General features: G+C 71.8%; 47 protein-coding genes and 2 pseudogenes (1 of these 49 running past the window's edge). 27 read left to right on the top strand and 22 right to left on the bottom strand.

What is annotated here, in order from left to right; all coding sequences use genetic code 11:
- Positions 1–13: 13 nt before the first annotated feature.
- Positions 14–1,726, bottom strand: coding sequence for a phenylacetic acid degradation protein PaaN (gene paaN / locus AB0C62_RS01530; protein WP_362969060.1), 1,713 nt, complete (start codon positions 1,724–1,726; stop codon positions 14–16).
- A 148-nt stretch (positions 1,727–1,874) separates the two neighbouring features.
- Here paaN and AB0C62_RS01525 point away from each other — a divergent pair, with 148 nt between their 5' ends.
- Together AB0C62_RS01525 and AB0C62_RS01520 are read left to right on the top strand one after the other, a co-directional pair.
- Positions 1,875–3,389: a 3-hydroxyacyl-CoA dehydrogenase gene (locus tag AB0C62_RS01525; protein ID WP_362969059.1), complete on the top strand. Its 1,515-nt coding sequence runs from the start codon at positions 1,875–1,877 to the stop codon at positions 3,387–3,389.
- Positions 3,386–3,976: a TetR/AcrR family transcriptional regulator gene (locus AB0C62_RS01520; RefSeq protein WP_362969058.1), complete on the top strand. Its 591-nt coding sequence runs from the start codon at positions 3,386–3,388 to the stop codon at positions 3,974–3,976. The genes AB0C62_RS01525 and AB0C62_RS01520 overlap by 4 nt, the downstream gene beginning before the upstream one ends.
- 86 nt (positions 3,977–4,062) lie before the next feature.
- On the opposite strand, the gene AB0C62_RS01515 is transcribed toward AB0C62_RS01520, so the two are convergent.
- On the bottom strand, positions 4,063–4,563 hold the full coding sequence (locus tag AB0C62_RS01515) for an Lrp/AsnC family transcriptional regulator (RefSeq protein ID WP_362969057.1): 501 nt from the start codon (positions 4,561–4,563) through the stop codon (positions 4,063–4,065).
- Between the two features lie 174 nt (positions 4,564–4,737).
- On the opposite strand from AB0C62_RS01515, the gene pdhA (AB0C62_RS01510) reads away from it, so the two are divergent.
- The 8 genes and pseudogenes from pdhA (AB0C62_RS01510) to AB0C62_RS01475 all read left to right on the top strand — a co-directional run bounded on the left by pdhA (AB0C62_RS01510) (position 4,738) and on the right by AB0C62_RS01475 (position 13,674).
- A complete protein-coding gene (gene pdhA / locus AB0C62_RS01510) occupies positions 4,738–5,907 on the top strand; it encodes a pyruvate dehydrogenase (acetyl-transferring) E1 component subunit alpha (RefSeq protein ID WP_362969056.1) in 1,170 nt (389 codons plus the stop codon).
- Complete coding sequence (locus tag AB0C62_RS01505; protein ID WP_362969055.1) at positions 5,904–6,908, top strand: alpha-ketoacid dehydrogenase subunit beta; 1,005 nt, start codon at positions 5,904–5,906, stop codon at positions 6,906–6,908. Before pdhA (AB0C62_RS01510) ends, AB0C62_RS01505 begins: the two co-directional genes overlap by 4 nt.
- Positions 6,908–8,515: a dihydrolipoamide acetyltransferase family protein gene (locus tag AB0C62_RS01500; protein ID WP_362969054.1), complete on the top strand. Its 1,608-nt coding sequence runs from the start codon at positions 6,908–6,910 to the stop codon at positions 8,513–8,515. The genes AB0C62_RS01505 and AB0C62_RS01500 overlap by 1 nt, the downstream gene beginning before the upstream one ends.
- A 78-nt stretch (positions 8,516–8,593) precedes the next feature.
- Positions 8,594–9,010: pseudogene (locus AB0C62_RS01495) on the top strand (NTP transferase domain-containing protein); the annotation flags it as partial.
- Positions 9,011–9,427: 417 nt separating this feature from the next.
- Positions 9,428–9,982: pseudogene (locus tag AB0C62_RS01490) on the top strand (DUF6457 domain-containing protein); the annotation flags it as partial.
- Positions 9,979–11,424 carry a molybdopterin molybdotransferase MoeA gene (locus AB0C62_RS01485; RefSeq protein WP_362969053.1) on the top strand — a complete coding sequence of 482 codons (1,446 nt, stop codon included), beginning with the start codon at positions 9,979–9,981 and terminating at the stop codon, positions 11,422–11,424. The pseudogene AB0C62_RS01490 and the gene AB0C62_RS01485, both read left to right, overlap by 4 nt.
- 134 nt (positions 11,425–11,558) lie before the next feature.
- On the top strand, positions 11,559–12,656 hold the full coding sequence (locus tag AB0C62_RS01480; RefSeq protein WP_362969052.1) for a potassium channel family protein: 1,098 nt from the start codon (positions 11,559–11,561) through the stop codon (positions 12,654–12,656).
- A 31-nt stretch (positions 12,657–12,687) separates the two neighbouring features.
- Positions 12,688–13,674 carry an NAD(P)H-quinone oxidoreductase gene (locus AB0C62_RS01475; protein ID WP_362969051.1) on the top strand — a complete coding sequence of 329 codons (987 nt, stop codon included), beginning with the start codon at positions 12,688–12,690 and terminating at the stop codon, positions 13,672–13,674.
- Between the two features lie 43 nt (positions 13,675–13,717).
- On the opposite strand, the gene AB0C62_RS01470 is transcribed toward AB0C62_RS01475, so the two are convergent.
- Entirely contained in the window at positions 13,718–14,206 is a 489-nt protein-coding gene (locus AB0C62_RS01470; RefSeq protein ID WP_362969050.1) for a hypothetical protein, read from the bottom strand.
- Positions 14,207–14,430: 224 nt separating this feature from the next.
- On the opposite strand from AB0C62_RS01470, the gene AB0C62_RS01465 reads away from it, so the two are divergent.
- Complete coding sequence (locus AB0C62_RS01465; RefSeq protein ID WP_081218391.1) at positions 14,431–14,973, top strand: bacterial proteasome activator family protein; 543 nt, start codon at positions 14,431–14,433, stop codon at positions 14,971–14,973.
- A gap of 114 nt (positions 14,974–15,087) precedes the next feature.
- On the opposite strand, the gene AB0C62_RS01460 is transcribed toward AB0C62_RS01465, so the two are convergent.
- Positions 15,088–16,713 (bottom strand): protein kinase, encoded by a 1,626-nt coding sequence (locus AB0C62_RS01460; protein WP_362969049.1) that lies wholly within the window; start codon positions 16,711–16,713, stop codon positions 15,088–15,090.
- A gap of 302 nt (positions 16,714–17,015) precedes the next feature.
- On the opposite strand from AB0C62_RS01460, the gene AB0C62_RS01455 reads away from it, so the two are divergent.
- Positions 17,016–18,596, top strand: coding sequence for a protein kinase (locus AB0C62_RS01455; protein WP_362969048.1), 1,581 nt, complete (start codon positions 17,016–17,018; stop codon positions 18,594–18,596).
- 135 nt (positions 18,597–18,731) lie between these two features.
- On the opposite strand, the gene AB0C62_RS01450 is transcribed toward AB0C62_RS01455, so the two are convergent.
- Both AB0C62_RS01450 and AB0C62_RS01445 read right to left on the bottom strand, forming a co-directional pair.
- Complete coding sequence (locus AB0C62_RS01450) at positions 18,732–19,184, bottom strand: pyridoxamine 5'-phosphate oxidase family protein (protein ID WP_362969047.1); 453 nt, start codon at positions 19,182–19,184, stop codon at positions 18,732–18,734.
- A 94-nt stretch (positions 19,185–19,278) separates the two neighbouring features.
- On the bottom strand, positions 19,279–19,944 hold the full coding sequence (locus AB0C62_RS01445) for a response regulator transcription factor (RefSeq protein WP_362969046.1): 666 nt from the start codon (positions 19,942–19,944) through the stop codon (positions 19,279–19,281).
- 413 nt (positions 19,945–20,357) lie between these two features.
- Between AB0C62_RS01445 and pdhA (AB0C62_RS01440) the strand changes: the two genes are divergently transcribed.
- The 3 genes from pdhA (AB0C62_RS01440) to AB0C62_RS01430 are packed head-to-tail and all read left to right on the top strand — an operon-like array spanning position 20,358 to position 24,028.
- A complete protein-coding gene (gene pdhA, locus AB0C62_RS01440; RefSeq protein WP_362969045.1) occupies positions 20,358–21,584 on the top strand; it encodes a pyruvate dehydrogenase (acetyl-transferring) E1 component subunit alpha in 1,227 nt (408 codons plus the stop codon).
- A 1-nt stretch (position 21,585) separates the two neighbouring features.
- On the top strand, positions 21,586–22,590 hold the full coding sequence (locus AB0C62_RS01435) for an alpha-ketoacid dehydrogenase subunit beta (RefSeq protein ID WP_081218396.1): 1,005 nt from the start codon (positions 21,586–21,588) through the stop codon (positions 22,588–22,590).
- A 10-nt stretch (positions 22,591–22,600) separates the two neighbouring features.
- A complete protein-coding gene (locus tag AB0C62_RS01430) occupies positions 22,601–24,028 on the top strand; it encodes a dihydrolipoamide acetyltransferase family protein (RefSeq protein WP_362969044.1) in 1,428 nt (475 codons plus the stop codon).
- Between the two features lie 89 nt (positions 24,029–24,117).
- Here the strand turns inward: AB0C62_RS01430 and AB0C62_RS01425 are convergent, their stop codons facing one another.
- The gene (locus tag AB0C62_RS01425) at positions 24,118–25,014 is read right to left on the bottom strand and encodes a D-alanyl-D-alanine carboxypeptidase (protein ID WP_362969043.1); all 897 of its coding nucleotides are present in this window, start codon (positions 25,012–25,014) and stop codon (positions 24,118–24,120) included.
- Between the two features lie 202 nt (positions 25,015–25,216).
- Between AB0C62_RS01425 and AB0C62_RS01420 the strand changes: the two genes are divergently transcribed.
- Positions 25,217–25,891, top strand: a complete 675-nt coding sequence (locus tag AB0C62_RS01420) for a GntR family transcriptional regulator (protein WP_362969042.1) — start codon at positions 25,217–25,219, stop codon at positions 25,889–25,891.
- Positions 25,888–27,186: an MFS transporter gene (locus AB0C62_RS01415; RefSeq protein WP_362969041.1), complete on the top strand. Its 1,299-nt coding sequence runs from the start codon at positions 25,888–25,890 to the stop codon at positions 27,184–27,186. The genes AB0C62_RS01420 and AB0C62_RS01415 overlap by 4 nt, the downstream gene beginning before the upstream one ends.
- Positions 27,187–27,285: 99 nt before the next feature.
- Here the strand turns inward: AB0C62_RS01415 and AB0C62_RS01410 are convergent, their stop codons facing one another.
- Positions 27,286–28,110 carry a maleylpyruvate isomerase family mycothiol-dependent enzyme gene (locus AB0C62_RS01410; RefSeq protein WP_362969040.1) on the bottom strand — a complete coding sequence of 275 codons (825 nt, stop codon included), beginning with the start codon at positions 28,108–28,110 and terminating at the stop codon, positions 27,286–27,288.
- A gap of 154 nt (positions 28,111–28,264) precedes the next feature.
- Between AB0C62_RS01410 and AB0C62_RS01405 the strand changes: the two genes are divergently transcribed.
- Positions 28,265–29,077: a carbon-nitrogen family hydrolase gene (locus AB0C62_RS01405; protein WP_362969039.1), complete on the top strand. Its 813-nt coding sequence runs from the start codon at positions 28,265–28,267 to the stop codon at positions 29,075–29,077.
- Positions 29,078–29,107: 30 nt separating this feature from the next.
- Here the strand turns inward: AB0C62_RS01405 and AB0C62_RS01400 are convergent, their stop codons facing one another.
- The gene (locus AB0C62_RS01400) at positions 29,108–29,602 is read right to left on the bottom strand and encodes an LURP-one-related family protein (protein ID WP_362969038.1); all 495 of its coding nucleotides are present in this window, start codon (positions 29,600–29,602) and stop codon (positions 29,108–29,110) included.
- A gap of 163 nt (positions 29,603–29,765) precedes the next feature.
- Here AB0C62_RS01400 and AB0C62_RS01395 point away from each other — a divergent pair, with 163 nt between their 5' ends.
- Positions 29,766–31,607, top strand: coding sequence for an NHL domain-containing thioredoxin family protein (locus tag AB0C62_RS01395; protein ID WP_362969037.1), 1,842 nt, complete (start codon positions 29,766–29,768; stop codon positions 31,605–31,607).
- Between the two features lie 433 nt (positions 31,608–32,040).
- Here the strand turns inward: AB0C62_RS01395 and AB0C62_RS01390 are convergent, their stop codons facing one another.
- The 3 genes from AB0C62_RS01390 to AB0C62_RS01380 form a co-directional block, all read right to left on the bottom strand.
- Positions 32,041–32,286, bottom strand: coding sequence for a DUF6458 family protein (locus AB0C62_RS01390; protein ID WP_266847692.1), 246 nt, complete (start codon positions 32,284–32,286; stop codon positions 32,041–32,043).
- Between the two features lie 149 nt (positions 32,287–32,435).
- Complete coding sequence (locus tag AB0C62_RS01385) at positions 32,436–33,731, bottom strand: M18 family aminopeptidase (RefSeq protein ID WP_362969036.1); 1,296 nt, start codon at positions 33,729–33,731, stop codon at positions 32,436–32,438.
- A gap of 153 nt (positions 33,732–33,884) precedes the next feature.
- A complete protein-coding gene (locus AB0C62_RS01380) occupies positions 33,885–35,711 on the bottom strand; it encodes an acyl-CoA dehydrogenase (RefSeq protein WP_362969035.1) in 1,827 nt (608 codons plus the stop codon).
- Between the two features lie 144 nt (positions 35,712–35,855).
- Here AB0C62_RS01380 and AB0C62_RS01375 point away from each other — a divergent pair, with 144 nt between their 5' ends.
- Together AB0C62_RS01375 and AB0C62_RS01370 are read left to right on the top strand one after the other, a co-directional pair.
- A complete protein-coding gene (locus tag AB0C62_RS01375) occupies positions 35,856–36,347 on the top strand; it encodes an SseB family protein (RefSeq protein ID WP_081218408.1) in 492 nt (163 codons plus the stop codon).
- A 200-nt stretch (positions 36,348–36,547) separates the two neighbouring features.
- Entirely contained in the window at positions 36,548–37,519 is a 972-nt protein-coding gene (locus AB0C62_RS01370; protein WP_356169002.1) for a pirin family protein, read from the top strand.
- A 198-nt stretch (positions 37,520–37,717) separates the two neighbouring features.
- On the opposite strand, the gene AB0C62_RS01365 is transcribed toward AB0C62_RS01370, so the two are convergent.
- Positions 37,718–37,873, bottom strand: a complete 156-nt coding sequence (locus AB0C62_RS01365) for a hypothetical protein (protein WP_362969034.1) — start codon at positions 37,871–37,873, stop codon at positions 37,718–37,720.
- 58 nt (positions 37,874–37,931) lie between these two features.
- Entirely contained in the window at positions 37,932–40,370 is a 2,439-nt protein-coding gene (locus AB0C62_RS01360) for a SpoIIE family protein phosphatase (protein WP_362969033.1), read from the bottom strand.
- A 247-nt stretch (positions 40,371–40,617) separates the two neighbouring features.
- Here AB0C62_RS01360 and aspS point away from each other — a divergent pair, with 247 nt between their 5' ends.
- Positions 40,618–42,381 carry an aspartate--tRNA ligase gene (gene aspS, locus AB0C62_RS01355; protein ID WP_362969032.1) on the top strand — a complete coding sequence of 588 codons (1,764 nt, stop codon included), beginning with the start codon at positions 40,618–40,620 and terminating at the stop codon, positions 42,379–42,381.
- Between the two features lie 151 nt (positions 42,382–42,532).
- Entirely contained in the window at positions 42,533–43,486 is a 954-nt protein-coding gene (locus tag AB0C62_RS01350) for an intradiol ring-cleavage dioxygenase (RefSeq protein ID WP_362969031.1), read from the top strand.
- Positions 43,487–43,612: 126 nt separating this feature from the next.
- Here the strand turns inward: AB0C62_RS01350 and AB0C62_RS01345 are convergent, their stop codons facing one another.
- The 7 genes from AB0C62_RS01345 to AB0C62_RS01315 form a co-directional block, all read right to left on the bottom strand.
- Positions 43,613–44,362, bottom strand: a complete 750-nt coding sequence (locus tag AB0C62_RS01345) for a hypothetical protein (protein WP_362969030.1) — start codon at positions 44,360–44,362, stop codon at positions 43,613–43,615.
- Positions 44,363–44,451: 89 nt separating this feature from the next.
- A complete protein-coding gene (locus AB0C62_RS01340; RefSeq protein WP_362969029.1) occupies positions 44,452–44,928 on the bottom strand; it encodes a hypothetical protein in 477 nt (158 codons plus the stop codon).
- A 121-nt stretch (positions 44,929–45,049) separates the two neighbouring features.
- Positions 45,050–46,783, bottom strand: coding sequence for a methionine--tRNA ligase (gene metG / locus AB0C62_RS01335; protein ID WP_362969028.1), 1,734 nt, complete (start codon positions 46,781–46,783; stop codon positions 45,050–45,052).
- A 173-nt stretch (positions 46,784–46,956) separates the two neighbouring features.
- On the bottom strand, positions 46,957–48,576 hold the full coding sequence (locus AB0C62_RS01330) for a VWA domain-containing protein (RefSeq protein ID WP_362969027.1): 1,620 nt from the start codon (positions 48,574–48,576) through the stop codon (positions 46,957–46,959).
- Between the two features lie 160 nt (positions 48,577–48,736).
- Entirely contained in the window at positions 48,737–50,668 is a 1,932-nt protein-coding gene (locus AB0C62_RS01325; protein ID WP_362969026.1) for an FUSC family protein, read from the bottom strand.
- Positions 50,669–50,714: 46 nt separating this feature from the next.
- Entirely contained in the window at positions 50,715–51,734 is a 1,020-nt protein-coding gene (locus tag AB0C62_RS01320; protein ID WP_362969025.1) for an endonuclease/exonuclease/phosphatase family protein, read from the bottom strand.
- 257 nt (positions 51,735–51,991) lie between these two features.
- On the bottom strand, positions 51,992–52,891 hold the full coding sequence (locus AB0C62_RS01315) for a hypothetical protein (RefSeq protein ID WP_362969024.1): 900 nt from the start codon (positions 52,889–52,891) through the stop codon (positions 51,992–51,994).
- Positions 52,892–53,148: 257 nt separating this feature from the next.
- Here AB0C62_RS01315 and AB0C62_RS01310 point away from each other — a divergent pair, with 257 nt between their 5' ends.
- Positions 53,149–53,709 carry an SH3 domain-containing protein gene (locus AB0C62_RS01310; RefSeq protein WP_362969023.1) on the top strand — a complete coding sequence of 187 codons (561 nt, stop codon included), beginning with the start codon at positions 53,149–53,151 and terminating at the stop codon, positions 53,707–53,709.
- Positions 53,710–53,783: 74 nt separating this feature from the next.
- Here the strand turns inward: AB0C62_RS01310 and AB0C62_RS01305 are convergent, their stop codons facing one another.
- The gene (locus tag AB0C62_RS01305) at positions 53,784–54,218 is read right to left on the bottom strand and encodes a hypothetical protein (protein WP_362969022.1); all 435 of its coding nucleotides are present in this window, start codon (positions 54,216–54,218) and stop codon (positions 53,784–53,786) included.
- Positions 54,219–54,421: 203 nt separating this feature from the next.
- Between AB0C62_RS01305 and AB0C62_RS01300 the strand changes: the two genes are divergently transcribed.
- The 3 genes from AB0C62_RS01300 to AB0C62_RS01290 form a co-directional block, all read left to right on the top strand.
- A complete protein-coding gene (locus AB0C62_RS01300) occupies positions 54,422–55,060 on the top strand; it encodes an NAD(P)H-binding protein (protein ID WP_362969021.1) in 639 nt (212 codons plus the stop codon).
- 51 nt (positions 55,061–55,111) lie between these two features.
- On the top strand, positions 55,112–56,335 hold the full coding sequence (locus tag AB0C62_RS01295; RefSeq protein ID WP_362969020.1) for a PP2C family protein-serine/threonine phosphatase: 1,224 nt from the start codon (positions 55,112–55,114) through the stop codon (positions 56,333–56,335).
- Between the two features lie 121 nt (positions 56,336–56,456).
- Positions 56,457–56,740, top strand: the start of a protein-coding gene (locus AB0C62_RS01290) for a hypothetical protein (RefSeq protein ID WP_362969019.1). The gene runs 1,228 nt beyond the window's last position; only the first 284 of its 1,512 coding nucleotides appear in the window; the start codon lies at positions 56,457–56,459; its stop codon lies off the right edge, out of view.

The raw sequence follows: 56,740 nt of genomic DNA, 5'->3' as shown, positions 1-56,740 counted from the left end.
GCCTCCGGCCGGCTCACGCCTCCCGGCGCACCTCGACCACCCGGAAGCGGTTCGCGACGAACGCGCCGTCGCACAGGGCCGCGTTGGCCGCGCCGTTCCCGCCCGATCCGTGGAAGTCCGAGAACGCCGCCGTCTGGTTGACGTACACCCCGCCCGTCAGGTTCAGGGAGAGCTGGGCGCACTCCTCCAGGCAGGCCTCCCGCACCTCGCGCTCGACCTCCTCGTCGGTGGTGTACGCGCCGACGGTCATCGCGCCCTTGTCCCTGATCGTGCGCCGCAGCAACTCCACGGCGTCCGCCGCCGAGTCGACCGCGACGGCGAAGGAGACCGGGCCGAAGCACTCGCTCATGAAGGCGGCCTCGTCGGCGCTCTCGGCGCCCTCCCAGTACTTGCGCGCACCGTCGAGCTTCACGATCACGGGGGTGCGCACGACGGCGTCCGGGAACTCGGGGTTCTCGATCTGCCGTGAGGGCAGGGCGACGTCACCCAGTCCGGCGGCCGCCTCCAGGCGGGCCTTCACGTCCGGGTTCACGATGGCGCCCAGCAGTGCGTTCGCCCGGGCGTCGTCGCCGAGCAGGCCGCCGACCGACTTCGCGAGGTCGGTGACCACCTCGTCGTACGACTTGGGGCCCTCGTCCGTGCGGATGCCGTCGCGGGGGATCAGCAGGTTCTGCGGGGTGGTGCACATCTGGCCGCTGTAGAGCGACAGGGAGAACGCCAGGTTGGACAGCATCCCCTTGTAGTCGCCGGTCGACTCCACGACCACCGTGTTCACGCCGGCCTTCTCCGTGTAGACCTGCGCCTGGCGGGCGTTGGTCTCCAGCCAGTCGCCGAACGCGGTGGAGCCGGTGTAGTCGATGATCCGGATCTCGGGACGGGTGGCCAGCGTCTTCGCGATGCCCTCGCCGGGGCGCTCGGCGGCCAGCGCCACCAGGTTCGGGTCGAAGCCCGCCTCGGCGAGCACCTCGCGCGCGACCTGCACGGTGAGCGCGAGCGGCAGCACCGCGCGCGGGTGGGGCTTCACCAGGACCGCGTTACCGGTGGCCAGGGAGGCGAACAGGCCCGGATAGCCGTTCCACGTCGGGAAGGTGTTGCAGCCGATCACCAGCGCGATGCCGCGCGGGACGGGCGTGAAGTCCTTGGTCAGCGCGAGCGGGTCGCGCTTGCCCTGCGGCTTGGTCCACTCCGCGGTGTCGGGGGTGCGGACCTGCTCCACATACGCGTAGGCCACCGCCTCCAGACCGCGGTCCTGTGCGTGCGGTCCGCCCGCCTGGAACGCCATCATGAAGGCCTGGCCACTGGTGTGCATGACCGCGTGCGCGAACTCGTGGGTTCGGTCGCTGATCCGCTTGAGGATCTCCAGGCAGACCACGGCACGGATCTCCGCGCCCGCGTCCCGCCAGGCGCGCTGCCCGGCGCGCATGGCGGGCAGCAGCGTGTCGACGTCCGCGTGCGGGTAGGTCACGCCCAGCTCGATGCCGTACGGCGAGATCTCGCCGCCGACCCAGTCGTCCGTGCCGGGCTGCCCCAGGTCGAGGCGGGTGCCCAGCAGGGCGTCGAAGGCGGCCTTGCCCTCGGCCATGCCCAGGCTGCCGTGCTCGCCGTACGCCTTGGGATGCTCGGGGTGCGGGGACCAGTACGCGCGCGTGCGGATCGCTTCCAGCGCCTGGTCCAGGGTGGGCCGGTGCTGGGCGATCAGCTGGTGCGCGGTGAGTTCGGCGGCCATCAGGGACCAACTCCTCGTCTCAGGAGCTCTTCGTCGAGCTCGCGAGCTGGGCAGGAAGGGACAGTCAGGGTTAGAGTAACCGAACGATCGGTCGGGACAAGGGGGTCCGCCGCATCTGTGGAAAACGCCGTGCGGGAGGATCGCGCACATGACAGCACTCGACCTCAGCAGCCCCGTGGCAGTCGTCGGAACCGGCACCATGGGCCAGGGCATCGCCCAGGTCGCGCTGGTGGCGGGCCACCCCGTGCGGCTCTACGACGCGGCTCCCGGGCGTGCCGAGGCGGCGGCCGAGGCGATCGGCGCCCGGCTCGACCGGCTCGTCGCCAAGGACCGGCTCTCCGGCGCCGACCGGGACGCCGCCCGCGCCCGGCTCCATCCCGCCGCCGTTCTCACCGACCTCGCGGACTGCACGCTCGTCGTCGAGGCGGTGCTCGAACAACTCGACGCCAAACAGCAGTTGTTCAGCGACCTCGAGGACATCGTCGGGGACGACTGCCTGCTCGCCACCAACACCTCGTCGTTGTCCGTCACGGCCATCGGTGGCGCGCTGCGCAACCCGGGCCGTCTGGTCGGACTGCACTTCTTCAACCCGGCGCCGCTGCTCCCCCTCGTCGAGGTCGTCTCCGGGTTCGCGACCGACGTCACGTCGGCCACGCGCGCGTACGAGATGGCCCGTGCCTGGGGCAAGACCCCCGTCGCCTGCGCGGACACGCCCGGCTTCATCGTCAACCGCATCGCGCGGCCCTTCTACGCCGAGGCCTTCGCGGTCCACGAGGCGCAGGCCGCCGACCCCGCCACCATCGACGCGGTGCTGCGCGAGTCCGGCGGCTTCCGGATGGGCGCCTTCGAACTCACCGACCTGATCGGCCAGGACGTCAACGAGTCCGTCACACACTCCGTCTGGCGGTCGTTCTTCCAGGACGTGCGCTTCACGCCCTCGCTCGCCCAACGGCGGCTCGTCGAGTCGGGCCGGCTGGGCCGCAAGACCGGCCACGGCTGGTACGACTACGGCGACGAGGCCGAGGCCGCCGAGCCGCACACCGCGGAGAAGGCCCCGCCGCCCGCGTACGTCGTCGCCGAGGGGGACCTGGGACCCGCCGCCGACCTCCTCGACCTCATCCGTGAGGCGGGCATCCCGGTCCGCGCCGAGGAGGAGGACCACGGCACCCGCCTGGTGTTGCCCAGCGGCGGGCAGCTCGTCCTCGCCGACGGCCAGACCTCGGTCGAGTTCCGCGACGTCGTCTACTTCGACCTGGCGCTCGACTACCGCAAGGCGACCCGCATCGCCCTGTCGGCGTCCCAGGACACCGCCGCCCTGACGCTGTCCGAGGCCATCGGGCTCTTCCAGGCGCTCGGCAAGGACGTCAGCGTCATCGGGGACTGCCCCGGCATGATCGTGGCCCGCACGGTCGCCCGGATCGTCGACCTCGCGCACGAAGCCGTCGCCAAGGGCGTCGCCACCGAGGAGGACATCGACACCGCGATGCGTCTCGGCGTCAACTACCCCCTGGGCCCCTTCGAATGGAGCCGCAGGCTCGGCACGAACTGGTCGTACGACGTCCTGGACGAGTTGCACGTACGCGACCCCTCCGGGCGCTACGCGCCGTCCCTGGCGCTCTACCGTCACGCGTACGCCACCGAGAAGCGTGAGGGCACCCCATGACCACGGCCAAGCGCGACACGTACACCCCGGAGACGCTCCTGTCCGTCGCCGTCCAGGTCTTCAACGACCGCGGCTACGACGGCACCTCCATGGAGCACCTCTCCAAGGCGGCCGGCATCTCCAAGTCCTCGATCTACCACCATGTCGCGGGCAAGGAGGAACTGCTGCGCCGCGCCGTGAGCCGGGCGCTGGACGGTCTCTTCGGGATCCTGGACGAGGAGGACGCGCGCGTCGGGCGCGCCGTGGAGCGCCTGGAGTACGTCGTTCGGCGGATGGTCGAGGTCCTCACCTCGGAACTGCCCTACGTGACGCTGCTGCTGCGGGTGCGCGGCAACACGGAGACCGAGCGGTGGGCGCTGGAGCGGCGTCGCGAGTTCGACCACCAGGTCGCCGAGCTCCTGAAGGCCGCGGCGGCCGACGGCGACGTTCGCGGCGACGTGGAGGTCAGGCTCGCCACCCGGCTGGTCTTCGGAATGATCAACTCGCTCGTGGAGTGGTACCGGCCGGACGCGCGGGGCGTGGGCGCGCGTGAGGTCGCCGACGCCGTGGTGCTGCTGGTGTTCGGAGGGCTCCGGAAGGAGGCCTGAGGACCCGGCGGCCGTCCGGTCCGGGACGCGACGACCCGAACGGGTGAGGCCCTGGGATCCGCCGTGAGGTCACGGCGGCCGTCGGGTCAGCTCTCCGGTTCCAGGTCCTCCTCCTCGAAGACGAGCAGCGTCCTGCTGCTGAGCACCTCCGGGATGGCCTGGAGGCGGGTGAGGACCAGCTCACGCAGTGCCCGGTTGTCCGGGGTGTGCACCAGGAGCAGGACATCGAAGTCCCCGCCCACCAGGGCGATGTGGGAGGCCCCGGGGAGCACCCTCAGCTGCTCGCGCACCGTGCGCCAGGAGTTCTGCACGATCTTGAGGGTGATGTACGCCGAGGTGCCCTGACCAGCGCGTTCATGGTCCACGCGGGCGCCGAAGCCACGGATCACACCGTCCTCGATGAGGCGGTTGATCCGCGCGTAGGCGTTGGCACGGGACACGTGGACCCGCTCGGCCACGGACCGTATCGACGCGCGGCCGTCCGCCTGGAGCATGCGGAGGATGTCCCGGTCGATCGCGTCGAGGGGTCGGGCGGGCGGCTCGACGGGGCCGGGCTCCGGCGGCTCGGCCATTTGTTCAGGTGCCATGTCCCCCCGCCTCCCTACCATGGACGTACTGCGTCCATCTCAGGCTGTGCAGAACCGTTTGTCCACAGCCTGGCGCCGCCTGTAGCCAAAATGTGCCGACGACCGAACAATCGGTAGGTGAGGCGCATCACACCCGTGACGCGCCTGAAGCCACTCCCACGAGGAGGTGCCGTCATGACGGTCATGGAGCAGCGAGGGGCCTACCGGCCCACGCCGCCGCCCGCCTGGCAGCCCCGCACGGACCCCGCGCCGCTGCTGCCCGACGCGCTGCCCCACCGCGTGCTCGGCACCGAGGCGGCCGCCCAGGCCGACCCGGAGCTGCTGCGCCGTCTGCACAAGGCGCTGGTCCGCGGCCGCCGCTACAACACGCAGGCCACCGCGCTGACCAAGCAGGGCCGTCTCGCCGTGTACCCCTCCAGCACCGGGCAGGAGGCCTGCGAGGTCGCCGCCGCACTCGTCCTGGAGGACCGCGACTGGCTCTTCCCGAGCTACCGCGACACCCTCGCCGCCGTCGCCCGCGGCCTCGACCCCGTCCAGGCCCTCACACTGCTGCGCGGCGACTGGCACACCGGCTACGACCCGCGCGAGCACCGCGTGGCGCCCCTCAGCACCCCCCTCGCGACCCAGCTCCCGCACGCCGTGGGCCTCGCGCACGCCGCCCGCCTCAAGGGCGACGACGTGGTCGCGCTGGCCCTGGTCGGCGACGGCGGCACCAGCGAGGGCGACTTCCACGAGGCGCTGAACTTCGCCGCCGTGTGGCAGGCCCCGGTCGTCTTCCTCGTGCAGAACAACGGCTTCGCCATCTCGGTGCCGCTGGCCAAGCAGACCGCCGCCCCGTCGCTGGCCCACAAGGCCGTCGGCTACGGGATGCCCGGCCGCCTGGTCGACGGCAACGACGCGCTGGCCGTGCACCAGGTCCTCGGCGAGGCCATCGCCCACGCGCGCGCGGGCGGCGGTCCCACCCTCGTCGAGGCCATCACCTACCGCATCGACGCCCACACCAACGCCGACGACGCCACCCGCTACCGCGGCGACTCCGAGGTCGAGACCTGGCGCGAGCACGACCCCGTCACCCTCCTCGAACGCGAACTGACCGAGCGCGGTCTGCTCGACGAGGCCGCCCTCAAGGCGGTGCGCGACGACGCCGAAGTGATGGCCGCCGACCTGCGCGAGCGCATGAACCAGGACCCGGTGATCGACCCCATGGACCTCTTCGCCCACGTGTACGCCCGGCCCACCCCGCAACTGCTCGAGCAGGAAGCACAGTTGCGGGCGGAGCTGGAGGCGGAGGCGGACGGTTCGCACGAAGCGGGCCCGCACGGCCCGGAAGGAGCCGGGCGATGACCACGGTTGCCCTCAAGCCGGCGACCATGGCGCAGGCACTCGGACGAGCGCTGCGCGACTCCATGGCGGCCGACCCGACCGTCCACGTCATGGGCGAGGACGTCGGCACCCTCGGCGGTGTCTTCCGGGTCACCGACGGGCTCGCCGCGGAGTTCGGCGAGGACCGCTGCACCGACACCCCGCTCGCCGAGGCGGGCATCCTGGGCGCGGCCGTCGGCATGGCCATGTACGGCCTGCGCCCGGTCGTGGAGATGCAGTTCGACGCGTTCGCCTATCCGGCGTTCGAACAGCTCGTCTCGCACGTGGCGAAGATGCGCAACCGCACCCGCGGTGCCATGCCGATGCCCATCACGATCCGCGTCCCCTACGGCGGCGGCATCGGCGGCGTCGAGCACCACAGCGACTCCTCCGAGGCGTACTACATGGCGACCCCGGGTCTCCATGTCGTCACACCGGCGACCGTCTCCGACGCCTACGGGCTGCTGCGCGAGGCCATCGCCTCCGACGACCCGGTGGTGTTCCTGGAGCCCAAGCGGCTGTACTGGTCGAAGGACTCCTGGAACCCCGACGAGCCGTCGGCCGTTGAACCGATAGGCCGCGCGGTGGTGCGGCGCTCCGGCCGGAGCGCCACCCTCATCACGTACGGGCCGTCCGTGCCCGTCTGCCTCGAAGCCGCCGAGGCGGCGCGGGCCGAGGGCTGGGACCTCGAAGTCGTCGACCTGCGCTCCCTGGTGCCGTTCGACGACGAGACGGTGGCGGCGTCGGTCCGGCGGACCGGACGCGCGGTCGTCGTGCACGAGTCGGGCGGCTTCGGCGGCCCGGGCGGGGAGATCGCGGCCCGCGTCACGGAGCGCTGCTTCCACCACCTGGAGGCGCCGGTGCTGCGCGTCGCGGGATTCGACATCCCGTACCCGCCGCCCATGCTGGAGCGGCACCACCTGCCCGGTGTCGACCGGATCCTGGACGCCGTGGGGCGTCTGCAGTGGGAGGCGGTGAACTGATGGCGCAGGTGCTGGAGTTCAAGCTCCCCGACCTCGGGGAGGGGCTCACCGAGGCGGAGATCGTCCGTTGGCTGGTGGAGATCGGCGACGTCGTCGCCGTCGACCAGCCCGTCGTCGAGGTCGAGACGGCCAAGGCGATGGTCGAGGTGCCCTGCCCCTACGGCGGTGTGGTCACCGCCCGCTTCGGCGAGGAGGGCACGGAACTGCCGGTCGGCGCACCACTGCTGACCGTCGCCGTCGGTACTCCGTCCTCCGGCGAGGACGAGCAGGACCCCCAGGACGACGAGGGCTCCGGGAACGTGCTGGTGGGCTACGGCACGGGAGCGCCCCCGGCGCGGCGCCGCAGGGTTCGGCCCTCGGGCGGTCCCGCGGCCGGCGGGCAGCGCGCCCCGGGCGGCCCGGCCGCCGGCGGCCACGGCCCGGCGGGCGCTCCGTCCCCGGCCGGCGCACCGGTGCGCGGGGGCGCGGCGCCCCAGACCGGTGCCGCCGTCCCGGCGGCTCCGGGCGCGGTGGCCGGTTCGCGTGAGCAGGCAGGTGCGACCCGGTCCGCCGCGGAGGCGGACACGCAGACCTCCCGGAACGGAGCTGCGCGTGGGGACGGCCCCGTGCCGGTCATCTCGCCCCTCGTGCGCCGGCTCGCCCGGGAGAACGGCGTGGACCTGCGGGAGTTGGAGGGGTCCGGCCCCGACGGCCTGATCCTGCGGGCCGACGTGGAGTACGCGCTGCGCGCGGCGGCGGGCGGCCGGATGCGTCCCTCCTCCGTCATGGAGTCGCTCGGCGTCCCGGCGAGCGGCTCCGGCCCGGACGCGTTCACCGGCACGCCCTCGCAGGACCCCGCACGGGACGGCGCGTCCTCGTACGCGGACATCACGGCGGTCGTGCCCGGCGCGTCCGGCGTCTCCCGGGGCACCGCTCCGAACGGAGTCCGGGTTCCTCTGCGGGGCGTGCGCGGAGCCGTCGCCGACAAGCTCTCCCGCAGCCGACGGGAGATCCCCGACGCGACCTGCTGGGTGGACGCCGACGCGACGGAGCTGATGCGGGCCCGTACGGCGATGAACGCGGCGGGCGGCGCGAAGATCTCGCTGCTCGCCCTGCTGGCGCGGATCTGCACCGCCGCGCTGGCCCGGTTCCCCGAGCTCAACTCGACGGTCGACCTGGAAGCCCGTGAGATCGTCCGGCTCGACCGGGTGCACCTGGGGTTCGCGGCCCAGACCGACCGGGGGCTCGTGGTCCCGGTCGTGCGGGACGCGGACGGGCGGGACACCGAGGGACTCAGCGCCGAGTTCGCCCGGCTGACCGAGGCGGCCCGCACCGGCTCGCTGACGCCCGCGGACCTCACCGGCGGCACCTTCACCCTGAACAACTACGGGGTGTTCGGCGTCGATGGCTCCACACCGATCATCAACCACCCCGAGGCGGCCATGCTCGGCGTCGGCCGGATCATCCCGAAGCCCTGGGTGCACCAGGGCGAGTTGGCGGTGCGTCAGGTCGTCCAGCTCTCGTTGACCTTCGACCACCGGGTGTGCGACGGCGGTACGGCGGGCGGCTTCCTGCGGTATGTGGCGGACTGCGTGGAACAGCCGGCGGTGCTGCTGCGCACGCTGTAGCACCGCCGGGCCGGTCCTGCCCGTCCACATGCCGTGTACGGGGGTGGCAATGATCCTTCGGGCGCCCATACTCGGGGGATGACCGCGAACGAGCGACCGGATGCGCCGGGGCGATCGGATGCGATCGGGACACCGGGCAGGCCCGGCCTGCCCGGTGTCTCCGGTGCCGCCGTCGCGTACGACGCCGTCGTGCTCGCGGGAGGTTCCGCGCGACGGCTCGGCGGCGCGGACAAGCCCGGGGTGCGCGTGGGCGGCCGGGCACTGCTGGACCGGGTGCTCGCCGCGTGCGCCGACGCGGCCGTCACCGTGGTCGTGGCGGAACCCCGGCCCACCGCTCGCCCCGTGCGGTGGGCCCGTGAGGACCCGCCGGGCGGCGGACCCCTCGCCGCGCTCGACGCCGGCCTGCGGCACACCACGGCGCCGTACGTCGTGGTGCTCTCGGCCGACCTGCCGTTCCTGGACGAGAAGACGGTACGGCGCCTGCTGGACGCTCTCGCCGGGCCCGCGGACCCCGCGGGCCCGCACACTCCTCCGGGAGCCTCCCAGGAGGGCTCAGCGCGTCTCGTGACCCCTCCGAGTGGCTTCCGAGGGTTCCCCGGACGCTTCGGGACATCCGTGGGGCCCGCCTCCGCCGACCGCCGGGATGCGGGCGCCTCCGCCGCCGACCGCCGGAGCACGGGCACCGCCGCTCCAGCCGGCCCTCCGAGCGGGAACGCCACCCCGGCCGCCCCCGCCGCCCCAGCGACCCCCGCCGCCCCGACTCCCCTCGGTACCCCCGCCGAGGCGACCGCCCCGTCGACCCCCGGCGTTTCCGCCGACGCGGCCGCCCCGCCCGATCGGGGACCCCGGACCGCCGCGGGCACCGACGCGCCGGCCGACGACAAGCCCGTCACCGACGAGGGCCCTCATCCGGACGGCGTCCTTCTCACCGACCCCGACGGGCGCGACCAGCCCCTCGTGGCCGCCTACCGGACCGACGCGCTGCGCCGTGAACTGGCCGTTCTGGGAACCGCCCACGGCGGACTCGGCGGCCTGCCGCTGCGACGGCTCGTCGCCGCGCTCGACCTTCTCCGCCTCTCCGACCCCGTCGCGTCCTTCGACTGCGACACCTGGGACGACATCGCCGCCGCTCGGGCACGCATCAGGGAGCATGGGCACGTGTTGCATGAATGGATTTCCGCAGTCAAGGACGAGCTGGGCATCGACCTGGACGTCGACACCGGCGTGCTGCTCGACCTGGCGCGCGACGCCGCGCACGGAGTGGCGAGGCCGGCCGCGCCACTGACCACGTTCCTCGTGGGGTACGCGGCCGCTCAGGCGGGCGGCGGACCCGAAGCGGTCGCCGAGGCGTCCCGGAAGGCCACGGCGCTCGCGCTCCGCTGGGCCGACGAGGACGCTCCGGACGCCGCCCAGGACCCGGCAAAGGGCACCTCGCCCGCTGCCGCCGCCGAACCGGACGCCGGATGACCGCCGCCCGCTCCACCCGGGACGGCCAGGACGCCGACGAGTTCGACGTCGAGGAGGCCCTCGCGCTGGTCAAGAACCCCGGACCGCGTCCGTCGGGCGAGCAGCTCCGCGCGGAGGGCGTCCCCGCAGGGACACCCCGTGGAGACGATCGCCCCCCGGCCCCGGGCACCGGAGCGCAGGACCAGGACAAGCAGGCCCAGCACAAGGCCACCCCCTGGCCCGAGGCCCGCGTCGTCGCCGAGCGGGCCGCCCGGTCCGTACCTCGCCGGGCCCCGATCTCCGTCCCCCTCGACGCGGCCCTCGGCCTCGTCCTCGCCGCCCCGTTGACCGCGCTCACCGACCTTCCCTCCTTCGACACCTCGGCGATGGACGGCTGGGCCGTCGCGGGTCCCGGGCCCTGGGAGGTGCGGGGGGACGGAGTGCTCGCCGGAAACGCGGCGCCCGAGCGACTCACCGACGGTGAGGCCGTCCGGATCGCGACCGGCGCCCGCGTCCCGCGCGACGCGACCGCCGTCCTGCGCAGCGAGCACGGTCGGCTCGACGACAAGGGACGCCTGCACGCCCGTCACGCCCCGGGCCACGGTCCCGCCCGACAGGCCGGAACCCTGGACGTGGCGCACGGACAGGACATCCGTCCACGCGGCCAGGAGTGCCGCAGCGGAGACCAACTGCTGCCGCTCGGCGTCCTGGTGACCCCCGCCGTGCTGGGCCTCGCCGCCGCGGCGGGCTACGACACCCTCACCGTGATCCCCCGCCCCCGCGTCGAAGTGCTCGTCCTCGGCGACGAGTTGCTCACCGAGGGACTGCCCCGCGAAGGCCTCATCCGGGACGCGCTCGGCCCGATGCTGCCGCCGTGGCTGCGGGCGCTCGGCGCCGAGGTCGTCGCGGTACGCCGCCTCGGCGACGACGCCGCGGCGCTGCACAAGGCGATCACCGGTTCGCGGGCCGACCTGATCGTCACCACCGGGGGCACCGCGTCCGGCCCTGTCGACCATGTCCACCCGATACTGCGCCGGCTCGGCGCCGATCTGCTGGTGGACGGCGTCAAGGTGCGGCCCGGACATCCGATGCTGCTGGCCCGTACCCAGGAGGGCCAGCACCTCGTCGGCCTGCCCGGCAACCCGCTCGCGGCCGTGTCCGGCCTCCTGACACTCACCGAGCCGCTGCTGCGCACCCTGGCCGGGCGCGCTGCCCCGGGGCCGTACACGCTGCCCTGCAGGGAGGCCGTGCAGGGGCATCCGTACGACACCCGGCTCGTCCCCGTCTCGTTGCGCGGCGAGCGCGCCGTACCGCTGCACTACAACGGCCCGGCGATGCTGCGGGGCATCGCCGCGTCCGATGCCCTCGCCGTCGTACCGCCGGCCGGCGCGCGGGCGGGTCAGGAGCTGGAACTCATCGACCTGCCGTGGGCGTCCGCGGGGATCGACGCGTGCTGCGTCTGAGACGGGGCCGGGCAGGGACGGGAGCGGGAGCGGGAGCGGGAGCGGAACGAGGGTGGAAGCGGCGTGACGGCGGGACGGTGGCGGTGTGACGTCCGGGGCGGGAGCGGCATGAATCCGAACGGGGTGTGTTTCACGTGAAACTTCCGGGCCATGATGCGATCGCCCGCCAGGCGGACGAGCATCTCGTGACCCACCAGGTGAAACTGCCGCGGAAGGTCGTCGAGCGTCCGATCCGGCAGGTCGCCAAGCGACTGGCGATGGCCTTGCTGGTGCTGGTCGCCACCGCGCTGATCGTCTGGTTCGACCGCGACGGCTACACCGACAACTCGGACGGAAGCGTCGACCTGCTCGACGCGTTCTACTACGCGACGGTGACCCTCTCGACCACCGGCTACGGCGACGTCACCCCGACCAGCGACGGCGCCCGGCTCATCAACATCCTGCTCATCACGCCACTGCGGGTGCTCTTCCTGATCATCCTGGTCGGCACCACGCTGGAGGTCCTCACGGAACGCACCCGTGAGGAATGGCGCCTGAACCGCTGGAGGGCGGCCTTGAGGGATCACACCGTCGTTGTCGGGTTCGGGACCAAGGGCCGGTCGGCCGTCGAGACCGTCTGCGCGACCGGGCTGAAGAAGGAGCAGGTTGTGGTCGTCGACCCGAGCCCCCGGGTGGTCGACGCGGCGACCGCGGAGGGATACGCCGGGGTGATCGGTGATGCCACGCGCAGCGACGTCCTGATGCGCGCCGAGCTCCACCGGGCACGCCAGATCATCATCGCCACCCAGCGCGACGACACGGCCGTGCTCGTGACCCTGACGGCCCGGCAGCTCAACCGCGGGGCGAAGATCGTCGCCGCCGTGCGCGAGGAGGAGAACGCGCCGCTGCTCAAGCAGTCCGGCGCGGACGCGGTCATCACCAGCGCCAGCGCGGCCGGACGGCTGCTCGGCCTCTCCGTCCTCAGCCCCGCCGCCGGCATGGTGATGGAGGACCTGATCCATCAGGGCAGCGGGCTCGACATGGTCGAACGGCCCGTCATAAAGGCCGAGGTGGGCAAGGGGGTCCGCGAGACCCCCGACCTGGTGGTCAGCGTCGTCCGGGGGCATCGCGTCCTCGGGTACGACGATCCGGCCGTCGGCACACTCCAGTTGACGGACCGGCTCATCACGATCGCGCGGGTCACCCCGGGCACCCAGGTGACACCGGGGAACCGGCTCCGCCCGCAGGACTAGGGAGCCACCTCCCAGGAGTAGCGTCGTCCTCATGTACGCGATCACGATTCCTGAACCTGGTGGGCCCGAGGCGCTGGTGTGGGACGAGGTCCCCGATCCGGTGCCGGGCGAGGGCGAAGTGCTGGTCGAGGTGGTGGCCAGCGCCGTCAACCGTGCCGATCTGCTCCAGCGGCAGGGCATGTACAACCCGCCGCCAGGAGCCTCCGCCTACCCCGGGCTCGAATGCTCGGGGCGCGTCGTCGAGGTCGGCACCGGCGTCTCGGGCTGGGCCGTCGGCGACGAGGTGTGCGCGCTGCTCGCGGGCGGCGGATACGCCCAGAAGGTCGCTGTGCCCGCGGGACAGCTGCTGCCCGTCCCCAAGGGCCTGAACCTGCTGCAGGCGGCGGCGCTGCCCGAGGTGACGTGCACCGTCTGGTCGAACGTCTTCATGGTCTCCCACCTGCTCCCCGGTGAGACGCTGCTCGTGCACGGCGGCTCCAGCGGCATCGGCACCATGGCGATCCAGCTGGCCAAGGCCGTCGGCGCGAAAGTCGCCGTCACGGCCGGCACGAAGGAGAAGCTCGACTTCTGCGCCGAGCTGGGCGCGGACATCCTGATCAACTACCGCGAGCAGGACTTCGTCGAGGAGATCGAGCGCGCCACGGACGGGGCGGGCGCCGACGTCATCCTCGACAACATGGGCGCCAAGTACCTCGACCGGAACGTGCGCGCCCTCGCGGTGAACGGGCGGCTCGCCATCATCGGCATGCAGGGCGGGATCAAGGGCGAACTGAACATCGCCACCCTCCTGAACAAGCGCGCCGCCGTCACCGCGACCTCGCTGCGTGCCCGGCCGCTCAGTGAGAAGACGGCGATCGTGGCGGCCGTACGCGAGCACGTGTGGCCGTTGATCGACGGCGGCCACGTACGGCCGATCGTGGACCGCGAGCTGCCCATGAGCGAAGCGGGCGCGGCGCACCGGGTGCTGGAGGAGAGCGGCCACATCGGCAAGGTCCTGCTGGTCGCGCCGCAGAGCTGAGCCCTCCCGTCTTCGAGGCGCACCGTGTCCCTGGCGGTGCGCCTCAGCCGCGGCGGACGCGCAGGCCCACGAAGGCGAGGCCCAGGCCGAGGCCGACGAGGATCAGGCCGCCGCCCAGTGGCAGCACCTGCCATACCGGCTCGGTGGTGGACCCGGGGCCCACGACGCTCTGCTGCACGGGAGCGGGGTCCTCCCGCGACGCCTCGGGAACGTCACCCACCTGGCTGAGTCCGGCGCCGATGTCGCTGCCGACGTCCGTGCCGGGGTCCGAGTCCTCGGGTTCCGGGGAGTCCTCGTCGGCGCGTCCCGGTCGTACGCGGCCCTCGCCCGCGAGACTGCCGGCGCGTGAGGCGTCCGGTGTCGGGATGGCCCGTCCGGGCTCGGGGGCACCGGGTCCGGGCTGTCCGAGGGACCCGGTCGACGCGAGGGGCCGGGAGGCCGGCGGGGCGGCGCCCGCCGCGGAGCCGGTGCCGCACAGCAGGGCGGCCGCGAGCAGCCCGGCCGCGGGCAGGATGCGGAGCCTTGGAGTCACGCCGGTGACCCCCTCCCGGTTCGCCAAGACGAGTGCCGTGATCGACGGGACAAGCCTCACATGACGCATCATTCCCGGCATCCCGGCGGAAAGTGACGCTCCGCGAGCGCCCGCGGACCGTCTGCGCGGTTCTCCGTGCGGAACTGCCGCCCCCGTACCTGGTGGATCACCGTGTGGAGGGGGCGCCACCGTGATGGAGTGCACGGGTGCGAGAGAATGGCGGCATGGAGATGCCGAGGAACGAAAGGTCGCCGGAGAACCCTCAGATCCTGGTTGTCGGCCAGGACGGTATGGCTCTCGGTGGCACCGGAGACGAGGACTCCCGCGAGGTCCCGGTCACGGAGATGGTGGAACAGCCCGCCAAGGTGATGCGTATCGGCAGCATGATCAAGCAGCTGCTGGAGGAGGTGCGCGCGGCACCTCTGGACGAGGCGAGCAGGGCCCGGCTCAAGGAGATCCACGCCAGTTCCGTGAAGGAGCTGGAGGACGGTCTGGCCCCCGAGCTCGTCGACGAGCTGGAGCGGCTCTCCCTGCCCTTCGCCGACGAGACGACTCCCAGCGACGCGGAACTGCGGATCGCGCAGGCCCAGTTGGTGGGCTGGCTCGAGGGACTCTTCCACGGGATCCAGACGACCCTCTTCGCCCAGCAGATGGCGGCGAGGGCGCAGCTGGAGCAGATGCGCCGTGCGCTCCCGCCGGGTGTCGGCGGGGCGGAGGGCGACGAGGACCCCCGTACCGGGGGCCGCTCGGGCGGACCGTACCTGTAACCACGCGGATCACCGGGTACTCCCGGACACCTGATTCGCCCACGTCACCCCGAACGAGACGGGCCCGGCACCTCGGTGCCGGGCCCGTTCACGTGCGTGCGGGTGCGGGGTGGCTCAGGACGGGTCGCCGGAGGACACCTTGAGCTCGATCTCCGGCATCTTCTTGGGATCGACGTCCGTGCCCGCCGATGGGAACTGATCCATGATCGTGTCCTCGCCGTACGTGTTCTCGTCGACGCGGGTGATCTTCATCTGCCAGCCGGCGGCCTGGAAGCAGGACTTCACCGACGTGAGGTTCTTGTAGTGGAAGTCCGGGACCTGGATCTTGTCCGGGTCGTCGTAGGACTCCTGCGCGTCGGTGCACTTGTCGGTGTCGATGGTCTTCGACGTGTCCGGACCCTTGTGGCCGGCGACCACGGAGGGCGACGCGCTGGTCGTGCCGCCACCGCCCTTGGTGTCGTCGCCGCTGTCGCCGTTGCTCAGCGCCAGCGCGGTGATCAGGCCGCCGATCGCGAGGACCGCGACGACGATCGCCCCGACCACCACACCCCTGTTGCTCTTCCCGCCGCCCGAGCCGCCCGAGGCGGGCGTCGAGTGCTGCGGCGTGAGGTTGTAGGGCGGCGGGGTCGACGTGCCGTGCTGCGGGGCGTAGGCGGAGGTCTGCTGGGCCGGCGTCTGGTAGCCGCCCTGCTGCGGGTAGCCGTAGGACGGGGCGGGCGTGCCGTAGGGGCCCGGCTGGTACGGGGTCTGCACGGGGCCCGGTGCCGGGGTGCCCTGCTCGACCGGCGGGAACACGGCGGAGGCGACGCCCGCGCCGCTCGGCGTCTGGGCGCCCGGCACGATGCTCGGCGGGGCCGCGTGGAAGGACTGGGCGACCCGCAGGCACTCGTCCCGCATGGCCTCGGCGCTCGGGAAGCGCTCGTTCGGGTTCTTCTTCAGCGCGCGGGCGACCAGCGCGTCCACCCCGGGGGGCAGCGAGCGGTTCACCGAGGAGGGCGCGACCGGCTCCTCCTGGACGTGCGCGTACGCGATGGCCAGCGGGGAGTCCGCCTCGAACGGCAGCCGCCCGGTGACCAGTTGGAAGAGCATGATGCCGACCGAGTACAGGTCGGACCGGGCGTCGACGCCGCGGCCCAGCGCCTGCTCGGGGGAGAGGTACTGCGGGGTGCCGACGACCATGCCCGTCTGGGTCATGGACGTGACGCCGGACTGCATGGCGCGGGCGATGCCGAAGTCCATGACCTTCACGACGTTGCGCTTGGTCATCATCACGTTGCCCGGTTTGATGTCCCGGTGGACCAGGCCCATCTCGTGGCTGATCTCCAGCGCCGCCAGCACGTCCGCGGTGATCTTCAGGGCCTTGTCGGCGGGCATCGCGCCGTACTGCTGGATGTCCGCCTCGAGGACCGAGCCGAGCGGCTTGCCCTCGATGTACTCCATGACGATGTACGGCGTCGTCATGCCGTCGAGGTCGTCCTCGCCGGTGTCGAAGACGGAGACGATGTTCGTGTGGGTGAGCTTGGCCACCGACTGGGCCTCGCGGCGGAAGCGCTCGCGGAAGGCCTGCTCACGGCCGAGCTCGGTGTGCAGCGTCTTGATCGCGACCTGCCGGTCGAGCACCGAGTCGTACGCGAGGTGCACCGAGGCCATGCCGCCCTCGCCGAGCAGATCGCGCAGCTGGTAGCGGCCGCCGGCGACCGCACGCCCCGCATACCGGCCCTGTGCGCCGTCCTGGCTCATCTTCTGCGTCCCCCGCGGCCGTGATCGATTGGCTTATTCCGGGCCAAGTCTGCCCGAGGCCACTGACACGTCAAGCGCGGTGCCCGTTCCGTGACCGTCTGCGAAAGAAGCGTCGCGGAAGCGTTACAGGTACCGCGCGGCCGGTACACAGAATTTGCACGCACGGACCTGGGACGGGTTGGATGGCCCGTCCATCTCACTTTCATCTCGGGCCGGGGCCTTGCACGGAGCCTGTAGCGTGGCCCGACGGAGACCGTAACAACCACCGCGCAGACCGCGGGCAGAAACGACGGCGAGGACTGATGGCACAGCAGCAGCGCGCTCAGGGCCCGTCCGACCCCGAGGCGACTGGCGGCGGTATGTCAGATGCGCCGGAGTTGTGGGGTAACGGCGGACTGGTCGGCGACGGCCGGTATCGGCTGACACGCAGACTCGGCCGGGGCGGCATGGCCGAGGTGTTCGCCGCCGAGGACGTGCGCCTCGGGCGGACCGTCGCGGTCAAGCTGCTCCGGTCCGATCTGGCCGAGGACCCCGTGTCCAAGGCGCGCTTCACGCGCGAGGCCCAGTCGGTCGCGGGGCTCAACCACCACGCCGTCGTCGCCGTGTACGACTCCGGCGAGGACGTGGTCGGCCACGGCGTCGTCCCGTACATCGTGATGGAGATCGTCGAGGGTCACACGATCCGCGACCTGCTGATCAACGCCGAGGCCCCCGGGCCCGAGCAGGCGCTGATCATCGTGTCCGGTGTCCTGGAGGCGCTCGCCTACTCGCACCAGCACGGCATCGTGCACCGCGACATCAAGCCCGCGAACGTGATCATCACGGAGACCGGCGCGGTCAAGGTGATGGACTTCGGCATCGCGCGCGCCCTGCACGGCGCGCAGTCGACGATGACCCAGACCGGCATGGTCATGGGCACGCCGCAGTACCTCTCCCCGGAGCAGGCGCTCGGCAAGGCCGTCGACCACCGCTCCGACCTGTACGCGACCGGCTGCCTGCTGTACGAACTCCTGGCGCTGCGGCCCCCGTTCACCGGCGAGACGCCGCTCTCGGTGGTCTACCAGCACGTCCAGGACACCCCGGTGCCCCCGTCCCAGGTGTCGAACGCGGCGCCGCCGGAGCTCGACGGGCTCGTGATGCGTGCCCTCGCTAAGGAGCCGGACGACCGGTTCCAGACCGCCGAGGAGATGCGCGGTCTCGTCCAGTACGGGCTGCAGATGCTGTACGACCAGGGCAGCCACACCGGCACCTGGAACACCGGCCCGGTCACCGTCCACGACGGGCTGAACGCCTCCGCGGCCGGCTTCGCGGGGACGGCCGCGCTGCCGCACCCCGGCGACTCCGGGACCGCGCAGATCCCGGCGCCGATGATCCCGCCCTACGGCGGCGGTGACGACGGCGGCTTCGAGGGGCGCGGCAACAAAGGCGGCGGCCGCGGAAAGCTGTGGATCCTCGCGGTGTTCGCCGTGATCGCGATCGCGGCGGGTGTCGCGCTGGCGCTCAACAACACCGGTGGCGGCGGAGGCGGCGGGACGGGGACGTCGGAGAAGCCGACCAGCACGCACTCCACCAAGGACAACGAGTCGGACCAGACGCCCAGCGACGACACGACGGACCAGTCGACGGACGACACCTCGGGCGACAACTCGACGGACACGGGCGACACCCCGGACTACACGCCCTCGGAGACGCCGTCGGAGACCGACCAGCCGACCGACAAGCCGACCGACAAGCCCACGGACAAGCCGACGAAGCCGACGCACAGCGCCACGGAGGAGCCGTCCGACGACCCGCCGTCACCCACTCCGACTCCGCCGGCGGAGTCGGAGGACCCGGGCGGCGACGGCGACGGCGGTCTCACGAGCGGAGCCGCCGGGCTCTGAGCCGAGCCGGCGACGGCCGAACGGTGTCCGGACGGCCCTGAGACGACGACACGCGCGCGTGGAGCCCCGGGAGGGCTCCACGCGCGCGTGTCCGTGTCACCGGGGCACAGAACCGCAGGACGAGGCAGCAGCCCCTCACAGGACCCGGCTCAGGCGCCCTTCCAGGTCGTCGTCGCCCGTCGAGTTCACGCTGGCGAACTGCGGCTCGATGCCGAGGTAGACGGGCTCGTAGGGTGCCCCGTCGACGAGCGGCGGCGCGGGGCCGAACAGCTCCAGTTCGGCGGCGGTCGGCTCGACCCGCTCGCACCGGCCCACGATCTGCGCCGACCACAGGCTCTCGCCGCGCCGCGCGCAGCTCAGGTTGTCGGTGCCGTACGCGACGACACTGCCGGCGCACGCGAGGTGGTAACCGCATTTCAGGGGCATGCGCAGCAGGACGCGGCCGTCCACGACGATGTGGCGGGCGAACGCGAGGAAGGGCATCGCGCGCAGGCTGGTGGCCACCCGGCCGTAGTCGGTGCGGGCGATCAGTTCCACGGCGAGTCGTTCGTCGGCGGGCGCCCGGCGGGCCGGTTCGTCGGTGGGCATGCCCCCAATGTCCGGGACCGGCGGGGCCGGGAAATAGGGGCACCCGCCCTCCGAAGAGGGGTCTTAAGTCCCTGACGGGCCGTGTCCTCGTCGATCAGCGGTGCTGCTGTTCCGCCTGCATTCGTGCCACGTAGGCGGCCGCCTGCGACCGGCGTTCCATTCCCAGCTTGGACAGCAGGCTCGACACGTAGTTCTTGATCGTTTTCTCGGCGAGGTGCAGGCGCTCCCCGATCGCGCGATTGGTGAGCCCCTCGCCGATCAGGTCGAGGATCCTGCGTTCCTGGTCCGTGAGGCGCTCGAGTTTCCCGTCGCCCTTGGGGGCCCCTCCGTCGCGCAGCCGCTCCAGCACGCGGGCCGTGGCCACCGGGTCGAGCAGGGACTTTCCGGCCGCCACGTCCCGGACGGCCGTCAGCAGTTCGTTGCCGCGGATGTCCTTGAGGACATAACCCGAGGCGCCCGCCATGATCGCGTCGAACAGGGCCTCGTCGTCGGAGAACGAGGTCAGCATCAGGCACTTGATGTCCTCGTTCGCGGAGCGGATCTCGCGGCAGACCTCCACGCCGCTGCCGTCGGGAAGGCGGACGTCGAGGACGGCCACGTCCGGACGGGTCGCCGGGATACGGGCCAGCGCGTCGGCCGCCGTCCCCGCCTCGCCGACCACCTCGATGTCGTCCTCGACCGAGAGCAGTTCGTGCACCCCGCGGCGGACCACCTCATGGTCATCGAGGAGAAATACGCTGATTTTCCCGTTTTCCGGCACGGTGTCAGTGTCACACACGATCATGGCCATTGCCCTCGGGTGAACTCTTCCCGTGCCCGGGGTGGCCGGGATAACGTGCCGGTGTTCCGGCCCCCTGCAAGGCTGTGACCAGTGCTGTGACCAGCGAGTGTTCCCGACCGGCTCGGTTTACTAGGAAATCCACGTTTCGAAGTACTTGGATTTCCTATCAAAATCGCAGGTCAGGAGAGGTTTCACAGAATTGTGAAGCACTGGGTAACGTGACTTGTGCAGGGCGCTCGCCGGGGCACCTGTCACGCCTGTTCCCGGCCGAGTGGCACCCACCCCGTGCACGGGTGCCGGACAGGCGAGCCGATCCCCCGAGCCCAAAAAGCGGGCGAGGGGGACCCCAGCCTTCCGGCAATCCCGGGGGCCGGACCGACGGAGGAGCACACGTGACCGTGGAGAGCACTGCCGCGCGCAAGCCGCGACGCAGCGCCGGTACGAAGAGCGCCGCGAGCGCCAGTACGACCGGTACCAAGAGCGCCGCGAGCAAGCGCACCGGCGCCGCCGCCAAGAAGTCCCCGGGGGCGACGGGCGGCGAGCCGGAGCTCGTTCAGCTGCTGACCCCGGAGGGCGAGCGGGTTCAGGACGCCACGTACGACCCGTACGTCGCCGACATCACCTCCGAGGAGCTGCGCGGCCTGTACCGGGACATGGTCCTGAGCCGCCGCTTCGACGCGGAGGCGACGTCCCTGCAGCGGCAGGGCGAGCTGGGCCTGTGGGCCTCGATGCTCGGCCAGGAGGCCGCCCAGATCGGTTCGGGCCGCGCCACCCGCGACGACGACTACGTCTTCCCGACCTACCGCGAGCACGGCGTCGCCTGGTGCCGCGGGGTCGACCCGACGAACCTGCTCGGCATGTTCCGCGGCGTGAACAACGGCGGCTGGGACCCGAACAGCAACAACTTCCACCTGTACACGATCGTCATCGGCTCGCAGACGCTGCACGCCACCGGCTACGCCATGGGCGTCGCCAAGGACGGCGCCGACTCGGCCGTGATCGCGTACTTCGGTGACGGCGCCTCCAGCCAGGGCGACGTCCTGGAGGCCTTCAACTTCGGGGCGGTCTACAACGCGCCCGTCGTGTTCTTCTGCCAGAACAACCAGTGGGCGATCTCCGAGCCGACCGAGCGCCAGATGCGTGTGCCGCTGTACCAGCGCGCGCAGGGGTTCGGCTTCCCCGGCGTGCGCGTGGACGGCAACGACGTGCTCGCCAGTCTCGCCGTGACCCGCTGGGCGCTGGAGCGGGCCCGTTCGGGCGAGGGCCCCACCCTCGTCGAGGCCTTCACCTACCGCATGGGCGCGCACACCACCTCCGACGACCCGACCAAGTACCGGGCCGACGAGGAGCGCGAGGCGTGGGAGGCGAAGGACCCGATCCTGCGCCTGCGCACATACCTGGAGGCCGCGAACCACGCGGACGAGGCATTCTTCGCGGAACTCGAAGCCGAGAGCGAGACGTTGGGCAAACGAGTACGCGACGCCGTGCGGGCCATGCCCGACCCGGACAGCCTCGCCATCTTCGAGCACGCGTACGCGGACGGGCACGCGCTCGTCGACGAGGAGCGGGCCCAGTTCGCCGCCTACCAGGCGTCGTTCGTGGACGAGGGGGGTAACTGACATGGCCGTGGAAAAGGTTGCGCTCGCCAAGGCGATCAACGAGTCGTTGCGCAGGGCCATGGAGTCCGACCCCAAGGTCCTGATCATGGGTGAGGACGTCGGCAAGCTCGGCGGCGTCTTCCGCGTCACCGACGGGCTCCAGAAGGACTTCGGCGAGGAGCGGGTCATCGACACCCCGCTCGCCGAGTCGGGCATCGTCGGCACCGCGATCGGCCTGGCCCTGCGCGGCTACCGCCCGGTCGTGGAGATCCAGTTCGACGGCTTCGTCTTCCCGGCCTACGACCAGATCGTCACGCAGCTCGCCAAGATGCACGCGCGGGCGCTGGGCAAGATCAAGCTCCCCGTCGTCGTCCGCATCCCGTACGGCGGCGGCATCGGTGCCGTCGAGCACCACTCGGAGTCCCCCGAGGCGCTGTTCGCGCACGTCGCCGGCCTCAAGGTCGTCTCGCCGTCGAACGCCTCGGACGCCTTCTGGATGATGCAGCAGGCCATCCAGAGCGACGACCCGGTGATCTTCTTCGAGCCGAAGCGGCGCTACTGGGACAAGGGCGAGGTCACCTGGTCCACCAGCGGCTCCGACGCGGACGACGCCATCCCCGGGCCCCTGCACAAGGCGACCGTGGTGCGCGAGGGCAGCGACCTGACCCTCGTCGCGTACGGACCGATGGTGAAGGTCTGCCTGGAGGCCGCCGCGGCCGCCCAGGAGGAGGGCAAGTCGATCGAGGTCCTGGACCTGCGCTCGATGTCCCCCATCGACTTCGACTCCGTCCAGGCCTCGGTCGAGAAGACCCGGCACCTGGTCGTGGTGCACGAGGCCCCGGTGTTCCTCGGCACGGGCGCGGAGATCGCGGCCCGCATCACCGAGCGGTGCTTCTACCACCTGGAGGCGCCCGTCCTGCGCGTCGGCGGCTATCACGTCCCGTACCCGCCGGCACGCCTGGAAGAGGAGTACCTTCCGGGCCTGGACCGGGTGCTCGACGCCGTCGACCGCTCGCTGGCGTACTGAGGAGAGGGTCGTGACGACGATGACTGAGAACGCGTCGGGACTCCGCGAGTTCAAGATGCCCGATGTGGGCGAGGGACTCACCGAGGCGGAGATCCTCAAGTGGTACGTCCAGCCGGGTGACACCGTCACCGACGGCCAGGTCGTCTGCGAGGTCGAGACCGCGAAGGCAGCGGTCGAACTGCCGATCCCGTTCGACGGTGTGGTGCACGCACTGCACTTCCCCGAGGGCACCACGGTGGACGTCGGCCAGGTGATCATCGCGGTGGACGTGTCCGGCGGAGCCGCCGCACCCGCGGCTCCCGTGGCCGCCCCGGCCGCGCAGCCCGTTCCCGCCGAGGAGGCCAAGCCCGAGGGCCGCAAGCCCGTCCTCGTCGGGTACGGCGTGGCGGAGTCCTCCACCAAGCGCCGCGCCCGCAAGGGCGTCGAGGTCCCGGCCCAGCAGGGCGAGACGCTCTACGCGGCCACCGCGCTCCAGGCCGAGCTGAACGGCCACGGCGCCGCCCCCGCGCAGCGTCCCCTGGCCAAGCCCCCGGTCCGCAAGCTCGCCAAGGACCTCGGGGTCGACCTGGCGACGATCACCCCGTCCGGCCCGGACGGCGTGATCACGCGGGAGGACGTGCACGCGGCGGTGGCCCCGGCGCAGGCACCGGCTCCCGCCGCCGTGCCGGCTCCGCAGGTCCCGCAGGAGGCCCCGGCCCGCGTCCAGGCCCCCGCTCCGGCCGCCTCGTACGACGGCGCGCGGGAGACCCGCGTCCCGGTCAAGGGCGTCCGGAAGGCGACGGCCGCCGCGATGGTCGGCTCGGCGTTCACCGCGCCGCACGTCACCGAGTTCGTGACGCTCGACGTGACGCGCACGATGCGCCTGGTCGAGGAGCTCAAGCAGGACAAGGAGATGCAGGGGCTGCGGGTGAACCCGCTGCTGCTCATCGCCAAGGCCCTGCTGGTCGCGATCAAGCGCAACCCCGGGATCAACGCGTCCTGGGACGAGGCGAATCAGGAGATCGTCCAGAAGCACTACGTGAACCTGGGCATCGCCGCCGCCACGCCCCGGGGCCTGATCGTGCCGAACATCAAGGACGCGCACGACAAGACGCTGCCGCAGCTGGCGGAGGAGCTGGGCGCCCTGGTGGCGACCGCCCGCGAGGGCAGGACGTCCCCCGCGGCGATGCAGGGCGGCACCGTGACGATCACCAACGTCGGCGTGTTCGGCGTCGACACGGGCACGCCGATCCTGAACCCGGGCGAGTCCGCGATCCTGGCGGTCGGCGCGATCAAGCTGCAGCCCTGGGTGCACAAGGGCAAGGTGAAGCCCCGTCAGGTCACCACGCTGGCGCTCTCGTTCGACCACCGCCTGGTCGACGGCGAGCTGGGCTCCCGGGTGCTCGCCGACACGGCGGCGATCCTGGAGCAGCCCAAGCGGCTGATCACCTGGGCGTAGGCCCGCGGGGACGAACGGAAGGGGCCTGCCGCGCGATGGCGCGGCAGGCCCCTTCCCGTGCGCGGGGCTGATCGGCCCCGCACGCGTGACTACTTGGCGAAGGCGTAGCTCATGAGCTTCTTCGCGTCCGACTCACGAGCCGGGATGGACGTCGAGGCGAGGACCGTGCCGATGACGGTCTTGCCGTTGCGGGTGGCGGCGAAGACGAGGCAGTACTTCGCCTCGGGGCCGGAGCCGGTCTTCACGCCGATGGTGCCGCTGTAGCTGCTGAGCAGACCGTTGGTGTTGGTCCACGCGGCCATGGTGCGGGTGGTGCCGGTCTTCGTGACGGTCTTCGCGGAGTACGACTTGGTCTTCACGATCGACTTGAACGTGGAGCTCTTCATCGCGCTGCTGGCGATCTTCGTCAGGTCGCGCGGCGTCGAGTAGTTGGAGCCGTTGCCGATGCCGTCGAACGAGTCGAAGTGCGTGTTCGTCAGGTGCAGGCTCGACGCGGCGGAGTTCATCTTGCCGATGAACGACTTCACGCGGGCGGCACGGGTCGAACCCGATCCGAACTTGTCGGCCAGCGCGTAGGCGGCGTCGCAGCCCGACGGCAGCATCAGCCCGTAGAGGAGCTGGCGGACGGTGACCTTGTCGCCCACGATCAGGTGCGCCTGCGAGGCGTTGTTGGCGACGACGTAGTCGCTGTAGGCCTTCTGGATGGTGACCTTGGAGTCCAGGTTCAGGTTCGACTGGGCCAGCACCACCTTGGCCGTCATGATCTTGGTTGTGGAGCCGGTGGAACGGCGGGTGTCCGCGGCCTTGGTGTAGAGGGTCTTGGCGGTGCCGTTGTTCATCACGTAGCCGCCCTTGGCGGCGATCGTGGGGGTGGCGACGGCGCCGGCGGGTGCTGCCCCGAAGGCTCCGGCGGCCAGCACGGCGCCGGTGGTGACGGTCACAGCGGCGGCCCTGCGGAAACGCGTGCCCTTAATGCCGGTAATCAAAATGAACGCTCCGTATGCGCGAAATGCCCCTGGGAGAACGGCACATGACAATGCCGTCTGGTGTACCGACTCCCCAGAACGGCAAAGGGATGTACGGCGAAACGGTGAAGTTTATGTGACCTGCGTTACATCAAGTGCCGGGAGGGGTCCGCATGCTGGAACTCCGCCCGGCATGCGTACGTGTTGTATCTATGATGTGCGCATGCCTTCAGCCCCACCTGCCCCCGCGCGACGGCCCGTGAAGCAGCCGGCGGCCGCCGACCGCGTCTACGCACACGTCAAGCAGGGTGTCCTGGAACGCCGTTACGAGGGCGGCACCCTGCTCACCGAGGGCGAACTCGCCGACGCGGTGGGCGTCTCGCGCACCCCGGTCCGCGAGGCACTGCTCCGCCTCGAGGCCGAAGGCCTCATCAGGCTCTACCCGAAGAAGGGCGCGCTCGTCCTGCCCGTCTCCGCCCAGGAGATCGCGGACGTGGTCGAGACCCGGCAGCTCGTCGAGGAGCACGCCGCCCGCAAGGCCGTACCGGCGTCGCCGCGGCTCATCGCCCGCCTCGAAGAACTCCTCGCCCAGCAGAAGGAACAGGCCGCCGCCGGGGACCTGGCCGCCGCCGCGGTCACCGACCGCTGCTTCCACGCCGAGATCGTCCGAAGCGGCGGGAACGAGATCCTCTCCCGGCTCTACGACCAGCTCCGAGACCGCCAGTTGAGGATGGGAGTCGCCGTGATGCACGCCCACCCCGACCGGATCACCAAGACCCTCACCGAGCACGAGCAGATCCTCCAGGCGCTGCGCTCCGGCGACGCCGACGCGGTCGTCGGCCTCATCCACGGACACGTCAGCTGGTTCTCCAACCTGGCCCGGGGCGAGGTCCGATGAGCTCCTCGGCCACGCTGCCCGGCGACCCGCCCGGCGGCCGGCGCGCCATCGCCGTCTGGGGCATCGGCGTCGCGGTCTACTTCGTCGCCGTCATCTTCCGTACGTCCCTCGGCGTGGCCGGGCTCGACGCGGCGGACCGCTTCCACGTGGGCGCGTCCGCCCTGTCCACCTTCTCCATCCTCCAGCTCCTCGTCTACGCGGGCATGCAGATACCGGTCGGGCTCCTCGTCGACCGGCTCGGCACCAAGAAGGTGCTGACCATCGGCGTGCTGCTGTTCACGGCCGGACAACTGGGCTTCGCGTTCTCCTCCTCGTACGGCATGGCGCTCGCCTCGCGCGCGCTGCTCGGCTGCGGTGACGCGATGACCTTCATCAGCGTGCTGCGGCTCGGCACCCGGTGGTTCCCCGCCCGCCGCGGACCCCTCGTCGCCCAGCTCGCGGGCCTGGTCGGCATGGCCGGCAACCTGGTGTCGACGCTCGTCATCGCCCGCCTGCTGCACGGAGTGGGCTGGACCGCCGCGTTCGCCGGCAGCGCGGCCGCCGGTGTCGTCGTCCTGGTCCTGCTGCTGCTCTTCCTGAAGGACCACCCCGAGGGGCACGAGCCCGAGCCGTTCCCGCACCGCGGCGCGGCGTACGTCCGCCGGCAGATCGCCGCGTCCTGGCGGGAACCCGGCACCCGGCTCGGCATGTGGGTGCACTTCACCACGCAGTTCCCCGCGATGGTGTTCCTGCTGCTGTGGGGGCTGCCGTTCCTCGTCCAGGCCCAGGGCCTCTCCCGGGCCACGGCCGGTGAACTGCTCACCCTCGTCGTCCTGTCCAACATGGTCGTCGGGCTCGTCTACGGCCAGATCGTCGCCCGGCACCACCAGGCGCGGCTGCCGCTGGCCCTCGGCACCGTCGCCGCGACGGCGGTCGTGTGGGCGACGGTGCTGGTCTACCCCGGCGAACACGCACCGATGTGGACCCTGATCGTGCTCTGCACCGTCCTCGGAGCCTGCGGGCCCGCCTCGATGCTCGGCTTCGACTTCGCCCGCCCCGCGAACCCGCCGGAACGTCAGGGGACCGCCTCCGGGATCACCAACATGGGCGGTTTCGTCGCCTCGATGACCACCCTGCTGGCCGTCGGCGTGCTGCTCGACGCGACCGGCGACAACTACCGCATCGCCTTCGCCGCCGTGTTCGTCCTCCAGGCGCTCGGCCTCAGCCAGATCTTCCGGCTGCGCGGTCAGGCGGCCCGCCGCGAGCGGGAACGACTGGTGGCGAGCCGGGTGGAGACGGTGCACGTCCCCGCGTGACCGCCGGACGTCACCGGGCCCTGTGACGCCTCCCGGCACGGGGCCTGCCCGTGCCGTCCTGCCCGCCCACCCGGACGGACAGCCACGTGGACCGAACGGCTACGGCGTGACCGTGAAGTTGCGCAGGATCGCCGCCGTCAGCTCCGGGTCGCCCTCGGCCTTGATCCGGTCGGCCACGGAATCCACGGTCACCCGGCCGCAGGCGAGACGGACGTAGGTCTCCCAGTCCAGCGAGAGGCTCGCGGCGGGACCGAGAGAGGGCGCACCGTCTATCGAACCGCGCCCGTCCGCGTCGATCCGGACCGTACGGAGGAACTCCACGGGCCCGTGCACGTCGAAGACGACCGCGGAGTTCGCCGGCGCCCCCGCGTCCTTCGCGACCACCTTCGGCAGTGCGGCCAGCAGGTCGTCCCGCACGATCAGCGAACCGGGGGAGTCGAGATTCCCCGGCTGTCCCAGGGTGACGCGCAGGTCCTGCTCGTGCACCCACACGTCGAACGCGCGGTTGCGCATGGCCTGTTCGAGGGTGACCTCGGTGCCGAGGGGGCCGCGCACCTTGGCGTCGGGCTGCCGCGTCTCGTTCCGCAGCTGGCGGTTGCGGCGGATGACCGTGTACTCCAGCTCGGAGGTCATCTCCGGCGCCGTGTGGTGACGGCGCACGTCGACCTGCATCTCCATGTACCGCTGGTGCTCGTTCGACACGTGGTAGAGGTCGCGGGGGAGCGTGTGGATCGGCCGCGGGTCGCCGAGCATCTCGCAGTCCAGCCCGATGACATGCGAGACGATGTCACGAACCGACCATCCCGGGCAGGGAGTCCGCCGGTTCCACTCACCCTCCACAAGCGGCTGCACCAGCTCGGATATCGCGTCGATCGAGTGGGTCCAGGCGTCGGCGTAGGACTGAAGGCTGGGATGCAGACTCACGGAACGGGACCCCTCGGGCGGTTGGGCGCGGGCAGTGCACAGGCAGCGGGTGTCTTGGGACGCTAAGTTACGCTGCTGTGAGGCACCCCGGCAGTGCTTTCGTGTGACGATCGTAGGCCCGTATCGACGGCTCGAATGCCAGGACGGTGGTAGTGTGCGCGCCTCTCTCCTCCAGATCGACGTAAACGACGACGAATCGGTCGCCGCACGCCGGAGCCGTGTGGCGGATCTGGTGCGAGATCAGGCCGGAGTCGATCTCGTCGTGCTCCCCGAGCTGTGGACCACCGGCGCCTTCGCCTACGAGGAGTTCGCGGCCGAGGCCGAACCGCTCGACGGACCGACCCACGAGGCGATGGCCAAGGCGGCGAGCGACGCGGGCGTCTGGCTGCACGCGGGCTCGATCCCCGAGCGGGCACCCTCCGACGGCTCCCCCGCCGAAGCTCCTCTCTACAACACCTCCCTCGTCTACTCCCCCTCCGGTGAACGCGTCGCCGCCTACCGGAAGATCCACCGCTTCGGCTTCGACAAGGGCGAAGCCGTGCTGATGGCGGCGGGCGACGAACTGGTGACGGTCGGGCTCCCGCAGACCGTCATCGGCGTCGCCACCTGCTACGACCTCCGCTTCCCCGAGCTGTTCCGCGGCCTGGTCGACGCGGGGGCGGAGCTCCTCGTCGTCCCGGCCGGCTGGCCCGAGCGGCGCCGCGCCCACTGGACCCTGCTCGCCCAGGCACGCGCCGTCGAGAACCAGTCGTACGTCCTCGCCTGTGGAACGGCCGGTACGCATGCGGGAGTTCCCCAGGCCGGACACTCGATCGTCGTCGACCCGTGGGGAGAGGTCCTCGCCGAGGCGGGCTCCGGCGAGGAGATCCTCACGGTGGATTTCGACCCCGCGAAGGTCGCGGCGACCCGGGAACAGTTCCCGGCGCTCAAGGACCGCGTGCTGGGCCTGGAGCCGCCCCGCCGCTGACCGGGGCGGCGGGCCTGTCGGCCGCCGCCGTCAGTCGTCCCCGCGCTCCTTCTCCGCCAGGTGGATCACGCACACCGCCACCGCGATCAGCAGCGCCTGGTCGGCGTCCTCCCGTACGACGTCCACGCCGTACGTGTCGCGGAGGTGCAGCCAGCGACGGGAGATCTGCGCCAGCAGCTCGTTGTCGTAGTCGATGGCGAACTCGCGGTCGAGGATCTTGCCGCTGACGTCGAGTTCGGTGCCGTCGACCAGGGAGACCCGGTAGTGGTTGCGGAGCAGGGACAGACGCTTGCGCTTGATGGTCGCCAGCGGTTCGCCGTCCCGCTCGATGATCATCGTGTCGCGCAGCGCGAGCATCTTCTGGTGGATGTCGATGAGGACGCGTCCGCGGGTGTCCTTCAGCTCGAAGGTGTCCCGCAGCCGCATCGCCTTGCCGTCGACGAGGAAGACCTTGTTGCCGTGGTCGTCCTCGATCCAGTAGTCGTCACCGAAACCGAGCAGCCGGTCGCGCACGAGGTATCTCATGCCCTCACCGGTTCCCCGACGACCGCCACGCAACGCCGTCCGTAGGCCGACGGGCTGAGGGGGCGGGTGTGCGCGGGGGCGCGAGGGGGCGGAAGCGCGAGGTCGGGGCCGGCTGGAGGCGGGCGCTCGACCGAGTGTCCGTGGCAGGTGGCACCCTTGATCCATGAACGACTCCGCCCCCGCGTCCGCCCCGACGCCCGCTCCCCGCCGTGCCCGTGTCCGTGCCCCCGAGCTGATCGGCAAGGGTGGCTGGCTGAACACGGGTGGTCAGCAGTACACCCTGGCCGACCTACGCGGTCGGATCGTCGTACTGGATTTCTGGACCTTCTGCTGCATCAACTGTCTGCACGTCCTGGACGAGCTGCGGGAGCTGGAGGAGAAGCACCGGGACACCGTGGTGATCATCGGGGTGCACTCGCCGAAGTTCGTGCACGAGGCGGAGCATCAGGCCGTCGTCGACGCCGTGGAGCGGTACGGGGTGGAGCACCCGGTGCTCGACGACCCGGAGCTCGCGACCTGGAAGCAGTACGCCGTGCGGGCCTGGCCGACGCTCGTCGTGATCGACCCCGAGGGGTACGTCGTCGCGCAGCACGCCGGTGAGGGGCACGCCCACGCGATCGAGCGGCTGGTGGAGGAGCTGGAGGCCGAGCACGGGGCCAAGGGCACGCTGCGGCGCGGCGACGGGCCGTACGTGGCGCCCGAGCCCGAGCCGACCGTGCTGCGCTTCCCCGGCAAGGCGCTGGCCCTGCCGAACGGAAACCTGCTGGTCAGCGACACCACCCGGCATCAGCTGGTGGAGCTGGCGGAGGACGGCGAGACGGTCGTGCGGCGCATCGGATCCGGTGTCCGGGGCTTCGTGGACGGTCCGGCGGACACGGCCGGGTTCAGCGAGCCGCAGGGGCTCGCGCTCCTCGACGAGGGCACGGTCGTCGTCGCGGACACGGTCAACCACGCCCTGCGCCGGGTCGACCTCGCGTCCGGCGAGGTCGGCACGCTCGCGGGCACCGGCCGCCAGTGGTGGCAGGGGTCGCCCACGTCAGGGCCCGCGCGCGAGGTCGACCTGTCCTCGCCGTGGGACGTCGCCCTCTTCGGCGGCAAGGTCTGGATCGCCATGGCCGGCGTCCACCAGTTGTGGGCGTACGACCCGGCCACGGAGACGGTCGTGGTCGTCGCGGGCACGACGAACGAGGGTCTGGTGGACGGGCCGGGCCCCGAGGCGTGGTTCGCGCAGCCGTCCGGGCTCGCCGCCACCGAGGAGCGGCTGTGGCTGGCGGACTCCGAGACCTCGGCGCTGCGCTGGGTCGACCGGGACGGGGCGGTGCACACGGCTGTCGGCACCGGGCTCTTCGACTTCGGTCACCGTGACGGTGCCGCGGACCAGGCGCTCCTCCAGCATCCGCTGGGCGTGACCGCGCTGCCCGACGGTTCGGTCGCGGTCAGCGACACGTACAACCACGCGCTGCGCCGGTACGACCCGGCGACGGGTCAGGTGACGACGCTGGCCACGGATCTGCGGGAGCCGAGCGACGCCGTGCTCGTCGGGGACGACATCGTGGTGGTGGAGTCGGCCCGGCACCGGCTGACCCGGCTGCGGCTCCCCGAGGAGGCGGTCCGGGTGGAGTCGGTCGCCCATCGCACCCAGCGCGCGGCGACCGAGGTGATCCCCGGTGCGGTCCGGCTGGACGTGATCTTCCAGGCTCCGGCCGGGCAGAAGCTGGACACCCGGTACGGGCCGTCCACGCGGCTGCTCGTCTCCGCGACGCCGCCGGAGCTGCTGCTCGCGGGTGAGGGCGCGGGAACGGATCTCGCGCGGTCCGTCGAGCTGAACCCTGCCGTCGAGGAGGGGGTGCTGCACGTCTCGGCGATGGCCGCGTCCTGTGACGACGACCCGGCGAACGAGTACCCCGCCTGCCATGTCCACCAGCAGGACTGGGGTGTTCCGGTCCGCCTCGTCGACGGCGGCGCGGACCGGCTGCCCCTGGTGCTCGCCGGCATGGACGGCTGAGGGGCGGCTGAAGCACAGCCATGGACGGCGGACGCCCGAAGGTGCGCGGCCGCTGCTGAACCGGACCGGGAGCGGTCCGGTTCAGCAGGGGCGGCTGTCCGGCCGGGGCGGGCTGGGGTATCCGCCGTGGCCGTCGGGCTAGCCGCCCTGGCCGTCGTCTGCGGGCGCCCTCGGGAAGGCTCGACCGAGTCGTCGGGCTCGGCTTCGGCTCGTCGGAGCCGCTCGGGTCGGCGTCCGCTCGTCGGAACTGTCCGGTTCGGGCAGCTCGCCACAGGCGTCCGGCTCGGATCGGCGCGGCGGCCGTCCGGGCCGGATCGTCGTGACCGTCCGGGCAGGGTCGGCCGGACCGGAGCGGCTGTCGTGACCGTCCGGTCCGGACCGGACGCCCGTGGGTGTCGGACCGGGTCGGACGCCCGGAGGCGTCCGGTTCCGGTCAGACGCCGTAGCCGTCGTGGTAGCCGTCGCCGCGGTGGTGACGCTCTTCCACCACCGTGGTGGTCGGCTCCATGACCACGCGGCGCCGGCGGGCGACGCTGCTGAAGGTGGCCACGCCGATCAGACCGACGATCATGAGGATCACGCCGACCACGTGGAGGTTGACCCCCGCCATGTGCCAGTCGGTCGCGAACGTGAGGATCGCACCTGCGGCGATCAGGATGATGCATCCGCCCAGGCCCATGGGTGTCCGCCTCCTTGAAGTAGCAACTCGGAGTCATTCGGGGCTTGTTCCGGGTACCCGGGACCCCGCGAGCCATGCGGAGGCGAGCGCTCACGTCACAGGCCGCCGGTCCCGAACACGGGGCGGCGGCCTGTCACATGGGGCGGTTGCTATCCCTCCAGGAACGCCACCAGCGCGTTCGTCAGGAGGAACGGGTCGTCGGCGCCGCAGAGTTCGCGGGCGCTGTGCATGGAGAGGATGGCCACGCCGATGTCGACCGTCCTGATGCCGTGCCGGGCCGCCGTGATGGGGCCGATCGTGGTGCCGCAGGGCATGGAGTTGTTGGACACGAAGGACTGGAAGGGCACGCCGGCCTTCTCGCAGGCGGCGGCGAACAGCGCACGGCCCGAACCGTCGGTGGCGTACCGGTTGTTGACGTTCACCTTGAGGATGGGCCCGCCGTTGACGCGCGGGTGGTGGGTCGGGTCGTGCCGCTCGGCGTAGTTGGGGTGCACGGCGTGGCCGGTGTCGGAGGACAGACAGACGGTGCCGGCGAAGGCGCGGGCCCGGTCCTCGTAGGAGCCGCCACGGGCGAAGACCGAACGTTCCAGCACGCCTCCGAGCAGCGGTCCGTCCGCCCCGGTGTCGCTCTGTGAGCCGTTCTCCTCGTGGTCGAAGGCGGCGAGGACGGGGATGTACGACAGTCCGGTGTCGGCGGTGGCGACGGCGGCCAGGGCGGCGGTGCCGGCGTGCACGGACATCAGGTTGTCCATCCGCGGGCCCGCGACCAGTTCCTTGTCGCGGCCGAGGTAGGCGGGTCTCTCGACGGAGTGGGTCATCAGGTCCCAGCCGGTGACCTCGCCCGCGGGCAGCCCCGCCTCGTCCTCCAGGAAGGCGATCAGGTCGCCCTCACGGGGGTCGCCGAGGCCCCAGATCGGCTGGAGGTGGCGCTGCTTGTCGAGCTTGAGACCGTCGGTGCTGACCGACCGGTCGAGGTGGATGGCGAGCTGCGGCACGCGCAGCAGGGGCCGGTCGATGTTCACCAGGCGGGTGGAGCCGTCGCGCAGGGAGAGGCGTCCGGCGAGGCCCAGGTCGCGGTCGAGCCAGGAGTTCAGCAGGGGGCCGCCGTAGATCTCGACGGCGACCTGGCGCCAGCCGTGCGCGCCGGTGTCCGGCAGCGGCTTGACGCGCAGGTTGGGGGAGTCGGTGTGCGCACCCACGATCCGGAACGGCGTGTGGGCCTCGGCGCCCTCCGGCACGTACCAGGCGACGATCGCGCCGCCGCGCAGCACGTACTTGCCGCCACTGGTGGCGTCCCACGCGTCGGTCTCGGCGACCTGACGGAATCCGGCCTTCTCGAGCCGCTCGGCGGCGGTCGCCACGGCGTGGTACGGCGTCGGGCCGGCCGCGAGGAAGGACATGAGGTCGTCGGTGTGGCCGCGGTCGAAGCGGGAGGGTGCACTCATGGGTTCACCTTAACGACGCACGAGGGCCCGCTCCCGGGGATGGGAGCGGGCCCTCGTAAGGGGGATGTGAAGGGCGGACACCTTGGGACACCCTGACTGGAAGGCCAGGTTCCGGTTGGGTGGGCCGCCCTGCGCCCGAGGGGGCGGGGTCTCCTAGAAGGCGGCCTCGTCCAGCTCCATCAGGTCCAGCTCGACGCCCTCGGCGAGCTTGCGCGCGCCGGTGACGCCCGGCAGGACGTTGGCGGCGAAGAACTTCGCGGCCGCGATCTTGCCGGTGTAGAAGGCCTTGTCCTTGGCGGCGGCCGTCTCCAGCTTCTCGGCGGCGACGGCGGCACCGCGCAGCAGCAGGTAGCCGACGACGACATCGCCGGAGGCGAGCAGCAGGCGGGTCGTGTTCAGGCCCACCTTGTAGATGTTCTTGACGTCCTGCTCGGTGGCCGCCAGGTCGGTCAGCATGAGGCCGACGATGGCCTCCAGCTCGACGGCCGCCTTGGCGAGCTGCTCGCGGGCGGCGGAGAGGTCCTCGCCGCCGGTGCCGAGCGCCAGGAACTTCTTGATGTCCTCGGCGAGGGAGTTCAGCGCGGCGCCCTGGTTGCGGACGATCTTCCGGAAGAAGAAGTCCTGGCCCTGGATCGCGGTGGTGCCCTCGTACAGGGTGTCGATCTTGGCGTCGCGGATGTACTGCTCGATCGGGTACTCCTGCAGGAAGCCGGAGCCGCCGAACGTCTGGAGCGACTGGGCGAGCTGCTCGTAGCCCTTCTCGGAGCCGTAGCCCTTCACGATCGGCAGGAGCAGGTCGTTGAGGGCCTCCAGCGCGGCGGTGTCCTCGCCGGTGGTCTCCTTGACCTGGATCTCGTCCTGGATCGCGGCGGTGTGCAGCACCAGGGCGCGCATGCCCTCGGCGTAGGCCTTCTGCGTCATCAGGGAGCGGCGCACGTCGGGGTGGTGCGTGATGGTGACCTTCGGCGCGGTCTTGTCCATGAAGTTCGCCAGGTCGGGACCCTGGACGCGCTCCTTGGCGTACTCCAGCGCGTTCAGGTAGCCCGTCGACAGGGTGGAGATCGCCTTCGTGCCGACCATCATGCGGGCGAACTCGATGATGCGGAACATCTGCCGGATGCCGTCGTGCTTGTCGCCGATCAGCCAGCCCTTGGCGGGGTGGCGGTCGCCGAAGGTCATCTCGCAGGTGTTGGACGCCTTGAGGCCCATCTTGTGCTCGACGTTCGTCGCGTACGCGCCGTTGCGCGCGCCCAGCTCGCCGGTCTCGAAGTCGAACTCGTACTTCGGGACGAGGAAGAGGGACAGGCCCTTGGTGCCCGGGCCCGCGCCCTCGGGGCGGGCGAGCACGTAGTGGAGGATGTTCTCCGACATGTCGTGCTCACCGGACGTGATGAAGCGCTTCACGCCCTCGATGTGCCAGGAGCCGTCGTCCTGCTGGACGGCCTTGGTGCGGCCGGCGCCGACGTCCGAGCCCGCGTCGGGCTCGGTGAGGACCATGGTGGAGCCCCACTGCTTGTCTACGGCGATCTTCGCGATGTGCTTCTGGACGTCGTTGCCCTCCTCGAAGAGGATGCCCGCGAACGCGGGACCCGAGGAGTACATCCAGACGGCCGGGTTGGCGCCGAGCACCAGCTCCGCGTAGGCCCAGATGAGGGAGCGGGGGGCGGTGGAGCCGCCGATCTCCTCGGGCAGGCCCAGACGCCAGTACTCGGAGTCCATGAACGCCTGGTACGACTTCTTGAAGGAGGCCGGGACGGGCGCGGTGTTGGTCTCGGGGTCGAAGACGGGGGGGTTGCGGTCGGCGTCCGTGAAGGACTCGGCCAGCTCGTTCTCCGAGAGGCGCGTCAGCTCCTCCAGGATGCTCTTGGCGGTGTCCGTGTCCATCTCCGCGAACGGGCCGGTGCCGTACAGCTTGTCGCGCCCGAGCACCTCGAAGAGGTTGAACTCGATGTCGCGGAGATTCGACTTGTAGTGCCCCATGGCGACGGCTCCGTTAAGGGATCGGCGAGGCACTGACTCCTCGCGCATAGATTCACGTACCAGCAAGTAGCTACGATGATGCTACCCGTCAGTAATAAGAAGCAACCCCGGATGGGCCATATGTGGCCCACTACTCTTTGACACATGTACGGCTACGAACAGAGCGCAGGCGCCCAGCAGGGGTACGTCCCGCCGCAGCAGCAGATGCCCGGGCAGATGCCGGGCGGGCAGATGCCCGGCGGGTACGGGCAGCAGCCGCCGCTGTATCCCGAGCCGTCCCCGCCGTCCCTCGCGGACGCGGTCCGCGCGTTCACCACGGGCTCGATGGCCGCCGAGGACTTCCAGCAGGTCTTCGCGACGTCCAAGGTGTACTGCCCGCGCGGCGACAACCCCGGATTCCTGGCGCTGCACAACACGCAGCAGCCGGTCATCCCGATGTTCACCTCGCTCAAGGAGCTGCGCCGCTACGCCGGCAAGGAGTCCAAGTACTTCGTGATCACCGGCGCCGAGGTCATCGACCTGCTGCCCACCGGCTACGGCTTCGTGATCGACATGGAGGGCGAGCACCGGATGGTCTTCGACGCGAAGGCCGTGGAGCAGATGGTGGACTTCGCGATGCGCCGTATGTACGGCTGACGTGCGCTCGCCGTACCGCTGACGTGTGGCCGCGAGGCCGCCGACGTGTCGCCGCGCGCCCGGCCCGAGAACCGGTGGCCTGTGCGGCGACCGCCTCACCAGACAGGGACGCCCGGAGGGAATGCCCTCCGGGCGTCTGTCGTTACGGGTGGCAGAAAGTTCAACGCTCAACTAAACTCGAAGCACAAGGAGGTACCGACATGCCTGCAGTGACCGTCGAGAACCCGCTGGCCCTGCCCCGAGTGGCTGCGCCGGCCGACGCCGTGGACCGTCCCGTGCTGACCGTGACGACCGCGCCCAGTGGCTTCGAGGGCGAGGGTTTCCCGGTCCGCCGCGCGTTCGCCGGGATCAACTACAAGCACCTCGACCCGTTCATCATGATGGACCAGATGGGCGAGGTGGAGTACGCGCCGGGCGAGCCGAAGGGCACGCCCTGGCACCCCCACCGCGGCTTCGAGACCGTGACCTACATCATCGACGGCGTCTTCGACCACCAGGACTCCAACGGTGGCGGCGGCACCATCACCAACGGTGACACCCAGTGGATGACGGCGGGCTCCGGCCTGCTGCACATCGAGGCGCCCCCGGAGTCCCTCGTCATGTCCGGCGGTCTGTTCCACGGCCTCCAGCTGTGGGTGAACCTGCCCGCCAAGGACAAGATGATGGCCCCGCGCTACCAGGACATCCGCGGTGGCACGGTGCAGCTCCTGAGCACCCCGGACGGCGGCGCGCTGCTGCGCGTCATCGCCGGCGAGCTCGACGGCCACCAGGGCCCGGGCATCACGCACACGCCGATCACCATGGTCCACGCCACGGTGCGGCCGGGCGCCGAGATCACCCTGCCGTGGCGCGAGGACTTCAACGGCCTCGCGTACGTCCTCGCCGGACGCGGCAGCGTGGGAGCGGACCGCCGTCCGGTCCACACCGGCCAGACCGCCGTCTTCGGCGCGGGCTCCTCGCTGACCGTCCGCGCGGACGAGCAGCAGGATTCCAACACCCCCGACCTGGAGGTCGTCCTCCTCGGCGGGCAGCCGATCCGCGAGCCGATGGCCCACTACGGCCCGTTCGTCATGAACACCCGCGACGAGCTGCAGCAGGCCTTCGAGGACTTCCAGAAGGGCCGCCTCGGGACGGTCCCCGCGGTGCACGGCATGTCGGAGGGCGGCCTCTGAGCGAGGCCGGGCCCTCCTGAGCGCGCGGCCCGCGGGCCGATCCGCCGCTCACGAGCGTTGAACACGGGAAGCCCCGTCCGCCACGGCGGACGGGGCTTCCTGGTGCGCCGGCCGCCGTTTCCTCCCTCGTTCGGTCGTGCCGGAGCGCCGCTCCGGCACGGTCGCCGTGCCGGCCGCGCTCGCGGAAACGCGGGTTCGTCATCGCGCTGTGTGGCGCTCGGGGTCGTCCTCGCCGTGCAGGCCCTGGAGGGACACAGCTTCCAGGGCGATGATCCAGAGCCGGACGGTGCAGACGCATCCGGCGGTGCTGCCGGCGATCACCGCGGGCGCGTCCGTAGCCGGGATCCTGGGCATGGCGCTCGCCGTCCGCTGACCGGGGCGGTCTTCGGGTCGTGCACGAACTCCGGGTGCCCTACGGGCCGGGCGGGCCCGAGACACCCGGAGTGCCCGGCGTACCAGGACCCTCGGCGGAGCCGTAGCCGGGCGGCCCGCCGAGGTCGGCCTCCGCCGCCTTCCCGAGGTCGCCCGCGTCCCCGGGGCCCGGGGTCCGCCCCAGGCCGGCCGGGTCCCCGGGAGCGCGAGTGTCCGGGAGCCGCGTCGTCTCCCCGAAGTCGGCCGCGTCCCCGAAGTCGTCGGCGTCGCCGAACGCCTCCAGGGCCTCCAGCATGGCGGCGTCCCGGGAGGTCTCCGCCCTGGCGGCCTCCGGGTCCTGCTCCTCCGAGAACTCGAACCAGATGCTCTTCCCCTCGCCCCGCGGGTCCACCCCCCAGGCGTCCGCGAGCAGTTCCACGAGGACCAGTCCCCGTCCGGACGAGGCCAGTTCCCCGGGATCGCGCCGGTGCGGCAGGTCGTCGCTGCCGTCGGTGACCTCGATCCGCATCCGTCGTTTCCCGGGCTCACCCGTCACCGCGGCCGCGATCAGCGCGTCGGCGTCGGTGTGCACGAGGACGTTGGTGATCATCTCGGAGACGAGGAGGACCGCGGAGTCGAGCTGGTCGGCGGAGGCCCAGTCGTGCAGCAGCTCGCGCACCTGCTGGCGGGCGCTCGCGATCCGCTCGGGCTCGGCCTGCGCCACGGTCAGCATCGTGCGGCGCACCGTCGGCCGCACGGTCGGCGTCGCACCGCCGTACCCGCGCTCCGCCTCCCGGGACAGCAACAGCACGGCGATGTCGTCCTCGCGGCGGTCCGCCAGCGGGCCGGTGGTGTGGTGCGAGGAGGGCCCGTGCACCGCCTGGACGAGCGCGTCGGCGAGGGCCTCCATGTCACCGTCGTGGGACTCGAGCGTCCGGCGGATCCGGCGCCAGCCGGTGTCGAGGTCGTGGCCGCCGGTCTCGATGAGACCGTCGGTGCAGACCAACATCGTCTCGCCCGGCTCCAGGACGAGCCGGGTGGTCGGGTAGTCGGCGTCCGGGTCGATGCCGAGCGGCAGTCCGCCCGCGGTGGACCGCATCAGCACCGTCCCGTCCGCCATGCGTATCGCCGGGTCGGGGTGCCCGGCGCGGGCGATGTCGAGCGTTCCGGTGGCCGGGTCGACCTCGACGTAGAGGCAGGTCGCGAAGCGCAGGTCGCCGGGTTCGCCGTCGCCGTCGTCGGTGCCGCCGCTCGACCCGTACGCCACCGAGTCCATGACCCCGTACAGGAAGCGCGAGGCCCGGGACAGCACCGCGTCCGGGCGGTGGCCCTCGGAGGCGTACGCGCGCAGCGCTATCCGGAGCTGGCCCATCAGGCCCGCCGCCCGCACGTCGTGGCCCTGGACGTCCCCGATGACCAGCGCGAAGCGACCGGTCGGCAGAGGGATCACGTCGTACCAGTCGCCGCCGACCTGGAGGCCGCCACCGGTCGGGACGTAGCGCGCCGCGACGCTCATGCCCGGCATCTGCGGGCCCAGCGTCGGCATCATCGAGCGTTGCAGACCGTCGGTCAGCTCCCGCTCGGTCTCGGCGGCGCCGGCGCGGGAGAGGGCCTGGGCGAGCATGCGGGCCACGGTGGTGAGGACCGAGCGCTCGTCGGGCGTGAAGGAGACGGGATACGTGAAGGCCGCCATCCAGGCGCCCATGGTGCTGCCGGCGACGGTGAGCGGCAGGAACGCCCAGGACTGCCGTCCGAAATGCTGCGCGAGCGGCCAGGAGGCCGGGTAGCGCTCCTTGTAGGCCTCCGGGGAGGAGAGATAGACCGCCCGGCCCGTGCGGACCACCTCGGCGGCCGGGTAGTCCGTGGCCAGCGACATGTGCGTGAAGGGGCCCTCGTCGCCCGGCTGGTGCCCGTGGTGGCCGATGATCGTCAGCCGGTCGCCCTCCGCGCCGAAGACGGCGAGTCCGTCCGGTGAGAAACCGGGCATGGACAGCCCGGCCGCGACGCGCAGCACCTCCGCGGTGGAGCGGGCCTCGGCCAGCGCCCGTCCCGCGTCCAGCAGGAACGCCTCCCGCGAGCGGCGCCAGTCTCCGGTGACCGGCGTGCGGGCGGCGGCACCCGGAGGCTGCTCGGTGACCTCCTGGAGGGTGCCGACCAGCTCGTAGTGGCCCGTCTCGGGGTCGACCGTGGGTCTGGAGCGGCTGCGGACCGTGCGCAGCACCCGTCCGTGCCCGTCCATGATGCGCATCCGGGCCTCGGCGAGGGTGCCCTCCGCCACCGCGAGCTGGACCACCCCGTCCATCTCGTTCCAGTCGACGGGGTGCACGTGGGAGCGCACGCCCGCCTCGGTGAGGGTCGTCCGCTCCGCGGGCAGGCCGATGAGACGGGCTGCCTCCGCGTCGAAGGTGACGAGGCCCGCGGCGTTGTCCCAGCGCCACAGACCGGTCGCCAGAGTGGCCAGGACGTCCCCCACGGCGGGCAGGGGCTCACCAGTGCGCATGGGCCCACTGTAGGAACAGGTGATCGGTGCCTGCCACCGAAGCCGTCCGGGGCGGGGGCTGTGCGGGGCGCGAAGTGGTCCGGGGCGCGGCCTTGTCCCGCGTCGCGGCGCCGTCCGGCTCGGGGTCCCCGTGCCGGCGGGGGCGTCGAGCCGCAAATGGTGGGGAGGTGATCCTGGGCTGCCCGGTACGCTGGGGTTGTTTCACGTGAAACACGCCCCCAATCCGCGAAGACTGGATGAAACGACGATGCATCGGTACAGGTCCCACACCTGCGGCGAGCTCCGCGCCTCTGACGTCGGCAGCGACGTCCGGCTGAGCGGCTGGCTGCACAATCGCCGAGACCTGGGTGGCATCCTCTTCATCGATCTGCGCGACCACTACGGCATCACGCAGCTCGTCGCGCGCCCCGGCACGCCTGCCTACGAGGCCCTCGACAAGGTCTCCAAGGAGTCGACCGTCCGTATCGACGGCAAGGTCGTCTCCCGCGGCACGGAGAACGTGAACCCGGAGCTGCCGACCGGCGAGATCGAGGTCGAGGTCGGTGAGGTCGAGCTGCTCGGCGCCGCCCAGCCGCTGCCCTTCACGATCAACGCCGAGGACGGGGTCAACGAGGAGCGGCGCCTGGAGTACCGCTTCCTCGACCTGCGCCGCGAGCGCATGCACCGCAACATCCTGCTGCGTACGGCCGTGATCTCCGCGATCCGTCACAAGATGACGGCGCTCGGCTTCAACGAGATGGCGACCCCGATCCTCAGCGCCACCTCCCCCGAGGGCGCGCGCGACTTCGTGGTCCCCTCCCGGCTGAACCCGGGCCGGTTCTACGCGCTGCCGCAGGCGCCGCAGCAGTTCAAGCAACTGCTGATGATCTCCGGCTTCGACCGGTACTTCCAGATCGCGCCCTGCTTCCGTGACGAGGACGCCCGCGCGGACCGTTCGCCGGGCGAGTTCTACCAGCTCGACGTCGAGATGTCCTTCGTCGAGCAGGAGGACGTCTTCCAGCCCATCGAGAAGCTCATGACCGAGCTGTTCGAGGAGTTCGGCGGCGACCGTCACGTCACCTCGCCGTTCCCCCGCATCCCGTTCCGCGAGTCGATGCTGAAGTACGGCTCCGACAAGCCGGACCTGCGGGCCCAGCTGGAGCTCGTCGACATCACCGACGTCTTCGAGGGATCCGAGTTCAAGGCGTTCGCCGGCAAGCATGTGCGTGCCCTGCCGGTGCCGGACGTGTCCGGCCAGTCCCGCAAGTTCTTCGACGGCCTCGGTGACTACGCGGTCGAGCAGGGCGCCAAGGGCCTGGCCTGGGTGCGCGTCGGCGAGGACGGCGCGCTGTCCGGCCCGATCGCCAAGTTCCTCACCGAGGCCAACGTCGCCGAGCTGACCAAGCGCCTCTCCCTGGCGCCGGGTCACGCGGTCTTCTTCGGCGCGGGCGAGTTCGACGAGGTCTCGAAGATCATGGGCGCGGTGCGGGTCGAGGCCGCCAAGCGTTCGGGCAACTTCGAGGAGAACGTCTTCCGGTTCTGCTGGATCGTCGACTTCCCGATGTACGAGAAGGACGAGGAGACCGGGAAGCTCGACTTCTCGCACAACCCGTTCTCGATGCCGCAGGGCGGTCTGGAGGCCCTGGAGACCCAGGACCCGCTGGACATCCTCGGCTGGCAGTACGACATCGTCTGCAACGGCGTCGAGCTGTCCTCCGGCGCGATCCGGAACCACGAGCCCGAGATCATGCTCAAGGCCTTCGAGATCGCGGGCTACGAGCGGGAGACCGTCGAGGAGCAGTTCGCCGGCATGCTGCGCGCCTTCCGCTTCGGCGCCCCGCCGCACGGCGGGATCGCCCCGGGCGTCGACCGCATCGTCATGCTGCTCGCGGACGAGCCGAACATCCGCGAGACGATCGCGTTCCCGCTGAACGGCAACGCCCAGGACCTGATGATGGGCGCCCCGACGGAGCTGGACGAGACCCGTCTGCGCGAACTGCACCTCTCGGTGCGCAAGCCGCAGCCGAAGTAGGCGCGACACAGCGGTAGGCCCGGCCCGGCAGCGGGCCCGGCACAGCGGAGTGGCCCGGAACCGACGACGGTTCCGGGCCACTTTCGCGTACCTGGGGAAACCACAGCCCGCACCCATGCTGCTGACAGGTGGAATCCCTACGTTCCGCCGCATGACTGAGCCTCAAGAACCGTCGCATCAAGGGAACATGACCCGGCGCACGTTCGTCGTCGCAGGTGGAGCGGCTGTGGCAGCCGTGGGCGTGGGCGGCGGCGTCGCCGCGACCGCGTTCGCCGACGAGCGCGCGGCCGGTACGCCGTCGTCCCCGTCAGACGCGGAGAGCTGCTACCGGCTGACCTCGGAGACCACCGAGGGCCCCTACTACATCGACGCGGACAAGATCCGCCAGGACATCACCGAGGACGAGGAGGGCATCCCGCTCACCCTCACGCTCAAGGTGATCGACGCGCAGACCTGCGGACCGGTCCGGAACGCCGCGGTGGACATCTGGCACTGCTCGGCGCTGGGCGTGTACTCCGGCTACGAGTCCATGAGCAACGGCGGGGGCGGCGGAACTCCCCCCACGGGCGAACCCCCGACCGGTACACCGACCGGCGAACCCCCGACCGGCGGCCCCGGCGGCCCGGGCGGCGGTGGTGGCGGCCACGCCGAACCCACCGACGACGAGCGGTATCTGCGCGGTACGTGGCGGACGGACCGGCACGGCCACGTCACCTTCAGGACGGTCTTCCCCGGCTGGTACCAGGGTCGTTGCGTCCACATCCACGTGAAGGTGCACGTGGACGGCACCTGGACCGACGCGGGCTACGAGGGCGGCCACACCTGCCACACGGGCCAGCTCTTCTTCGCCGAGAAGGCGGTCCTGGCATCGGCGGAGGTCACCCCGTACTCCACGAACACGACCACCCGCACCACGCTGGACGAGGACACGATCTACCCGGACAACGGCCACGAGGGCGGCCTTCTGTACCTCACCTACAGCAGGAAGCACATCGCCCGAGGCGTCCACGCCCACCTCACGATGGGCGTGACCCCAACGGAAACCCACGAGAGCACGGACTCCCAGCAGCCGGCGCAACCGTCGGCATCCTCGTCGGGGGCGTGACTCCCTCACGCCCGGGGGCTCGGAACGCCACGGTTTCCCGGGCCCCCTCTCCCGTCGGGGATCAGCTCCGCTCAGGCGTCTCCACCGGGGTGCCTCGGGATGACCGCGTCCACCGCCGCCTCGCGCTCAGGCCTGTTGGGCCTTTGTCACGCGCGCGAGTTCCTTGCGGATGAGGGGGAGGGGGAAGCGGGCGGCATGGTCCGTGTCCAGCATCGTGAAGTAGGCGGTGACGTTGCCGACGCGGACGAGGACGTGTTGTTCGTTCCGGATGGAGACCCGCTTGCCGCTGCGGAGGCCGGGCGGCAGTTTGACCGGGGTGGTGATCCTCAGGGCGATCGACTCGTCGCCGAGGCGCGGGACCTTCTCCGGGGCGACATGCGCGGTGAACTTCCCCGCGTATCCGACGCCGGTGAAATCGGAGCAGGTCGTCAGGGACGTACGGACCTGGGTGAAGGCCTTCTCGGCGGCGGTGCCCCGGTAGGAGGCGAGGGTGCCGCCGCCCGCCCAGATGCTGCCCTTCCAGTTGAAGACCTGGTCGACGACGGCCGACGCGCTGTCCGCGGCGAGGGCGTCCAGCATCTTCTGGCAGGAGGCGTCGGAGGCCGGCGGGAAGGTGCTCTCGGTGTCGGCGGGCCGTCGCTCCTCCGCCGAGACGCCGGGGCTTCCCGGTACATCGGCCTCGGTGAGGGCGGCTGCCTTCAAGGCTCGGGCGGAGAGCGGCGGTTGGGGCGCGGCCGTGGTGGCCGCGGTCGTTCCGGAGGTGGTGCTCGCCGCCGGGGCTGCGGACGTTCCCCCGCCCGTGCCCGTGCACGCGGTGAGCCCCCACGCCGTCAGCGCGGCGCCCGCCAACAGCCACCCGTTTCCCCGCACCCGCATCTGAGCCCCCCAGCCCGTACAACCCGACGGTCACACGAGACGCGACCGTCCCGTGTGCCTCAACGGTCGCATCGTACGGGGCGTCCGGCTCAGGTGTCGTACGTGCCGTCCCACGGTTCGGTGAAGCCGAGGCGGTCGGGGTAGAGCTCGGCCCAGGGCTCGTCCTCGTCGACTCCGCTCAGCAGGCCGAACAGCACGCCGTCGACCGTGAGTTGGAACGGGCGGATCGCGATGTCCGTGTACGAGCGCCGGGGCAGGCTGCGCAGCAGCTTGGCCAGGTGGACGCGGGCGCGCGAGAGCACGGAGGTGTCCCCGTGCGGGTCGCTCTGCTGCTCTGCCCAGGTGCCGGCACACCAGATCTCCGAGTCGCGGTAGCGCCCCTCGGAGTCGAAGGTGTGGAGCACGGTGTAGAGCCGTTTGTGCTCTTCCCAGCCGTCGTCGGGACGGAACCCTTCGGGGAAGGCGTACGTGATCGACGCCAGGAACTGACCGTCCGCGTACCGGCCGATGGTCTCGGTGCGGTGCTTCGGTTCGTAGGCGATCGGAATGACCTCGGGGACTGCCATGGCGGAAACCATACGGGTGATCGGGGTCATGCCAGAAGTCAGGGCCACCCCAAGGACGGTGGGTGCCGAAAGGGCCCGGCACCACCGTATGGTGCCGGGCCCCTTGGCCTGAATCAGGTGCCTACTCGGGGGCGCCGCCGAAGCGCTCCTTGTACGACTCCAGGTCCTCGTCGGTGATCTTCGCGAAGAGGACCGGGGGCACCGTGAACGGGGTGCCGGAGGGCACCGAGGACAGGGCGCGGACCTCGTCCTGCGTCACCCACGTCGCCGTGTCCTCGGCCAGTGCGAAGGCCGAGCGCATGGCGCGGGCGGACGACGGGATGAAGGGCTCGGAGACCACCGAGTAGAGGTGGATCAGGTTCATCGCCGTGCGGAGGGTCAGTGCCGCGCCCTCGGGGCTGGTCTTGATCTCCAGCCAGGGGGCCTTCTCCTCCAGGTAGGAGTTGCCGGCCGACCACAGGGCGCGCAGCGCGGCGGCCGCCTTGCGGAACTGGAGGGCCTCCATCTGGGTCTCGTACTCGGCGAGCAGGCCCGCGATCTCCACGCCCAGCCGCGTCTCGGCCTCGCCGGCCTCCGCGCCCGCCGGGACCTCCTCGCCGAAGCGCTTCTTGGAGAAGGACAGCACGCGGTTGACGAAGTTGCCGAGGGTGTCGGCCAGGTCCTTGTTCACCGTGGCCGTGAAGTGCTCCCAGGTGAACGACGAGTCGTCCGACTCGGGCGCGTTCGCGATGAGGAAGTAGCGCCAGTAGTCGGCGGGCAGGATGTCCAGGGCCTGGTCGGTGAAGACACCGCGCTTCTGGGACGTGGAGAACTTCCCGCCGTAGTACGTCAGCCAGTTGAAGGCCTTGACGTAGTCGACCTTCTTCCACGGCTCGCGCACGCCCAGCTCGGTGGCCGGGAACATGACGGTGTGGAAGGGCACGTTGTCCTTCGCCATGAACTGCGTGTACCGCACCGGGTTCTCGCCGGAGTCCGCCTCGTACCACCAGGACTTCCAGTCCCGGTTCTCGGCATCCTGGACGGGCTGGTCGGCCCACTCGTTCGTCGCGCCGATGTACTCGATCGGGGCGTCGAACCAGACGTAGAAGACCTTGCCCTCGGCCGCCAGCTCCGGCCAGGTGTCGGCCGGGACCGGGACGCCCCAGTCCAGGTCACGGGTGATCGCGCGGTCGTGCAGACCCTCGGTCAGCCACTTGCGGGCGATGGAGGAGGCGAGCTGCGGCCACTCGGACTCGTGACGCGCCACCCACTCCTCGACCTCGTGCTGCAGCTTCGACTGGAGGAGGAAGAGGTGCTTCGTCTCGCGGACCTCCAGGTCCGTCGAGCCGGAGATCGCCGAACGCGGGTTGATCAGGTCCGTGGGGTCGAGGACGCGCGTGCAGTTCTCGCACTGGTCGCCGCGGGCCTTGTCGTAACCGCAGTGCGGGCAGGTGCCCTCCACGTAACGGTCCGGGAGGAACCGGCCGTCCGTCGGCGAGTACACCTGACGGATCGCGCGCTCCTCGATGAAGCCGTTCTCGTTCAGGCGGCGCGCGAAGTGCTGCGTGATCTCACGGTTCTGCGCGCTGGAGCTGCGGCCGAAGTAGTCGAAGGCCAGCTCGAAGCCGTCGTACACCGCCTTCTGCGCGTCGTGCGCCTGCGCGCAGAACACGTCGACGGGCAGACCCCGCTCCTTGGCAGCCAGTTCGGCGGGGGTGCCGTGCTCGTCCGTCGCGCAGATGTAGAGGACGTCGTGACCGCGCTGGCGGAGGTACCGGGAGTACACGTCCGCCGGGAGCATGGACCCCACCATGTTGCCCAGGTGCTTGATCCCGTTGATGTACGGAAGGGCGCTGGTGATGAGGTGTCGAGCCATCGCGGGCTGCTCCCAAGTCGCTACGTGGGGTGACGACCGCCTCGGTTCCCCGGCCGGCGCGTCGTCATCGGTGAACCTTGAAATCGTAGCCGACACGCGCGGGCCGCCCGCTTCCCGTTCTACAGAGTGGGAAGGGGGCGGCCGGGCGCTGCGATACGGAGTGGTCGGGTGACCTACGGGCGCCAGTTCTCCAGCAGGCCGTCGTAGACCTCGACGTCCGTCAGTTCGCGCGGGGTCGGGCCCGCGTGGAAGAAGGCCGTGTTCCCGGTCCTCAGCCTGCGGAGGTAGTCGAAGGCCTTGTTCTCCGGCTCGCCGAACGCGACGAAGGAGAAGAAGACGCCCGGGTGGTCCTTGGCCGCGTCCGCGAGGGACAGGGTGGCCGGGGTCTTCGCGTCGGGGGCGCCGTCCACCTGGAAGATCACCAGGGCCGGTTCCGTCGTGTCCGACTTCTGGTAGTGCGTGACGACTTCCTCGACCGCCGCGTGGTAGCTCGTACGGCCCATCCGGCCGAGGCCGGCGTGCAGGTCGTCGACCTTGTTCTCGAACTCGGTGAGGGTGAGGGTGCCGGTGCCGTCCAGCTCCGTGGAGAAGAAGACGACGTGGACGGTCGCCTCCGGGTCCAGGTGGGCGGCGAGGGCGAGGGCCTGCTCGCCCAGGGCCTGGGCGGAGCCGTCCTTGTAGTACGCGCGCATCGACGAGGAGCGGTCGAGCACGAGGTAGATCTTGGCGCGGGTGCCTGTCAGGTCCCGCTTCTTCAGCGCGGTACCCGCTTCCTTGTACGCCGTTGCCAGCGCCGGGGCCTTCGACTTGACCCTGGTCAGGGGGACCGCCGGGGCTGCGGCCGACGCGGGGGGCACGGGGGCCACCGGGGTGACCTCTGCCGTGACCGGCGTGACCGGCGTCTCCGGCTCCGCCTCGGCAACCGCCGTGACCGGGGTCTCCGGCTCCGCCTCGGTGACGGGCGTGACCGGCTCGGCCGTCTCGGTGACCGGCTCGGCTTCGCCTTCGGCGGGAGTGCTCCCACCCGCACCACCCGTGCTGCCTTCGACGACCGGCTCGGGTCGATCCTCCCCGCCGTCGACGACCGGCGCGACCTCCGCCGCAGGCGCGGCTTCGGGCTCGACCGTCGGCTCCGCGACGACGACCGGCGCGACCTCGGGCTCGATCACCGGCTCGGCCGCCGCGACAGGAGCGGGTTCAACCGCGGTCTCGGGCTCGGGCTCGACGACCGGCTCGGCCTCCGCCACCGGCGCGGGCTCGATCACCGTTGCCGGCTCGATGGCTGCCTCGGGCTCGGTGACCTCGACCGGTTCGACCACCGCGTCCGGCTCCACCGTCGGCTCGGGCTCGATCACCGCGACGGGGCCCGCCTCGGCGACGACGACGTGCTCGGCCTCGACCACCGGCCCGGCGTCGGCGACGACGGGCTCAGCCTCCGTGGCCGGGGTCTCGATCTCGGCCGCCGGTTGCGGTGTGATCGGCTCCGGGGTCGACGGGGACTCCTCCTCGGGGGAGGACGTCTGCTTCGGGACCGTCACGTTGTCGAAGGCCGCCGAGACGAGGTCGTCGACGACGGAGGGGTTCGGCTCGGTCGCCTGGGACGGGATCTTCGGCTCGGGGTCGGGGAGCCGGGTGGAGACCGGGTCGGCCTCCGGAGCGGGGGCCGGAGTCGGCTCGGCCTCCTGGGAAGGAGCCGGAACCGTCGGCGTTGCCTCTCGCGAGGTCTCCGCGTCGGCGTCACGACCCTTGCGTGAGCGGCCGAACGCATTCCGCAGGAGAGTGAGAATGCCCATGTGCGCAACCCTTCGCGTGAGTTGATCCCGTCAATCCCTGGCCAGGACGGACACGTAAGGTTAGCGGCCACAGAAGGTGATCTTCGGCAGGGGCGGCCCCCTGGTCAGAAGGCACGTCAACCCCCCTTGTGGGCCAGCCTCGTTCACTCCGTGTTCGCCCTCAGTGCGGCGACGCGATGGTGCGGGCCGCCGCGACCTCCTGGCGCACCGGTTCGAGCACGCTGCCCGACGGGCCGGTCAGATCGGTGCGGACGGCGACGAGGACGTCCGACGCGCGCAGCCCGTCCGCGAGCTCCCGCAGCTGGCGCGCGATGGTGGTGATCTCGGCGGCGGACGGTTCGGCCGCTCCCCCGCGGACGCGGACCCGGGCGGCGGTCGTCGCGTCCACGATCCGTTCGACGGCGACGACCAGCGGCATCCAGGCGGCGGCCCGCCGTCCGTGGGGCGGCGGTTCGGTCAGGGCGCGCTGGAACTCCGTACGGATGGAGGACAGGTCGCGGAACAGGCGGCGCCGGGTGCGCGCGCGGGCCGCGGGGTCGGCGAGGTGGCCGCCGAAGGCCAGCTCGACGTACTCGGCGGTGTCCGCGACCGCGTCCGCCAGCCGGTCGCCGACCCGGGCGTGCCAGCTCTCCGGCCACAGCAGATACCCCGCCACCAGGGCGATCGCGCAGCCGATGAGGGAGTCGACGAGACGGGGGACGACCAGGCCGGTGCCCTGGTGGTTGAGGATGTCGGACAGCAGGAGGATCACCGGGGTGATCGCGGCCGTCTGGTAGCCGTAGCCGCGGGGTGACAGGGCCGGGATGAGCGGGGCGAGCAGCAGGATCACACCGACGTCCGCCCAGCCGCGCGGCACCACGGTCAGCACGGCCGCCGCGACGACGAGACCGGCGACCGTGCCGAGCGCGCGCAGCAGCGCCCGGGAGAACACGGACCCGAAGTCGGGCTTCATGACGAAGGTGATGGTGAGCGCGACCCAGTAGGAGCGCGGTACGGGGACGGTCGAGACCAGGACCTGGGCGAGGCCGATGCACAGGGCGATCCGGATGCCGTAGCGCCAGGAGGCGGCGGACAGCAGGACGCCGCGGGTGGCGCGCGCGGTGCGGACGCGGAGGGTGGCGGGCCGGCCGAGACGGTCGTCGAGGGGGGCGGGCGACACGTCGGTGACGACGCCCGCCGCGTGCCGCACGGCGTGGTCGACGGCCCGGGCGGTCTCGTCGGCGGGCGCCGGCAGCCGCAGCTCGACGGGGGTGGTGGAGCCGCTCTCGACGGCCTCGCCGAGCAGGTGCAGGGCGGCGGGGATCGCGGCCGGCAGCCGTTCACCCCGCTGGTGGGCCGCGGGGGCGGACTCGACGACGGGGGTGATGGCGTTCAGCTGGGCGAGCAGCCGGACCAGGTCGGGGCTGCGGCCGTGGTGGAAGACGCGGCGGGCGAGGACGACGTCGTAGGAGTCGTTGAGGGAGCGGGTGACGGCGAGGCGGAGATCCTCGTAGGCGTCGGTGCCGCTCGCGGCGAGCAGGTCCCCGGCCTTCCGGTAGGTGTCGGCGACGGCGGCCCGTTCCGGCATCCCCGACCGCAGCGGCCAGGCCAGCAGCGCCAGCAGCAGGACGAGCAGCCCGCCGCCGGACATCAGGACCGGGGCGAGCCACCAGGAGCCGGGCAGTGGAAGTCCGGCGCCGATCACGCAGTTGAGGAGCAGCAGCAGTCCGGCGACGGAGGCGACGGCGCCGATCGAGGACATCATCCCGGAGACGAGGGCGACCCCGGTCACGGCGGCGACGGCGACCCAGCCGTGGCCGAAGACCAGGGCGCCGATCGTGACGCCGACCGCGCCGAAGAGCTGCGGCACGGCGATGTTGAAGATCCGCATGCGGTACGCGATGGCCGTGTCGCCGATGACTCCGGACAGCGCGCCCATGGAGGCGAGGGCGCCGTAGGCGGGCTGCCCACAGCCGAGGCCGACGGCGAGCGGCAGCGCCATGGCGACGGCGGCGCGGGCGACGGCGGGCCGGCTGACGGGGGCACGGTGCGGGGTGAGGTTCCTGACCAGCCAGTCGGGCGGGGTGAGGCCGATGGGGAACGCGCGGGGCATGTCCCAAGTATGGGGGTTTCCGTGGCTCGGCCGGGTCGTCGGTGGCTCATCCCCGCTGGTGGAGCGTCAGATCGACGACGAGGGCGCGGTGGTCCGTGTCGCTGATCCGCAGGAAGGCGGCCCGTCGGGCGGAGAAGTCGGCGGAGACGAGGACGTGGTCGATCTGCGCGCCGAACTCCGGCGTGGTCCTGGCGGGCCAGCTCGGAGTCCGCGGTGAACCGGAGAGCCGCGCGCTGTCGCGCAGCCCGGTGTCGAGGATGCGGCGGAAGGCGGCGTGGTCCTGGGTGGCGTTGAAGTCACCGGCGACGATCGTCGGCCCGCGGCTGTTCGCCGCGTAGTGGCGCAGTGCGCCGAGTTCCCGCCGCCAGACGCCGACCTGCCCCGGGAGCGGGGGCATCGGGTGGGCGAGCTGCAGCCCGACGGTGTGGCCGTGCACGTCGGCGACCGCGCCCGGCATGCCCATGGTGCCGCGCACTCCGTCGGCGCTCCGCAGCGGGAAGCGGCTCAGCACGACCGATCCGTCGGACCCGGCCCCCTCGACGGCCTCCCGGTACGGGTAGGTTCCGCCGTCGCCTCCGAAGGCGTCCTCCAGCGCTCGCGAGCAGCCGTACTCGCACTCCTCCACGAACAGGATGTCGGGCTTGCGCCGCCGGACGGTGTCGATGAGGGAGCCGGTCCCCTGCCCGAACTCCACGTTGGACGTCATCACCCGCAGCTCGGCGAGTGCTGGGCCGCCCGGCTCGTCGGTCCTGCCGTAGGGCTCGATGTACCAGGCGAGGAAGCCGAGGAGGACGATTCCCCACACCAGGCCGGTCCCCCATCGGGCGAGCAGGGCGAGCAGCAGCGCGAGTCCGGTCGGCACGAGCAGCCAGGGCAGGAAGGCGAGCAACTGCGGTACGGGCGTGATCCCGTCGATGTCGGCGGCCCGGCATCCGGCGACGACGCTCACCCCGGCGAGCAGCGGTCCGGCGAGCCACGCCGCGACGGTGCGGCCGCCGCGCCGCTTCCTCCGCTCGCGGTACGCGGGTTCCTCCGCGCCCCGCCAGTCAGCCGCCGCAGTGTCCAACTCCCGGCCTTCCGCTCGTCCGCGTGGGATGTCCGTATCCTCCCCCGAAGACGGGGCGCGCGGGGGGAGGGTTGCCCGGGTGGCGGGACGCGAGGAACGTGGCCAGGGGGCCGCGGTCACAGGGGGAGGGGGCCCCTCGGCCCGTAGTCGGCCCGTAGTCGGCATGTCGCCGTTGCGGCGCCCGTCCGGTGCCGGTTTCTCGTGCGGCGGTCGGCTCCGGTGCCGGACTCCTTGCGGCGGTCGGCACCGGGGCCGGATCAGGCGTCGACCCGCGTGGACCGTTCCGCGGGAGTCTGCGGGGGTGCGGCGGCCGGCCGCCGGTAGCGGACGTACGCGCCGGTGAGCGCGGCGCCCAGAGCGACCGTCAGCCCGGCGGCCAGGAGCAGCCAGGAGACGAACCGCAGGGTCTCGGTGAGGGCGTCGTAGACCGCGCCGGCGGCCGTGCGGGACACGCTGTCCGGCAGGCCGGCGAGGGTGAGGCCGCGGCCGACGGCGACCGCCACGCCGAGCAGCGCGGCGCCCAGCGCGGTGCCGATGCCCGTCGCGAGGACCGCACGGCGACGGCACAGGGCGAGGACGATCCCGGCCGCCGCGAAGACGACCGACGCCACGGGCAGCCAGAAACCGGCGACTTCGAGCACGTGGAACCCCTTCCGGAGCCGGGCCAGGTCCTCGGCCCCGAGCACGGTGATCTGCGTGTGCTCGACGGGGATCCGGTCGGCCAGCGGCATGTGGTCGGCGGCGAGCCGGAGCTTGACCCGCTCGGTGACGGGCGCGAGATCGACGGTCACCGCGCCCTCGCGGTCGTCGCGCAGCGCCTGCATCACCGCGTCGTGGGCGGCCATGTTGGCGGTCTCCCACGCCGTCCGGTACGCCTCGGTCTCGGTGAACGAGCGCACGGCGTCGCGGACGAAGTGGTTGACGGGCCCCTGGAGCCGCGGGCGTACGTGGACCTCGCGCAGGATGCCGTCGGTGACGCCGGCGGCCACCGCGTCACGGACGTCGGCGTCGGCGGCGAGCGGCGCCACGGTCGCCTCGTACCGGCCGGAGTCGCCGAGCCCGTACATCGCCCACGTCGACAGCGCGCCGAGCGGCGCGAGGAGGCAGGCGAGGACGATCAGCACCGCCGACAGGACGCTCCGGAGACGAGGGGACACCTCTCCAGGCAAGGCCTCCGTACCGCCGCACGCGAGCGGGTTGACTGCAAATGGGCGCAGACGACCAGCCGAACGGGGCGCCGCGGTATCCGGGGCCCCGTGGGCTCCCACGGCCGTCGGCGGGCTCCGGACGCCTTCCGGCGCCCGGTCCGGTCCCGCGCATCCCAGTGGCCCCAAGGCCCCTGCCCGCTCCGGTGGAGGCCTCACTCGAACGGGTGTTATCTGGACCTGGGAAAACTGGGGAGAAGGAGGCCGATATGCGCACCACCCCGGCCCTGCGGACTTTGGCCGCGGCCCTGCTCAGCGGCGGTGTCCTCACCGTCGCGGCCGCCGGCACCTCGATGGCGGCGGCCCCGTCGGCGCCCGCCAACGGCGGTGGCGGCTCGGACGGCCCCGTCTGGGGAACCGTCGTCTCCGGCGGAGAACTGAACGTCCGGCTCCAGCCCAGCACGACCTCACCGGTCGTCGCGGCGCTCTCACCGGGCAGCCAGGACCGCGTCCAGTGCGCGGTGAGCGGGCAGAGCGTCCACGGCAACACGAGCTGGTACTGGCTCGTCGGCGCGCACGCCTGGGCCAGCGCCGCCTTCGTCGACACCGGCGGCCACTGGGTGCCGAGCTGTTCGGACCCGTGCCCCGGCGAGAAGGACGGTGTGTGGCACAACGCGCACTGGGACCACAACGACCGGGACCTGAGCCAGGACCCCGGCTGGAGTTCGGACGGCTCCGGCTCCTGGACCTTCAGCGTCTCCAGTTCGTGGACCTGGACCGTCTCCGGATCCTCCTCGAACTCCTGGGACTGGGTCCCGGGTGGCAGGTGAGTGGGTGAGGCGAGGGAACGCACGAGGCCCCGGCCGACGGCCGGGGCCTCGTGCGTTGCGTCACGGCGTCGCCGTCACCGCGTCCCTCCCTGCGCGTCCTCGTGCGTGTAGTAGTGGTAGAAGGTCGTGGCGAACACGCCCACGGACACTCCCAGGGACATGAACACGGACCGCAGGATCGTCGTGTCCGTCTGGCTGTAGATGAACCCGAACGCACAGCCCGCGAAAACGGTCCAGGCCAGGGCGTGCAGGGCGGGGTGGGTCGCCTTCGTCAGCGTGAGGACGGCGTAGAAGACGGCCGCGAAGACGATCGCGGACACGAAGCCGAACAGCACGTTCCAGCCCGTGAAGGCGCCGGCGTCCCGGTTGATGTTGGCGGCCCAGAAGCCGTAGACGAGGCCGGTGGCGACGGGCACCGCCCACTTGCCGACGCTGTGGGCGCGGGGCCCGAACACGTCGATCGGTCCGGAGGTGCGCGGTGTCCCTGACACGGGTGCGGCATGCGCCATGGGAGGACTCCTCTCTGCTCGCCCCCGCCTTCCAGGTCACACCCCGCCCGAGCCCCCGGCAACTCGGGACGGGGGCGCCCCGGAGCCACTCCTTCGGCGGGACGCTCCCCACTCCTTCGGCGGCGCTGCCGGGCGTGCGGCCGTGCTCCTTCCGGCGGCATGCCGGGATGCGGTGATCATGGTCGCGTGCTTCGCTGAGGTCCATGAAGCTCGTACTCTTCGGCGCCACCGGCATGGTCGGCAGCCGTATCGCCACGGAGGCCTCGGCGCGCGGACACCAGGTCGTCGCGGTGAGCCGGTCCGGGCAGTCCCCCGTGCCCGGTATCGCCGCGACGGCGGCCGACGCCTCGGACCCGACGAAGGTCGCCGAGCTGGTGGCCGACGCGGACGCGGTGGCGTCGGCGTGTGTGCCGCCCCGGGACGGCTCGGACCCGCGTGAACCCTTCCTCGCCCTCAACCAGTCCCTGGTGGACGGGGTCCGGGCGGCGGGGGTGCGGCGGCTCGTGATCGTCGGCGGCGCGGGCACCCTGGAGGTCGCACCCGGTCAGGCCGCCTGCGAGCAGCCCGACTTCCCCGACGCGTACCTCCCCGAGGCGCTCGCCCACCGCGACACACTCGCCTTCTACCGGAGCGACGTCGACGACCTCGACTGGACGTACGTCTCGCCGGCCGCGGAGATCGGCCCGGGTGAACGGACGGGCGAGTTCAGGATCGGCGGCGACCGCATGCTCTTCGACGCGGAGGGCGACAGCCGGATCAGCGCCGAGGACTACGCGATGGCGTTCGTCGACCAGCTGGAGATGCCCGTCCACCCGCACGCCCGGGTCTCGGTGGCCTACTGACCGAGCCGGGGGCTGTCGCCCGGATCAGCCCGGGTCCGCGACGCCCGGCCCTTGAGGAAGAGGCGGTACGGCACGGTGGCCGCCCGGAGATCCCAATCCCTGCTCGACCAACTCCCGCGCGCCGGCCGGCGCGACGCCGTCCAGCGGCAGAAGCCGCTGCTGCTGCACGGGCGCAGTGTCGCCTGGATGCCTCCGGTCCTGCTGCTCATCGGCATCGCGCTGCTCGACGCGAACACCTCCGGCCGGTTCCGGATCATCTCCTGGGTCGCGCTGGTGCCCGCGATCGCCGCGGCGCTCTGCGGGGTGTGGGGCACGGCGGCGCTCGCGGTGCTGTCCCTGCTCACCTACGTCGCCGTCGACAGCTCCTGGCCGCACCAGCTCCAGACCGGCCTGCCCGACTTCATCCTCGTGCTGGCCGGCGGGGTGCTCGCGGTGCTCGCCTGCTCGGTACGGGTGCGCGGGGAGCGGCGCATGCTGCACATGCAGGACGTCGCCGAGACGACCCGGCGCACGGTGCTGCGCCCGATGGCGCCGGGCTGGGGCGGCCTGGACCACGCGGCCGTCTACCTCACCGCCGACAGCGAGGCCCGCGTCGGCGGCGACTTCTACGACATCCAGCCGGGACTGCACGGCACCCGGCTGCTGCTCGGTGACGTCCAGGGCAAGGGGCTCGGCGCGGTGGAGGCGGCGGCCGCGCTGCTCGGCACGTTCCGCGAGACGGCGTACCACGAGCCGTTCCTGGAGGCGGTCGCCGGACGCCTCGAGGTGCGGATGCTGCGGCACCTCGGCTACTGCGCGGCGCTCGGCCGTGACGAGGGCGACCGGTTCGCGACCGGGGTGCTGGTGGCCTTCCCCGAGGACACCCCGGCCACCGTCGAGGTCATCAACTTCGGCCACGAACCGCCCCTCGTGGTAGGGCCCGCCGGGGTACGGAGCCTGCCGCCCGGTGACGGACTGCCGCTCGGCCTGAGCGAGTTGGCGACCGAGCCACCGCCGGTGCTCCGCGTCCCGCTCGCCGCCGGCGAGACGCTGCTGCTGGTCACCGACGGGGTGACCGAGGCCCGTGACGCGGCGGGCGAGTTCTTCCCGCTGCGCGACGCGGTCGTCGCCGCGGTGGCCCGGGACCCGGCCGCCGCCGACCCGGAGTTCCTCGTCCAACTCGTCCGCGACGGAACCCTGCGGCACTCGGCCGGCCGTCTCGCCGACGACACGACGATCTTCGCCGTACGACGGCGGGCGGGCGGGTACGCGGCGGACCTGAACGACGTCACCTAGCGAACGGATCCCCGGTGGCCGGGAGCCGTGGCGGGGGTGGGCGTTCCCAGCCGTCACGTCCCCCCTTTGCAGGCGCAGCGGTTACGGTGCTGACGTACGTGATCGATGGGGGAGGGAACCGATGCCCGGAACCGTGCTGCTTCTCGCGGCCTCACCGGTGGGCAAGGGGTGTCTGGTGGACGCCGCGTCCGTGCTCCCCGTGCTCGCGGCCGTCGCTCCGGCGGTGCTGTCGGGCACCGAGACCGCGAACGTGGTGGAACTGGCCGACCCGTTGGAGCCGCAGGCCGTGCTGACCCGGCTGCGGGCCGCGGCGACGGCGCCGGGACCGCTGACGATGTTCGTGACCGGGCAGCTCCAGCTGGACCGCCGCCAGCGGCTCCCTCACCTCGCGCTGGCCCGCACCAC

This window comes from Streptomyces sp. NPDC048643 (assembly GCF_040650615.1).
Classification (GTDB): domain Bacteria; phylum Actinomycetota; class Actinomycetes; order Streptomycetales; family Streptomycetaceae; genus Streptomyces.
This window is presented reverse-complemented; position numbering and strand designations above follow the sequence as displayed.

What these genes read in the sequence shown, in the direction of transcription:
- AB0C62_RS01500 (WP_362969054.1), top strand. Translation starts at nt 6,908, where the DNA reads ATGGCGCAGGTGCTGGAGTTCAAGCTCCCCGACCTCGGGGAGGGGCTC.
- AB0C62_RS01415 (WP_362969041.1), top strand. Translation starts at nt 25,888, where the DNA reads ATGAGCTCCTCGGCCACGCTGCCCGGCGACCCGCCCGGCGGCCGGCGC.
- AB0C62_RS01385 (WP_362969036.1), bottom strand. Translation starts at nt 33,731, where the DNA reads ATGAGTGCACCCTCCCGCTTCGACCGCGGCCACACCGACGACCTCATG.
- AB0C62_RS01365 (WP_362969034.1), bottom strand. Translation starts at nt 37,873, where the DNA reads ATGCCCAGGATCCCGGCTACGGACGCGCCCGCGGTGATCGCCGGCAGC.
- AB0C62_RS01300 (WP_362969021.1), top strand. Translation starts at nt 54,422, where the DNA reads ATGAAGCTCGTACTCTTCGGCGCCACCGGCATGGTCGGCAGCCGTATC.
- AB0C62_RS01485 (WP_362969053.1), top strand. Translation starts at nt 9,979, where the DNA reads ATGACCGCCGCCCGCTCCACCCGGGACGGCCAGGACGCCGACGAGTTC.
- AB0C62_RS01310 (WP_362969023.1), top strand. Translation starts at nt 53,149, where the DNA reads ATGCGCACCACCCCGGCCCTGCGGACTTTGGCCGCGGCCCTGCTCAGC.
- AB0C62_RS01395 (WP_362969037.1), top strand. Translation starts at nt 29,766, where the DNA reads ATGAACGACTCCGCCCCCGCGTCCGCCCCGACGCCCGCTCCCCGCCGT.
- AB0C62_RS01340 (WP_362969029.1), bottom strand. Translation starts at nt 44,928, where the DNA reads ATGGCAGTCCCCGAGGTCATTCCGATCGCCTACGAACCGAAGCACCGC.
- AB0C62_RS01435 (WP_081218396.1), top strand. Translation starts at nt 21,586, where the DNA reads ATGGCCGTGGAAAAGGTTGCGCTCGCCAAGGCGATCAACGAGTCGTTG.
- AB0C62_RS01475 (WP_362969051.1), top strand. Translation starts at nt 12,688, where the DNA reads ATGTACGCGATCACGATTCCTGAACCTGGTGGGCCCGAGGCGCTGGTG.
- AB0C62_RS01370 (WP_356169002.1), top strand. Translation starts at nt 36,548, where the DNA reads ATGCCTGCAGTGACCGTCGAGAACCCGCTGGCCCTGCCCCGAGTGGCT.
- AB0C62_RS01325 (WP_362969026.1), bottom strand. Translation starts at nt 50,668, where the DNA reads ATGCCCCGCGCGTTCCCCATCGGCCTCACCCCGCCCGACTGGCTGGTC.
- AB0C62_RS01380 (WP_362969035.1), bottom strand. Translation starts at nt 35,711, where the DNA reads ATGGGGCACTACAAGTCGAATCTCCGCGACATCGAGTTCAACCTCTTC.
- AB0C62_RS01345 (WP_362969030.1), bottom strand. Translation starts at nt 44,362, where the DNA reads ATGCGGGTGCGGGGAAACGGGTGGCTGTTGGCGGGCGCCGCGCTGACG.
- AB0C62_RS01525 (WP_362969059.1), top strand. Translation starts at nt 1,875, where the DNA reads ATGACAGCACTCGACCTCAGCAGCCCCGTGGCAGTCGTCGGAACCGGC.
- AB0C62_RS01505 (WP_362969055.1), top strand. Translation starts at nt 5,904, where the DNA reads ATGACCACGGTTGCCCTCAAGCCGGCGACCATGGCGCAGGCACTCGGA.
- AB0C62_RS01420 (WP_362969042.1), top strand. Translation starts at nt 25,217, where the DNA reads ATGCCTTCAGCCCCACCTGCCCCCGCGCGACGGCCCGTGAAGCAGCCG.
- metG (WP_362969028.1), bottom strand. Translation starts at nt 46,783, where the DNA reads ATGGCTCGACACCTCATCACCAGCGCCCTTCCGTACATCAACGGGATC.
- AB0C62_RS01515 (WP_362969057.1), bottom strand. Translation starts at nt 4,563, where the DNA reads ATGGCACCTGAACAAATGGCCGAGCCGCCGGAGCCCGGCCCCGTCGAG.
- AB0C62_RS01350 (WP_362969031.1), top strand. Translation starts at nt 42,533, where the DNA reads ATGACTGAGCCTCAAGAACCGTCGCATCAAGGGAACATGACCCGGCGC.
- AB0C62_RS01330 (WP_362969027.1), bottom strand. Translation starts at nt 48,576, where the DNA reads ATGGGCATTCTCACTCTCCTGCGGAATGCGTTCGGCCGCTCACGCAAG.
- AB0C62_RS01305 (WP_362969022.1), bottom strand. Translation starts at nt 54,218, where the DNA reads ATGGCGCATGCCGCACCCGTGTCAGGGACACCGCGCACCTCCGGACCG.
- aspS (WP_362969032.1), top strand. Translation starts at nt 40,618, where the DNA reads ATGCATCGGTACAGGTCCCACACCTGCGGCGAGCTCCGCGCCTCTGAC.
- AB0C62_RS01450 (WP_362969047.1), bottom strand. Translation starts at nt 19,184, where the DNA reads ATGCCCACCGACGAACCGGCCCGCCGGGCGCCCGCCGACGAACGACTC.
- AB0C62_RS01465 (WP_081218391.1), top strand. Translation starts at nt 14,431, where the DNA reads ATGGAGATGCCGAGGAACGAAAGGTCGCCGGAGAACCCTCAGATCCTG.
- AB0C62_RS01360 (WP_362969033.1), bottom strand. Translation starts at nt 40,370, where the DNA reads ATGCGCACTGGTGAGCCCCTGCCCGCCGTGGGGGACGTCCTGGCCACT.
- paaN (WP_362969060.1), bottom strand. Translation starts at nt 1,726, where the DNA reads ATGGCCGCCGAACTCACCGCGCACCAGCTGATCGCCCAGCACCGGCCC.
- AB0C62_RS01390 (WP_266847692.1), bottom strand. Translation starts at nt 32,286, where the DNA reads ATGGGCCTGGGCGGATGCATCATCCTGATCGCCGCAGGTGCGATCCTC.
- AB0C62_RS01460 (WP_362969049.1), bottom strand. Translation starts at nt 16,713, where the DNA reads ATGAGCCAGGACGGCGCACAGGGCCGGTATGCGGGGCGTGCGGTCGCC.
- AB0C62_RS01455 (WP_362969048.1), top strand. Translation starts at nt 17,016, where the DNA reads ATGGCACAGCAGCAGCGCGCTCAGGGCCCGTCCGACCCCGAGGCGACT.
- AB0C62_RS01400 (WP_362969038.1), bottom strand. Translation starts at nt 29,602, where the DNA reads ATGAGATACCTCGTGCGCGACCGGCTGCTCGGTTTCGGTGACGACTAC.
- pdhA (WP_362969056.1), top strand. Translation starts at nt 4,738, where the DNA reads ATGACGGTCATGGAGCAGCGAGGGGCCTACCGGCCCACGCCGCCGCCC.
- AB0C62_RS01520 (WP_362969058.1), top strand. Translation starts at nt 3,386, where the DNA reads ATGACCACGGCCAAGCGCGACACGTACACCCCGGAGACGCTCCTGTCC.
- AB0C62_RS01375 (WP_081218408.1), top strand. Translation starts at nt 35,856, where the DNA reads ATGTACGGCTACGAACAGAGCGCAGGCGCCCAGCAGGGGTACGTCCCG.